The sequence below is a fragment of the Streptomyces sp. AF1A genome (assembly GCF_047340315.1).
GTDB lineage: Bacteria > Actinomycetota > Actinomycetes > Streptomycetales > Streptomycetaceae > Streptomyces.
On the sequence record NZ_JBLEBI010000030.1, the window covers coordinates 1 to 54,290 of the forward strand.

The 54,290-nt window shown below is 70.7% G+C and carries 57 protein-coding genes and 1 riboswitch; of the genes, 26 read left to right on the plus strand and 31 right to left on the minus strand.

Features of this window, described 5'->3' with window-relative positions:
- The 6 genes from ACLU3S_RS12235 to ACLU3S_RS12260 all read left to right on the plus strand — a co-directional run.
- Nucleotides 1–892, plus strand: an 892-nt coding sequence (locus ACLU3S_RS12235) for an HD-GYP domain-containing protein (protein WP_413951811.1), incomplete at its 5' end; no start/stop codon positions are given.
- Entirely contained in the window at nt 889–2,181 is a 1,293-nt protein-coding gene (locus ACLU3S_RS12240) for an HD-GYP domain-containing protein (protein WP_413951812.1), read from the plus strand. The genes ACLU3S_RS12235 and ACLU3S_RS12240, both read left to right, overlap by 4 nt.
- Nucleotides 2,182–2,280: 99 nt before the next feature.
- Nucleotides 2,281–3,261 carry a tetratricopeptide repeat protein gene (locus ACLU3S_RS12245; protein WP_413951813.1) on the plus strand — a complete coding sequence of 327 codons (981 nt, stop codon included), beginning with the start codon at nt 2,281–2,283 and terminating at the stop codon, nt 3,259–3,261.
- Nucleotides 3,262–3,334: 73 nt separating this feature from the next.
- Entirely contained in the window at nt 3,335–3,985 is a 651-nt protein-coding gene (gene def, locus ACLU3S_RS12250; RefSeq protein WP_413951814.1) for a peptide deformylase, read from the plus strand.
- 296 nt (nt 3,986–4,281) lie between these two features.
- Nucleotides 4,282–5,364, plus strand: coding sequence for an epi-isozizaene synthase (gene cyc1, locus ACLU3S_RS12255; RefSeq protein WP_413951815.1), 1,083 nt, complete (start codon nt 4,282–4,284; stop codon nt 5,362–5,364).
- On the plus strand, nt 5,361–6,731 hold the full coding sequence (locus ACLU3S_RS12260) for a cytochrome P450 (RefSeq protein ID WP_413951816.1): 1,371 nt from the start codon (nt 5,361–5,363) through the stop codon (nt 6,729–6,731). Before cyc1 ends, ACLU3S_RS12260 begins: the two co-directional genes overlap by 4 nt.
- 27 nt (nt 6,732–6,758) lie before the next feature.
- Here ACLU3S_RS12260 and ACLU3S_RS12265 read toward each other — a convergent pair whose 3' ends face one another.
- Complete coding sequence (locus ACLU3S_RS12265; RefSeq protein ID WP_413951817.1) at nt 6,759–7,721, minus strand: helix-turn-helix domain-containing protein; 963 nt, start codon at nt 7,719–7,721, stop codon at nt 6,759–6,761.
- 93 nt (nt 7,722–7,814) lie between these two features.
- Between ACLU3S_RS12265 and ACLU3S_RS12270 the strand changes: the two genes are divergently transcribed.
- Nucleotides 7,815–8,057, plus strand: coding sequence for a hypothetical protein (locus ACLU3S_RS12270; RefSeq protein ID WP_413951818.1), 243 nt, complete (start codon nt 7,815–7,817; stop codon nt 8,055–8,057).
- On the opposite strand, the gene ACLU3S_RS12275 is transcribed toward ACLU3S_RS12270, so the two are convergent.
- The 7 genes from ACLU3S_RS12275 to nagB all read right to left on the minus strand — a co-directional run bounded on the left by ACLU3S_RS12275 (nt 7,970) and on the right by nagB (nt 15,993).
- Nucleotides 7,970–8,983: a ribonucleotide-diphosphate reductase subunit beta gene (locus ACLU3S_RS12275; RefSeq protein WP_413951819.1), complete on the minus strand. Its 1,014-nt coding sequence runs from the start codon at nt 8,981–8,983 to the stop codon at nt 7,970–7,972. The two genes, ACLU3S_RS12270 and ACLU3S_RS12275, sit on opposite strands and share 88 nt — an antisense overlap.
- Entirely contained in the window at nt 8,983–11,340 is a 2,358-nt protein-coding gene (locus ACLU3S_RS12280; protein WP_413951820.1) for a ribonucleoside-diphosphate reductase subunit alpha, read from the minus strand. Before ACLU3S_RS12280 ends, ACLU3S_RS12275 begins: the two co-directional genes overlap by 1 nt.
- Before the next feature lie 123 nt (nt 11,341–11,463).
- Nucleotides 11,464–11,596, minus strand: a riboswitch (cobalamin riboswitch).
- 45 nt (nt 11,597–11,641) lie between these two features.
- Nucleotides 11,642–12,148, minus strand: a complete 507-nt coding sequence (locus ACLU3S_RS12285; RefSeq protein WP_413951821.1) for a GNAT family N-acetyltransferase — start codon at nt 12,146–12,148, stop codon at nt 11,642–11,644.
- 73 nt (nt 12,149–12,221) lie between these two features.
- The gene (mctP, locus tag ACLU3S_RS12290) at nt 12,222–13,850 is read right to left on the minus strand and encodes a monocarboxylate uptake permease MctP (RefSeq protein ID WP_413951822.1); all 1,629 of its coding nucleotides are present in this window, start codon (nt 13,848–13,850) and stop codon (nt 12,222–12,224) included.
- Nucleotides 13,847–14,110, minus strand: a complete 264-nt coding sequence (locus tag ACLU3S_RS12295) for a DUF3311 domain-containing protein (protein WP_413951823.1) — start codon at nt 14,108–14,110, stop codon at nt 13,847–13,849. Before ACLU3S_RS12295 ends, mctP begins: the two co-directional genes overlap by 4 nt.
- Before the next feature lie 122 nt (nt 14,111–14,232).
- Nucleotides 14,233–14,997, minus strand: coding sequence for a GntR family transcriptional regulator (locus ACLU3S_RS12300; protein ID WP_413951824.1), 765 nt, complete (start codon nt 14,995–14,997; stop codon nt 14,233–14,235).
- A gap of 210 nt (nt 14,998–15,207) precedes the next feature.
- Nucleotides 15,208–15,993, minus strand: coding sequence for a glucosamine-6-phosphate deaminase (gene nagB, locus ACLU3S_RS12305; RefSeq protein ID WP_413951825.1), 786 nt, complete (start codon nt 15,991–15,993; stop codon nt 15,208–15,210).
- Between the two features lie 122 nt (nt 15,994–16,115).
- Between nagB and ACLU3S_RS12310 the strand changes: the two genes are divergently transcribed.
- Nucleotides 16,116–16,745 (plus strand): TetR/AcrR family transcriptional regulator, encoded by a 630-nt coding sequence (locus tag ACLU3S_RS12310; RefSeq protein WP_413951826.1) that lies wholly within the window; start codon nt 16,116–16,118, stop codon nt 16,743–16,745.
- 325 nt (nt 16,746–17,070) lie between these two features.
- Complete coding sequence (locus tag ACLU3S_RS12315; RefSeq protein WP_413951854.1) at nt 17,071–18,537, plus strand: sensor histidine kinase; 1,467 nt, start codon at nt 17,071–17,073, stop codon at nt 18,535–18,537.
- 208 nt (nt 18,538–18,745) lie between these two features.
- Here ACLU3S_RS12315 and ACLU3S_RS12320 read toward each other — a convergent pair whose 3' ends face one another.
- Together ACLU3S_RS12320 and ACLU3S_RS12325 are read right to left on the minus strand one after the other, a co-directional pair.
- Nucleotides 18,746–19,003, minus strand: coding sequence for a WhiB family transcriptional regulator (locus ACLU3S_RS12320; RefSeq protein WP_003992873.1), 258 nt, complete (start codon nt 19,001–19,003; stop codon nt 18,746–18,748).
- 321 nt (nt 19,004–19,324) lie between these two features.
- Nucleotides 19,325–20,293 carry a diacylglycerol/lipid kinase family protein gene (locus ACLU3S_RS12325; protein ID WP_413951827.1) on the minus strand — a complete coding sequence of 323 codons (969 nt, stop codon included), beginning with the start codon at nt 20,291–20,293 and terminating at the stop codon, nt 19,325–19,327.
- A gap of 159 nt (nt 20,294–20,452) precedes the next feature.
- On the opposite strand from ACLU3S_RS12325, the gene ACLU3S_RS12330 reads away from it, so the two are divergent.
- On the plus strand, nt 20,453–20,905 hold the full coding sequence (locus tag ACLU3S_RS12330; protein WP_413951828.1) for a hypothetical protein: 453 nt from the start codon (nt 20,453–20,455) through the stop codon (nt 20,903–20,905).
- Nucleotides 20,906–20,911: 6 nt separating this feature from the next.
- Here the strand turns inward: ACLU3S_RS12330 and ACLU3S_RS12335 are convergent, their stop codons facing one another.
- The 3 genes from ACLU3S_RS12335 to ACLU3S_RS12345 all read right to left on the minus strand — a co-directional run bounded on the left by ACLU3S_RS12335 (nt 20,912) and on the right by ACLU3S_RS12345 (nt 23,002).
- The gene (locus tag ACLU3S_RS12335) at nt 20,912–22,006 is read right to left on the minus strand and encodes an RNA polymerase sigma factor SigF (protein ID WP_413951829.1); all 1,095 of its coding nucleotides are present in this window, start codon (nt 22,004–22,006) and stop codon (nt 20,912–20,914) included.
- Nucleotides 22,007–22,023: 17 nt separating this feature from the next.
- Nucleotides 22,024–22,440 carry an anti-sigma regulatory factor gene (locus tag ACLU3S_RS12340; protein ID WP_201840538.1) on the minus strand — a complete coding sequence of 139 codons (417 nt, stop codon included), beginning with the start codon at nt 22,438–22,440 and terminating at the stop codon, nt 22,024–22,026.
- Nucleotides 22,441–22,741: 301 nt separating this feature from the next.
- Entirely contained in the window at nt 22,742–23,002 is a 261-nt protein-coding gene (locus ACLU3S_RS12345; protein ID WP_413951830.1) for a UBP-type zinc finger domain-containing protein, read from the minus strand.
- A 61-nt stretch (nt 23,003–23,063) separates the two neighbouring features.
- On the opposite strand from ACLU3S_RS12345, the gene ACLU3S_RS12350 reads away from it, so the two are divergent.
- Nucleotides 23,064–24,659, plus strand: a complete 1,596-nt coding sequence (locus tag ACLU3S_RS12350; RefSeq protein WP_413951831.1) for a Na+/H+ antiporter — start codon at nt 23,064–23,066, stop codon at nt 24,657–24,659.
- A gap of 15 nt (nt 24,660–24,674) precedes the next feature.
- Here ACLU3S_RS12350 and ACLU3S_RS12355 read toward each other — a convergent pair whose 3' ends face one another.
- Nucleotides 24,675–25,574, minus strand: coding sequence for a 1-aminocyclopropane-1-carboxylate deaminase/D-cysteine desulfhydrase (locus ACLU3S_RS12355; RefSeq protein ID WP_413951832.1), 900 nt, complete (start codon nt 25,572–25,574; stop codon nt 24,675–24,677).
- Nucleotides 25,575–26,003: 429 nt separating this feature from the next.
- Here ACLU3S_RS12355 and ACLU3S_RS12360 point away from each other — a divergent pair, with 429 nt between their 5' ends.
- The 3 genes from ACLU3S_RS12360 (at nt 26,004) to ACLU3S_RS12370 (ending at nt 29,187) form a co-directional block, all read left to right on the plus strand.
- Entirely contained in the window at nt 26,004–27,410 is a 1,407-nt protein-coding gene (locus tag ACLU3S_RS12360; RefSeq protein WP_413951833.1) for a family 2B encapsulin nanocompartment shell protein, read from the plus strand.
- Nucleotides 27,411–27,523: 113 nt separating this feature from the next.
- Nucleotides 27,524–28,660 carry a family 2 encapsulin nanocompartment cargo protein polyprenyl transferase gene (locus tag ACLU3S_RS12365; protein ID WP_413951834.1) on the plus strand — a complete coding sequence of 379 codons (1,137 nt, stop codon included), beginning with the start codon at nt 27,524–27,526 and terminating at the stop codon, nt 28,658–28,660.
- 173 nt (nt 28,661–28,833) lie between these two features.
- Nucleotides 28,834–29,187, plus strand: coding sequence for a DUF952 domain-containing protein (locus ACLU3S_RS12370; protein ID WP_413951835.1), 354 nt, complete (start codon nt 28,834–28,836; stop codon nt 29,185–29,187).
- Between the two features lie 328 nt (nt 29,188–29,515).
- On the opposite strand, the gene ACLU3S_RS12375 is transcribed toward ACLU3S_RS12370, so the two are convergent.
- Both ACLU3S_RS12375 and ACLU3S_RS12380 read right to left on the minus strand, forming a co-directional pair.
- Nucleotides 29,516–29,932 (minus strand): VOC family protein, encoded by a 417-nt coding sequence (locus ACLU3S_RS12375; protein WP_413951836.1) that lies wholly within the window; start codon nt 29,930–29,932, stop codon nt 29,516–29,518.
- A 44-nt stretch (nt 29,933–29,976) separates the two neighbouring features.
- Nucleotides 29,977–30,375 (minus strand): helix-turn-helix transcriptional regulator, encoded by a 399-nt coding sequence (locus ACLU3S_RS12380; protein ID WP_413951837.1) that lies wholly within the window; start codon nt 30,373–30,375, stop codon nt 29,977–29,979.
- Nucleotides 30,376–30,799: 424 nt separating this feature from the next.
- Here ACLU3S_RS12380 and ACLU3S_RS12385 point away from each other — a divergent pair, with 424 nt between their 5' ends.
- The 4 genes from ACLU3S_RS12385 (at nt 30,800) to ACLU3S_RS12400 (ending at nt 33,805) form a co-directional block, all read left to right on the plus strand.
- The gene (locus tag ACLU3S_RS12385; RefSeq protein WP_413951838.1) at nt 30,800–31,777 is read left to right on the plus strand and encodes a magnesium transporter CorA family protein; all 978 of its coding nucleotides are present in this window, start codon (nt 30,800–30,802) and stop codon (nt 31,775–31,777) included.
- Between the two features lie 189 nt (nt 31,778–31,966).
- Nucleotides 31,967–32,503 carry a DUF5994 family protein gene (locus ACLU3S_RS12390; protein ID WP_413951839.1) on the plus strand — a complete coding sequence of 179 codons (537 nt, stop codon included), beginning with the start codon at nt 31,967–31,969 and terminating at the stop codon, nt 32,501–32,503.
- A 262-nt stretch (nt 32,504–32,765) separates the two neighbouring features.
- Nucleotides 32,766–33,038, plus strand: coding sequence for a hypothetical protein (locus ACLU3S_RS12395; protein WP_067135309.1), 273 nt, complete (start codon nt 32,766–32,768; stop codon nt 33,036–33,038).
- Nucleotides 33,039–33,319: 281 nt separating this feature from the next.
- Nucleotides 33,320–33,805 carry a DUF5994 family protein gene (locus ACLU3S_RS12400; RefSeq protein WP_413951840.1) on the plus strand — a complete coding sequence of 162 codons (486 nt, stop codon included), beginning with the start codon at nt 33,320–33,322 and terminating at the stop codon, nt 33,803–33,805.
- Between the two features lie 38 nt (nt 33,806–33,843).
- Here ACLU3S_RS12400 and ACLU3S_RS12405 read toward each other — a convergent pair whose 3' ends face one another.
- The 4 genes from ACLU3S_RS12405 to ACLU3S_RS12420 all read right to left on the minus strand — a co-directional run bounded on the left by ACLU3S_RS12405 (nt 33,844) and on the right by ACLU3S_RS12420 (nt 37,148).
- The gene (locus ACLU3S_RS12405) at nt 33,844–35,112 is read right to left on the minus strand and encodes an ATP-binding protein (protein ID WP_190013153.1); all 1,269 of its coding nucleotides are present in this window, start codon (nt 35,110–35,112) and stop codon (nt 33,844–33,846) included.
- Between the two features lie 147 nt (nt 35,113–35,259).
- Nucleotides 35,260–36,123 carry a slipin family protein gene (locus tag ACLU3S_RS12410; protein ID WP_190013154.1) on the minus strand — a complete coding sequence of 288 codons (864 nt, stop codon included), beginning with the start codon at nt 36,121–36,123 and terminating at the stop codon, nt 35,260–35,262.
- Between the two features lie 157 nt (nt 36,124–36,280).
- Complete coding sequence (locus tag ACLU3S_RS12415) at nt 36,281–36,562, minus strand: hypothetical protein (RefSeq protein WP_190013155.1); 282 nt, start codon at nt 36,560–36,562, stop codon at nt 36,281–36,283.
- A gap of 10 nt (nt 36,563–36,572) precedes the next feature.
- Nucleotides 36,573–37,148 (minus strand): DUF5994 family protein, encoded by a 576-nt coding sequence (locus tag ACLU3S_RS12420; RefSeq protein WP_413951841.1) that lies wholly within the window; start codon nt 37,146–37,148, stop codon nt 36,573–36,575.
- A 476-nt stretch (nt 37,149–37,624) separates the two neighbouring features.
- Here ACLU3S_RS12420 and ACLU3S_RS12425 point away from each other — a divergent pair, with 476 nt between their 5' ends.
- The gene (locus tag ACLU3S_RS12425; protein WP_190013156.1) at nt 37,625–38,215 is read left to right on the plus strand and encodes a DUF5994 family protein; all 591 of its coding nucleotides are present in this window, start codon (nt 37,625–37,627) and stop codon (nt 38,213–38,215) included.
- A gap of 275 nt (nt 38,216–38,490) precedes the next feature.
- On the opposite strand, the gene ACLU3S_RS12430 is transcribed toward ACLU3S_RS12425, so the two are convergent.
- From ACLU3S_RS12430 to ACLU3S_RS12450, 5 genes are all read right to left on the minus strand, one after another.
- Entirely contained in the window at nt 38,491–39,732 is a 1,242-nt protein-coding gene (locus ACLU3S_RS12430) for a PP2C family protein-serine/threonine phosphatase (RefSeq protein ID WP_413951842.1), read from the minus strand.
- 325 nt (nt 39,733–40,057) lie between these two features.
- Nucleotides 40,058–40,408 (minus strand): ASCH domain-containing protein, encoded by a 351-nt coding sequence (locus ACLU3S_RS12435; RefSeq protein WP_190013158.1) that lies wholly within the window; start codon nt 40,406–40,408, stop codon nt 40,058–40,060.
- Entirely contained in the window at nt 40,405–41,526 is a 1,122-nt protein-coding gene (locus tag ACLU3S_RS12440; protein ID WP_413951843.1) for a hypothetical protein, read from the minus strand. The genes ACLU3S_RS12435 and ACLU3S_RS12440 overlap by 4 nt, the downstream gene beginning before the upstream one ends.
- Before the next feature lie 28 nt (nt 41,527–41,554).
- Nucleotides 41,555–42,031 (minus strand): hypothetical protein, encoded by a 477-nt coding sequence (locus ACLU3S_RS12445; RefSeq protein ID WP_190013160.1) that lies wholly within the window; start codon nt 42,029–42,031, stop codon nt 41,555–41,557.
- Nucleotides 42,025–42,492: an ATP-binding protein gene (locus tag ACLU3S_RS12450; protein WP_413951844.1), complete on the minus strand. Its 468-nt coding sequence runs from the start codon at nt 42,490–42,492 to the stop codon at nt 42,025–42,027. The genes ACLU3S_RS12445 and ACLU3S_RS12450 overlap by 7 nt, the downstream gene beginning before the upstream one ends.
- Nucleotides 42,493–42,596: 104 nt before the next feature.
- Here ACLU3S_RS12450 and ACLU3S_RS12455 point away from each other — a divergent pair, with 104 nt between their 5' ends.
- Nucleotides 42,597–43,934, plus strand: coding sequence for a helix-turn-helix domain-containing protein (locus tag ACLU3S_RS12455; RefSeq protein WP_413951845.1), 1,338 nt, complete (start codon nt 42,597–42,599; stop codon nt 43,932–43,934).
- Nucleotides 43,931–44,749: a class I SAM-dependent methyltransferase gene (locus ACLU3S_RS12460; RefSeq protein WP_413951846.1), complete on the plus strand. Its 819-nt coding sequence runs from the start codon at nt 43,931–43,933 to the stop codon at nt 44,747–44,749. The genes ACLU3S_RS12455 and ACLU3S_RS12460 overlap by 4 nt, the downstream gene beginning before the upstream one ends.
- Here the strand turns inward: ACLU3S_RS12460 and ACLU3S_RS12465 are convergent.
- The 4 genes from ACLU3S_RS12465 to ACLU3S_RS12480 all read right to left on the minus strand — a co-directional run bounded on the left by ACLU3S_RS12465 (nt 44,746) and on the right by ACLU3S_RS12480 (nt 49,390).
- Nucleotides 44,746–46,422, minus strand: coding sequence for a relaxase/mobilization nuclease domain-containing protein (locus tag ACLU3S_RS12465; protein ID WP_413951847.1), 1,677 nt, complete (start codon nt 46,420–46,422; stop codon nt 44,746–44,748). The genes ACLU3S_RS12460 and ACLU3S_RS12465 overlap by 4 nt on opposite strands.
- Entirely contained in the window at nt 46,412–47,020 is a 609-nt protein-coding gene (mobC, locus tag ACLU3S_RS12470; protein ID WP_373305016.1) for a plasmid mobilization relaxosome protein MobC, read from the minus strand. Before mobC ends, ACLU3S_RS12465 begins: the two co-directional genes overlap by 11 nt.
- A gap of 322 nt (nt 47,021–47,342) precedes the next feature.
- Nucleotides 47,343–48,656 carry a DUF3631 domain-containing protein gene (locus ACLU3S_RS12475; protein ID WP_413951848.1) on the minus strand — a complete coding sequence of 438 codons (1,314 nt, stop codon included), beginning with the start codon at nt 48,654–48,656 and terminating at the stop codon, nt 47,343–47,345.
- 539 nt (nt 48,657–49,195) lie between these two features.
- Nucleotides 49,196–49,390 (minus strand): helix-turn-helix transcriptional regulator, encoded by a 195-nt coding sequence (locus ACLU3S_RS12480; RefSeq protein WP_190013167.1) that lies wholly within the window; start codon nt 49,388–49,390, stop codon nt 49,196–49,198.
- A gap of 120 nt (nt 49,391–49,510) precedes the next feature.
- Between ACLU3S_RS12480 and ACLU3S_RS12485 the strand changes: the two genes are divergently transcribed.
- Together ACLU3S_RS12485 and ACLU3S_RS12490 are read left to right on the plus strand one after the other, a co-directional pair.
- On the plus strand, nt 49,511–50,014 hold the full coding sequence (locus tag ACLU3S_RS12485; RefSeq protein ID WP_190013168.1) for a helix-turn-helix transcriptional regulator: 504 nt from the start codon (nt 49,511–49,513) through the stop codon (nt 50,012–50,014).
- A gap of 21 nt (nt 50,015–50,035) precedes the next feature.
- A complete protein-coding gene (locus tag ACLU3S_RS12490; protein WP_413951849.1) occupies nt 50,036–51,190 on the plus strand; it encodes a tyrosine-type recombinase/integrase in 1,155 nt (384 codons plus the stop codon).
- A gap of 7 nt (nt 51,191–51,197) precedes the next feature.
- On the opposite strand, the gene sodN is transcribed toward ACLU3S_RS12490, so the two are convergent.
- The gene (gene sodN / locus ACLU3S_RS12495; protein WP_330337855.1) at nt 51,198–51,593 is read right to left on the minus strand and encodes a superoxide dismutase, Ni; all 396 of its coding nucleotides are present in this window, start codon (nt 51,591–51,593) and stop codon (nt 51,198–51,200) included.
- Between the two features lie 143 nt (nt 51,594–51,736).
- Here sodN and sodX point away from each other — a divergent pair, with 143 nt between their 5' ends.
- Nucleotides 51,737–52,171, plus strand: coding sequence for a nickel-type superoxide dismutase maturation protease (gene sodX / locus ACLU3S_RS12500; RefSeq protein WP_413951850.1), 435 nt, complete (start codon nt 51,737–51,739; stop codon nt 52,169–52,171).
- Here the strand turns inward: sodX and ACLU3S_RS12505 are convergent.
- Nucleotides 52,054–52,704, minus strand: coding sequence for a CGNR zinc finger domain-containing protein (locus ACLU3S_RS12505; RefSeq protein WP_413951851.1), 651 nt, complete (start codon nt 52,702–52,704; stop codon nt 52,054–52,056). The genes sodX and ACLU3S_RS12505 overlap by 118 nt on opposite strands.
- A 100-nt stretch (nt 52,705–52,804) precedes the next feature.
- Here ACLU3S_RS12505 and ACLU3S_RS12510 point away from each other — a divergent pair, with 100 nt between their 5' ends.
- Both ACLU3S_RS12510 and ACLU3S_RS12515 read left to right on the plus strand, forming a co-directional pair.
- Nucleotides 52,805–53,563: a methyltransferase domain-containing protein gene (locus ACLU3S_RS12510; RefSeq protein ID WP_413951852.1), complete on the plus strand. Its 759-nt coding sequence runs from the start codon at nt 52,805–52,807 to the stop codon at nt 53,561–53,563.
- Nucleotides 53,564–53,702: 139 nt separating this feature from the next.
- Nucleotides 53,703–54,191, plus strand: coding sequence for a SigE family RNA polymerase sigma factor (locus tag ACLU3S_RS12515; RefSeq protein WP_413951853.1), 489 nt, complete (start codon nt 53,703–53,705; stop codon nt 54,189–54,191).
- Nucleotides 54,192–54,290: the final 99 nt, after the last annotated feature.

Below are 54,290 nucleotides of genomic sequence, written 5' to 3' on the forward strand. Positions count from 1 at the left end.
GCTCGCCTTCTGCCTGATCCTCGCCCTCCTCGACGGCGGCATCCGCGTGGCCGCCCTCGGCGTCCCGTCGCGGCGGGCCTGGCGCGGTGCGGCGGGACGCTCGCTCGCGCCGACCGCGGTGCACTCGCTCGCCGGGCTGATGATGGCCGTCCTGTGGCGCAGCCCGTACGGCCCGGTCGCGGCGCTGCTCGTGCTGCTGCCGATGTGGGTCTCCTGGTGGGTGTTCGCCCAGTACCACCGCGAACGCGCCGCCCACCAGGCCACCATCCGTGCGCTCGTGCAGGCCGTCGACATCAAGGACGGCTACACCCGCGGCCACAGCGAGCGCGTCGGACAGGCCTCCGTGATGATCGCCCGTGAACTCGGCATGGACGACGACCGTGTCGAGGTGCTGCGCTTCGCCGGCATCCTGCACGACGTCGGCAAGCTCGGCGTCCCCACCCGGCTGCTGCGCAAGGACGGGCCGCTCACCCCCGAGGAACGGCGGATCATCGAACTGCATCCCGAGTACGGCCACGAGATGGTCCGCGGGATCTCCTTCCTCGGCGAGGCCCGCGCCGCGATCCTGCACCACCACGAGCGCCTGGACGGCAGCGGCTACCCCTACGGCCTGGTCGGCACGGGGATTCCCGAATGCGCCCGGGTCGTCGCCGTCGCGGACGCCTTCGACGCCATGACCTCCACCCGCTCCTACCGCCGGGCCCGGCCCGTCGAGGCGGCCGTCGCCGAGCTGGAGCGCTGCGCGGGGACGCAGTTCGACCCGCGCATGGTCACCGCGCTCGCCCGCGCCCTCTCCCGCGAGGGCTGGCACCCCGCCGTCACCGCCGACGAGCCGGACCACGGCATCCCTCCCCGGGGGCAGGCCGTTCCCAGCCGCGGGGCACCCCGGTGACCGCCCTGCGGCTCATCCACGGCGCGGCCGCCGCCACCGCGGCCGGCTCCCTCGCCGTCACCCTGTGGACCGGTGTGGAGGACCCGGGCGTCGCGCTCGCCTTCGGGGTGCTCACCGCCGTCGGCGAACTGACCCGCTGGAGCGGCGTGGAGGTACGGCAGGCCGCGCCGCTCGGCGCCGCCGGAGCGCTGTCGTACGCCCTGCTGGGGGCCGACGCCGGGCGGCCGTCCGGGCACGGCGCCGCCCAGGTCGTCACCGTCGTCCTCGCCGCCGCCCTGCTCGGCGCCGTCCCGCACATCTGGCGCGGCCGCACCCCCACCCTGGACCACCTGGCCCGCCGCGTGCTCACCGTCGGCTTCGCCGCCGTCTGCTTCCAGCCCCTCTACGGCCGGGGCGTGTTCGCCTCCTGGGGCGGCCCCGCCTACGCCCTGCTGCTCGTCACCCTGCTGGGCCTGACCGAGCTGTGCGACGCCGTGCTGGCCACCGCCCTCGTCCACTCCCGCACCGGCTGGCCGTTCGGCCCGCTGCTGCGCGAGGAACTGCGCGGGCTGCCCGGCATCGGCTCCGCCGTGTGCGCGACCGGCGCGGTGATGGCGCTCGCCGTCGCCGTCGCCGGACTGTGGGCGCTGCCCGTGTTCTGCCTGCCCCTGCTGCTCACCCAGCTCTCCGTCCGCCGGTACGCGGCCGTCCGCGCCACCTACCGGCAGACCATCGCCTCCCTCGCCCGAGCCACCGAGATCGCCGGCTGCACCCCCGCCGGCCACGCCCGCCGCGTCGCCGCGCTCTGCCTCGCCGTCGGCCGCGACCTGGGCATGACCGAGGGCGAGCTGACCGTGCTGGAGCACGCGGCCCTCATGCACGACATCGGCCAGCTCAGCCTCGTCGACCCGGTGCCCGCGGGCGCCACCGCCGGGCTGCCGCCCGAGGAGCAGCGGCGCATCGCCCTGCTCGGCGGGGCCGTCGTACGGCAGACCGGGGTGGATCCGGCGGTCGCCGTCGTCGTGGAGCGGCAGGCCGACCCCTACCGGGAACAGCCGGTCGCCGCGCGCATCGTCCGGGCCGTGAACGCGTACGAGGAGAAGGCCCGCGACGCCGGCCCCGAGGGCCCGCTGCGCGCGCTGGAGGAGCTGCGTCTGGGCACCGCCGGCGAGTACGCACCCGAAGTCGTGGAGTCGCTCGCCCGGGTGCTGTCCCGGCCGCACGGGTGGCGGGAGACCGGGCCGGCCGGGCGCGGCGGGAGACGCACGGCACTGTCTGACCCCGTCCGCAGCTGGGTAACCCATGGGTAATGAGCGCCTTTCCCGCCGTACGTGGTTGGATGCGAGGGAAGGGTGTGCGGGGGCACAAGCCAGCCCACTGTGCGGAACTGGAACTGGCAGGCGGGAATCGTGAGGATCTTCGGAAAGGGACGGCACCGGCCCTCCGCCTCCTGGCGGCAGGCCACCGACCGCGCGTTCACGCTGATCGGTGACGGTCGGTACGAGGACGCGGGGGAACTGCTGACCCGCGCCGCCGACCTGGAGCCCTGGCTGTCGGAGTCCTGGTTCAACCTCGCGCTGCTGCACAAGTTCCGGCACGACTGGGAGCAGGCCCGCGCCGCCGGACTGCGCGCGGTCGCGCTGCTCGACCGCGAGACCGGCGCGCCCGACTGGTGGAACGTCGGCATCGCCGCGACCGCCCTGCAGGACTGGTCGCTGGCCCGCCGCGCCTGGCAGGCCTACGGGCTGAAGGTGCCCGGGGGCGCCGCCGCGGCAGGCGAACCGCTCGGCATGGAGCTGGGCAGCGCGGCCGTGCGGCTCTCCCCGGAGGGCGAGGCCGAGGTGGTGTGGGGCCGCAGGCTGGACCCGGCGCGCCTGGAGGTCCTGTCCATCCCGCTGCCCTCCTCGGGACGGCGCTGGGGCGAGGTGGTCCTGCACGACGGCGTCCCGCACGGCGAGCGCACCACCTCCGCCGGGCACAGCTACCCGGTCTTCGACGAGATCGAGCTGTGGGCGCCCTCGCCCGTGCCCACCTGGGTGGTGCTGCTGGAGGCGGCCACCGAGGCGGACCGGGACGCGCTGGAGCAGCTCGCGGCCGACGCCGGGTTCGCCGCGGAGGACTGGTCGTCCTCGGTGCGGCTGCTGTGCCGGATGTGCAGCGAGTCCCGCATGCCCTCCGACGAGGGGGAGGGCGAGCACCTGGATCCGCACGACCACAGCGAGCCCGGGCACCCCGGCCCGCTGGGGCACCGGACGGACGGGCAGCTGTGGGTGCCCGAGCGCGAGTGCGGGGTGGCGGCGCCGGCGTCGCTGGTGCGCGGGCTGCTGGACGGCTGGGTCGCGGACAGCCCGGACACGCGGGACTGGCGGGACCTGGAAGAGGTTTGCTGAGCGGCCGGTCACCAGCCACCTTTAGGCTGTACCCGCAGAGATTTCCAGGCTTGCAGGAAGGCGTACGTCGGTCATGGCGCAGCAGGACACCGATCAGCAGCACGCGGGCGTGCTCCCCGTCGACGATGAGGGTTATGTCGTCGACACGGAGGACTGCGAAGCGCGCGAGAAGGCCTGGCGGGAGCGCGGGACCTCGCGGCCCATCACGGTCGTCGGCCATCCGGTGCTGCACAAGGAGTGCAAGGACGTCACCGAGTTCGGCGAGGAGCTGCAGCAGCTGGTCGCCGACATGTTCGCCAGCCAGCGCACCGCCGAGGGTGTGGGCCTGGCCGCCAACCAGATCGGTGTCGACCTGAAGGTCTTCGTCTACGACTGCCAGGACGACGAGGGCGTCCGGCACGTCGGCGTGGTGTGCAACCCGAAGGTGGTCGACCTGCCCGCCGAGCAGCGGCGCCTGGACGACAGCAACGAGGGCTGCCTGTCCGTGCCGGGGGCGTACGCACCGCTCGCGCGTCCCGACTACGCCGAGGTCACCGGCCAGGACGAGCGGGGCAACCCGGTCAAGGTGCGCGGCACCGGCTACTTCGCACGGTGTTTGCAGCACGAGACCGACCACCTGCACGGCTACCTGTACATCGACCGGCTGTCCAAGCGGGACCGCAAGGACGCGCTGCGGCAGATGGCCGAGAACGAGCCGCGTTACCCCGTGGTCGCCAACGACTAGGCGCCACAGGCCCGTCGAAGGGCGCCCGGGCGGGATCACTCCCGGCCGGGCGCCCTTCTCGCTGTCCGCCTTCGCTCATGCGTGCGTCGTACAACCGATCGCTTCCGGGGCCCTAGTGATCCCCAATCAGTCACGCAAGGGGGGATTCTCGGCATCTTGGGGTAGTGAGTGAAGCAAATCCGTTCCCACGGCGGTCAGTTGTGGTGCTGAATGGAAGTGCGGGGATACGCAACGGCGCACGCCCGGCACAACACGGGAGGGGCGTGCGCACCTGGCGGCTGAGAGGGGTTTGTTCCGTGCAAGCTTTCCCACACAGCACCACGGCGACACCGAAGGCGGTCGTACCGCCCTCACTGGCACTCCCGATGATCGAGTCCCACTTTCCCCGGCAACTGCATCCGTATTGGCCGCAGCTCCAGGAGAAGACACGGCTCTGGCTGCTCGAAAAGCGGCTGATGCCGGCGGACAAGGTGCGGGAATATGCCGACGGACTGTGCTACACCGACCTCATGGCGGGCTACTACACCGACGCCGCCGACGAGGTCCTGCAGGCCATAGCGGACTACAGCGCGTGGTTCTTCGTCTGGGACGACCGCCACGACCGCGACATCGTGCACGGCCGGGCCGGCGACTGGCGGCGGCTGAGGTACCGCCTGCACGCGGCCCTCGACGCACCCCGGCACCATCTGCACCACCCGGACCCGCTGGTAGCGGGGTTCGCCGACAGCGTGCTGCGGCTGTACGGCTTCCTGCCCCGCACCTGGAACCGGCGGTTCGCCCGGCACTTCCACGCGGTCGTCGAGGCCTACGACCGCGAGTTCCGCAATCGCACCGAGGGACGCGTCCCCGGCGTCGAGGAATACCTCGCCCTGCGCCGGCTGACGTTCGCGCACTGGATCTGGACGGATCTGCTGGAGCCCAGCGCGGGCCGGGAACTCCCGAGCGCCGTACGCACACACCCGGCCTATCGCCGGGCCGCGCTGCTCAGCCAGGAATTCGCCGCCTGGTACAACGACCTGTGCTCGCTGCCCAAGGAAATAGCGGGCGACGAGGTCCACAATCTCGGAATCAGCCTCATCACCCATGAGGGGCTGACACTCGAAGAAGCCGTGGACGAGGTCAGGCGGCGCGTCGAGGAATGCATCAGCGAATTCCTGAAAGCGGAAAGGGAAGCGCTGCAGTTGGCCGACGAACTGGCCGACGGCACGGTCCCCGGAAAGGAATTGAGCGCCGCCGTCCGCTCCTGCGTCGGCAATATGCGCAACTGGTTCAGCTCGGTCTACTGGTTCCATCACGAGTCCGGCCGCTACATGGTCGACACCTGGGACGACCGGTCCACGCCCCCGTACGTCACGAACGAAGCGGCAGGTGAGAAATGACCGTCGAGTCTGTGAGGCCCGCGACCCCCGCGCCGGCACAGCTGCGCGAACCGCCCCTGGCCGGGGGCGCGGTGCCGGTCCTCGGCCACGGCCTGAAGCTGGTCCGCGACCCGCTGGCCTTCATGTCCGGGCTGCGCGAGCACGGTGACATCGTGCGCCTGAAGCTGGGCCCCAAGACGGTGTACGCCGTCACCACACCGGCGCTGACGGGCGCGCTCGCGCTCAGCACCGACTTCAAGATCGACGGCCCCCTGTGGGAGTCCCTGGAGGGCCTGCTCGGCAAGGAGGGGGTCGCCACCGCCAACGGCCCCCGGCACCGCCGCCAGCGCCGCACCATCCAGCCCGCGTTCCGGCTGGACGCGATCCCGAACTACGCGCCGGTGATGGAGGAGGAGGCGCACGCGCTGACCGAGCGCTGGCAGCCTGGCGGAACCATCGACTGCACCTCGGAGTCCTTCCGGGTCGCCGTCCGTATCGCCGCCCGCTGCCTGCTGCGCGGCGAGTACATGGACGAGCGCGCCGAGCGGCTCAGCGTCGACCTCGCCTCCGTCTTCCGCGGCATGTACCGGCGGATGGTGATCCCGCTCGGACCGCTGTACCGGCTGCCGTTCCCGGCCAACCGCGAATTCAACCGGGCGCTGGCCGATTTGCATCAGCTGGTCGACGAGATCGTCGCCGAGCGGAGGGCGTCTGGTCAAAAGCCGGACGATTTGCTGACGGCATTGCTGGAGGCGAAGGACGACAATGGCGACCCCATCGGGGAACAGGAGATCCACGACCAGGTCGTCGCGATACTCACCCCCGGCAGTGAAACGGTCGCGTCCACGATCATGTGGCTCCTCCAGGTCCTCGCGGAACACCCGGAACACGCCGAGAAGGTACGAGCCGAGGTCGAATCCGTGACCGGCAGCCGGCCCGTCGGATTCGAGCACGTCCGCTCACTCACGCACACCAACAATGTCGTCCTCGAAGCCATGCGGCTCAGGCCCGCGGTATGGATATTGACGCGGCGCGCGGTCGCCGACACCTCGCTCGGCGGCTATCGCATTCCGGCCGGGGCGGACATCGTCTACAGCCCGTACGCCATCCAGCGCGACGCCCGCTCCTACGACCGGAATCTCGAGTTCGACCCCGACCGCTGGCTGCCCGAGCGGGCCAAGGAGGTCCCGAAGTACGCGATGAGCCCGTTCAGCGTCGGCAACCGCAAGTGCCCCAGCGACCACTTCTCCCTGACCCAGCTGAGCCTGATCACCGCGGCGATCTCGGCGAGGTACCGCTTCGAGCAGGTCGGCGGGTCCGACGACACCACCCGGGTGGGCATCACCCTCCGCCCGCACAGGCTCCTGCTCAGGCCCGTTGAGTGGTGACGGGCGACTCCTGATACCGGCGCGCGCTCAGGCGGCCTCGGGGCCGCGGAACGCGCGCCGGTAGGCGTGGGGCGTGGTGCCGAGCGCCCGCGTGAACTGGTGCCGCAGCGCGGCCGCCGTGCCGAACCCGGTGCGCCAGGCGATCGCGTCCATGGTCTCGTCCGTGCCCTCCAGCAACTCCTGGGCGCGCAGCACCCGTTGCCGCAGCAGCCACCGGTACGGGGTCGTCCCGGTCTCCTGCTGGAAGCGGCGCGCGAAGGTGCGCGGGGCCATGTGGGCACGGGCGGCGAGCTGGTCGACGGTCACCTCCTGGTCGAGGTGCTCCTCCATCCACACCAGGACCTCGCCGACGGTGTCGCACGGGGCCTTGGGCAGCGGCCGCTCGATGTACTGCGCCTGCCCGCCGTCCCGGTGCGGCGGCACCACCATCCGGCGGGCGATCCGGCCTGCGACCTTTGGCCCCTGCTCCTTGCGCACCAGGTGCAGACAGGCGTCGATCCCGGCGGCGGTGCCCGCGGAGGTGAACACCGGGTCCTCGTCGACGTAGAGGACGTCCGGCTCGACGTTCAGCCGTGGATACTGGCGGGCCAGCTCCTCCGCGTGGTGCCAGTGCACGGCGCATCGCCGGCCGTCCAGCAGCCCGGCCGCGGCGAGCACGAAGACGCCCGAGCAGACGCTGAGCACCCGGGCCCCGCGGTCCACGCCGCGGCGCAGTGCCTGCAGCAGTTCGGGCGGGAACGCGCGCGCGTCGTAGCCGGACCCGGCCGGCACGGCGATGAGGTCGGCCTGTTCCAGGCGCTCCAGGCCGTGCTCGACCTGCAGCGAGAAGCCCGCGCGCGAGCGCAGCAGCGGGCCCTCGGCCGAGGCGACCGCGAAGTCGTACACCGGCAGTCCCTCGTCACTGCGGTCGGTGCCGAACACCTCGCAGACGACGGCGAGTTCGAAGGGGTTCACGCCGTCGAGGAGGACGGCGACCACGTTCTGCAGCATGCCGCCAGTGTGCCCCGGGCGGTGGCAGTAAATCGAGGGTGTGCGGCAGTCCTGCCACTCCCGGTAAGGAGCATCCGGCGCGACAGTGATGTCATGACTACGGCACAGACACAGGTACTGCTCGGCATGGTCGCCGTGATCGGCATCCTGGGCCTCCTGGTCCTCCCGGCGGTGACCGGCATCGTGCGGGACCGGATCGTCGACCGGCAGATCAGGAGGGCCCAGGAGGCCCGGGAGGAGAGGAGGGATCAGAAGTCCTCGTCGAGGTCGACTGTGCCCTCCACCGCGACCTGGTACGCCGACGCACGGCGCTCGAAGAAGTTCGTCAGCTCCTGAACGCCCTGAAGCTCCATGAAGGAGAAGGGGTTCTCCGAGCCGTACACCGGCACGAAGCCCAGCCGGGTCAGGCGCTGGTCGGCCACGCACTCCAGGTACTGGCGCATGGAGTCGGTGTTCATGCCCGGGAGGCCGTCACCGCACAGGTCGCGCGCGAACTGCAGCTCGGCCTCGACGGCCTCCTTCAGCATGTCGGTGACCTGCTGCCCGAGCGCGTCGTCGAACAGGTCCGGCTCCTCCTTGCGGACGGTGTCGACCACGTCGAAGGCGAAGGACATGTGCATCGTCTCGTCGCGGAACACCCAGTTGGTGCCGGTCGCCAGGCCGTGCAGCAGACCCCGGCTGCGGAACCAGTAGACATACGCGAAGGCGCCGTAGAAGAACAGGCCCTCGATGCACGCGGCGAAGCAGATCAGGTTGAGCAGGAAGCGGCGGCGGTCGGCCTTCGTCTCCAGCCGCTCGATCTTCTCCACCTCGTTGATCCACTTGAAGCAGAACCCGGCCTTCTCGCGGATGGAGGGGATGTTCTCCACGGCCGCGAAGGCCGCCGCCCGGTCGTCCGGGTCGGGCAGGTAGGTGTCCAGCAGCGTCAGATAGAACTGGACGTGCACCGCCTCCTCGAACAGCTGACGGCTCAGATACAGCCGCGCCTCGGGGGAGTTGATGTGCTTGTAGAGCGTCAGCACCAGGTTGTTGGCGACGATCGAGTCGCCCGTCGCGAAGAACGCGACCAGCCGGCCGATGAGGTGCTGCTCCTCGGGCGTCAGCTTCGCGAGGTCGGCGACGTCCGAGTGGAGGTCGACCTCCTCCACGTGCCAGGTGTTCTTGATCGCGTCCCGGTAGCGCTCGTAGAAGTCCGGGTAGCGCATCGGGCGCAGCGTCAGCTCGAAGCCCGGGTCGAGCAGGTTGGCGTTACGGGTGGACATTACTGGCAGGCCTCGCAGGACTCGGGGTTCTCAAGGGAGCAGGCGACGGCGTCGGGGTCGGCGGCCTGCTGGACGGGGATGGTCTTCTGCGCCTGGGCCGCGCGGGCGATCCGGGTCGCCGGGCGGGAGCGCAGGTAGTACGTCGTCTTCAGGCCCGACTTCCAGGCGTACGCGTACATCGAGGAGAGCTTGCCGATGGTCGGCGTCTCCATGAACAGGTTCAGGGACTGCGCCTGGTCCAGGAACGGGGTGCGGGCCGCGGCCATGTCGATCAGGCCGCGCTGCGGGATCTCCCACGCCGTGCGGTACAGCGCGCGCACCTCCTCGGGGATCCACGCGAAGCCCTGCACCGAGCCGCCCGAGTCGCGCAGCGCCTCGCGGGTGCGCGCGTCCCACACGCCCAGGTCCTTCAGGTCCTGCACCAGGTAGGAGTTGACCTGGAGGAACTCACCGGACAGCGTCTCGCGCTTGAACAGGTTGGACACCTGCGGCTCGATGCACTCGTACACGCCCGCGATGGAGGCGATGGTCGCCGTCGGGGCGATGGCGAGGAGCAGGGAGTTGCGCATGCCGACGGCCGCGATGCGTTCGCGCAGCGCCGCCCAGCGCTCGGGCCAGGCCGGCTCGACGTCGTAGTGGTCGGGGTGCAGCACGCCGCGCGCGGCACGGGTCTTCTCCCAGGCCGGCAGCGGGCCGTTGCGCTCGGCGAGGTCGGCGGAGGCCTCGTACGCGGCGAGCATGATGCGCTCGGCGATACGGGTGGACAGCTGCTTCGCCTCGGGCGAGTCGAAGGGCAGGCGCAGCTTGAAGAAGACGTCCTGCAGGCCCATCGCGCCGAGGCCGACGGGACGCCACCTGGCGTTCGAGCGGCCCGCCTCCTCGGTGGGATAGAAGTTGATGTCCACGACCCGGTCGAGGAAGGTGATGGCCGTGCGCACCGTCTCGTCCAGCCGCGCCCAGTCCATGTCGCCGTCGCGCACGAACGCGCCGAGATTGACCGACCCCAGGTTGCAGACGGCCGTCTCGCCGTCGTTCGTGACCTCCAGGATCTCCGTGCAGAGGTTGGAGGAGTGGATGACGTGGCCAGGCTCGGCCGTCTGGTTGGCGGTGCGGTTGGCGGCGTCCTTGAAGGTCATCCAGCCGTTGCCGGTCTGCGCGAGGGTGCGCATCATGCGGCCGTACAGTTCGCGGGCCGGGATGGTCTTCTTCGCGAGCCCCTTGCGCTCCGCCGCGCGGTAGGCGGCGTCGAACTCCTCGCCCCACAGGTCCACCAGCTCCGGCACGTCCGCCGGGGAGAACAACGACCACTGCCCGTCGGCGTTCACCCGGCGCATGAACTCGTCCGGGATCCAGTGCGCGAGGTTCAGGTTGTGCGTACGGCGAGCGTCCTCACCGGTGTTGTCCCGCAGCTCCAGGAACTCCTCGATGTCGGCGTGCCAGGTCTCCAGGTACACCGCGGCCGCGCCCTTGCGCCGGCCGCCCTGGTTCACGGCCGCGACGGAGGCGTCCAGGGTCTTCAGGAACGGCACGATGCCGTTGGAGTGCCCGTTGGTGCCGCGGATCAGCGAACCGCGCGCACGGATGCGGGAGTAGGACAGACCGATGCCGCCGGCGTGCTTCGACAGCCGGGCGACCTGGTGGTAGCGGTCGTAGATGGAGTCCAGCTGGTCCAGGGGGGAGTCCAGCAGGTAGCAGGACGACATCTGGGGGTGCCGGGTGCCGGAGTTGAAGAGCGTGGGGGAGGAGGGCAGGTAGTCGAGGCGGCTCATGAGCCCGTAGAGCGCGGCGACCTCGTCGACGGAGCGGGCGGTGTCGTCCTCGGCCAGGCCGGCCGCGACGCGCAGCATGAAGTGCTGGGGCGTCTCGACGACCTTGCGGGTGATCGGGTGCCGCAGCAGATAGCGGCTGTGCAGGGTGCGCAGCCCGAAGTAGCCGAAGCGGTCGTCGGCGGCCGGGTCGACGAGCCGGTCCAGCCGCTCGGCGTGCAGCCGTACGAACGCGGCGGTCCGGTCGGCGATGAGTCCCTCCCGATGGCCCACGGCCACGGACTGGGTGAAGGTCGTCACGCCCTGCGAGGCGGCCTCGGCCCGGATGGCGAGGGTCAGCAGCCGGGCGGCCAGCCGTGAGTAGGCGGGGTCCTCGGAGATGAGCCCGGCGGCGGCCTCCGTGGCCAGCTCGCGCAGCTCCGCCTCGTCGGCATGGGCCGACCGGCCGCGCAGCGCGGCGGCGGCGACCCGGCCGGGGTCGGCGTCGGGGAGGTCGGCGGTCAGCTCGGTCAGGGTCCGCAGCACCGCGGCACCGGGACCGTCGGTCTCCAGGCCGCCGGCTGAGACCGGATCTGCTGGCGCGATCGTCACGTGGGGCTCTCCCTCGCTCGGCACGGGGCCTGGCGGAGGGCAGGGGGCAGCCACGAGCGCGCACGGCGTCGCGTCCACCGGCCCACTCCACGAGGCCCGGACGTCTCAAAGCACCCGGACCGGACGGCCGGGTGCGCTGCCGGCAGGTCCTCGGACTGACTCCTGTGCGCAGACACGCACAAGTACACCGTTGCGGGACAGTTCCGGATTCGCACCGGATTCCCCTGCGGCGACAGCGAGCATGAGCATACATCTAGTGCCGGGCTGCCGCGTCACCCCCAGATGTTGTGTCGGTCCGGCTTCACAGCGTCAACTCATAGGTGAGGAGGGTGATGTCGTCGAGGTCCGGGAGCGGGTTCCAGTCGCGCTCCGGTACGCGGGCGAAGCCCAGGCGCTCGTAGATGCGGTGGGCCGCGTGCATGGTCCGCTGGGTCGACAACACGACGGCCGTGCAGCCCCGTGTCGCCCGCGCGCGGTCGATGCAGGCGCGCACCAGGCTCTCGCCGGCGCCCCGGCCGCGGGCCGCGCGGTCGACGGCGAGCATGCGGATCTCGGCCTCGCCCGGGCGGGCTATGTCGGCCATGGGGCCGCCGCACGGCACGAAGGTGACCCCGCCGAGCAGGGTGCCGTCCCGGGTGGCCACGAGCACGTCGGCCGCGGCCGCCCGCTTGGCCACGTCGCGCAGCTCGCCCAGGTACCGGTCGCTCTCGCCGAAGTCGAGCAGCCCGTCCCGGAGGTAGGCCTGGGCGGTGATCTCCCCCAGGGCGGCGTAGTCGCCGGGCACGGCCTGCCGGATCACGATGTCCATGGCACCGAGTGTGCCGGACGGGTACGACAACGGGCCGCCGGATCCCTCCGGCGGCCCGTCGTACGAGGGGGGCCTAGTGACCGGCGCCCGCCGTCGCGGGCGGCAGTTCCACCTGGACGCCCGGGTCGCCCGCGTCGGCCGTGTAGTCCTCCGGCCGGGTCTCGTCGAGGCCCTCGGGGGCCTTCAGGGCCTTCAGGACGAAGGTGAGGACCACCGTGACCACGACGTTGAGCACGAAGGCCGTCAGGCCGATGTAGCCGATCTCGCCGATGCCCGGGATGTCCTTCGCGGAGCCGCCGAAGTGCTTCTGCGTCGGGGAGGCGACGCCGTACGCGGCGACCGTGCCGTACACCATGCCGACCGCCCAGCCCGCGAGCAGCGCCCAGCGGTGGAACCAGCGGGTGAACAGGCCGCCGACCAGGGCCGGGAAGGTCTGCAGGATCCAGATGCCGCCGAGCAGCTGGAAGTTGATGGCGACCGTCTTGTCCATGGTGAGGACGAAGATCAGGGCGCCGACCTTCACCAGCAGCGACACGATCTTGGAGACCTGCGCCTCCTGCTTCGGCGTGGCGTCCGGGTTGATGAAGTCCCGGTAGATGTTGCGGGTGAACAGGTTCGCCGCCGCGATGGACATGATGGCCGCGGGCACCAGGGCGCCGATGCCGATGGCGGCGAAGGCCACGCCGGCGAACCAGTCCGGGAACATGTTCTCGAACAGCTGCGGGATCGCCAGCTGCCCGTTGGTGACCTTCACCCCGGCCGCGATCGCCATGAAGCCCAGCAGGGCCAGCAGGCCGAGCATGAGGGAGTACAGCGGCAGGATCGTGGTGTTGCGCCGGATCACCTCCCTGCTCTTCGAGGAGAGCGTCGCGGTGATCGAGTGCGGGTACATGAACAGGGCGAGCGCGGAGCCGAGCGCCAGGGTGGCGTACGTCCACTGGCCGGCCTCCGGCGGGGCGAGCGCGCCGCGCGGCTTGCCCGTGGCCGGGTTGACCTGGCTGAAGGCGTGGCCGGCCTTGGCGAAGATGTCGTCGAACCCGCCCAGCTTGATCGGGATGTAGATGATCGCCACCGCGATGACGATGTAGATCAGCGCGTCCTTGACGAACGCGATCAGCGCCGGGGCCCGCAGACCGGAGGAGTACGTGTAGGCCGCCAGCACACCGAAGGCGATCAGCAGCGGCAGGTCCTTCACGAACCAGTTGGTGTTGTCGCCGCCGCCGACGCCCATCACGTCGAGCACCGCCTGGATGCCCACGAGCTGCAGCGCGATGTACGGCATCGTCGCGAGGATGCCGGTCAGCGCCACCGCGAGCGACAGGCCCTTCGAGCCGAACCGGCCGCGCACGAAGTCGGAGGTGGTGACGTACCCGTGGCGGTGCGAGACCGACCACAGTCGGGGCAGGAAGGTGAAGATCAGCGGGTAGACCAGGATCGTGTACGGCACCGCGAAGAAGCCGGACGCGCCCGCCGCGTAGATCGCCGCGGGCACGGCGACGAAGGTGTACGCCGTGTAGAGGTCGCCGCCGAGCAGGAACCAGGTGATCCAGGTGCCGAACGACCGGCCGCCCAGGCCCCATTCGTCCAGGGAGTGCTCGTTCTCCGCCTTGCGCCAGCGCGCGGCGAGGAAGCCCATGACCGTGACGGCCAGGAAGAAGAAGATGAAGACGCCGAGCGCGACTCCGTTGACGCCGTTGTTCACTGGGTGGCACCGCCCTTCTGCGAGGCGCGGGTGCGCTGGTCGTGCTGCCACAGCTTGTAGGCGAGCATCGTGAGCGCGGTGGAGATCAGCACCCACGCCATCTGGTACCAGTAGAAGAACGGGATCCCGATGAACGCGGGGTCCGCCTTCGCGTACGAGCCGACCCACAGCATCGCCACGAAGGGCACTACGAGACACAGGCCGATGATCACTCGGACCGGTGTCACCACCGGTGGTCTCACTTCAGGCGTTTCGGACATGCCACGGCTCCGTCCCCTCGCTGATACCTGTGTAATGCGCAGGCAATGTAGGTGACGGTGTCGTGGAAGCGGAAGACCTCGTCCCGATCTCGGTATATCGATTCAGCGACGGTGGGCGCGTCCTACTCGGCGGGCCGCTTCAGCCTGGCCACGAATTTGTAGCGGTCGCCCCGGTACACCGAGCGCACCCACTCCACCGGCTTGCCCTCGCGGTCCAGGGAGTGGCGGGAGAGCATCAGCATCGGCAGGCCGACGTCGGTGCCGAGCAGGCCGGCCTCGCGCGGGGTGGCGAGCGAGGTCTCGATGGTCTCCTCGGCCTCGGCGAGATGGACGTCGTAGACCTCGGCGAGCGCGGTGTAGAGGGACGTGTACTTCACCAGGGAGCGGCGCAGCGCCGGGAAGCGCTTGGCGGACAGGTGCGTGGTCTCGATCGCCATGGGCTCGCCGTTGGCCATGCGCAGCCGCTCGATGCGCAGCACGCGTCCGCCGCCCGCGATGTCGAGCAGCCCGGCGAGCCGGTCGTCGGCGGTGATGTACCCGATGTCCAGCAGCTGCGAGGTCGGCTCCAGGCCCTGGGCGCGCATGTCCTCCGTGTAGGAGGTGAGCTGCAGCGCCTGGGAGACCTTGGGCTTGGCGACGAACGTGCCCTTGCCCTGGATGCGTTCCAGCCGGCCCTCCACGACCAGTTCCTGAAGGGCCTGGCGGACGGTGGTGCGGGAGGTGTCGAACTCGGCCGCCAGCGTGCGCTCGGGCGGGACCGGCGTGCCCGGCGCCTGCGTCTCCGTCATGTCGAGCAGGTGCTTCTTCAGGCGGTAGTACTTCGGGACGCGCGCGGTACGGACGGTCGCGCCGGCCTCGTTCTCCGCACTGCTGACGTCGGTGCTCATGCTCTGCCTTCCCGGCTCCGGATGCCGAAAGCGACCGACATCCCCATCGGCCACGGCTCACATCGTGGCACGGGTTCGTGTGTTCAGGACTCCACCCGCACGCTCCGTGATCCTTCTGTATACCGTCGCGACCCGGGTTGGTCTAGTCCATCGGGGTGGGCGGGGCGGGTGCCGGACCGGCAGGGGCCCGCCGCCCGTGCCGGCCCCGGCCTAGATGCCCTGCCACTCCGGCTTGTTGGCGTAGGTGTGCCGGAAGTAGTCGGCCAGCTTCAGCTCGGCCGCCGCCGCCTCGTCGACGACCACCGTGGCGTGCGGGTGGAGCTGGAGCGCGGAGGCCGGGCAGACAGCCGCGACCGGCCCCTCGACGGTCGCGGCGACCGCGTCCGCCTTGCCGTCGCCGGTCGCCAGCAGCACCAGGTGGCGGGCCTCCAGGATGGTGCCGATGCCCTGGGTGATGACGTGGTGCGGGACCTGCTCGATGTCGCCGTCGAAGAAGCGCGCGTTGTCGATCCGGGTCTGCTCGGTCAGGGTCTTGATGCGGGTGCGCGAGGCGAGTGAGGAGCAGGGCTCGTTGAACCCGATGTGCCCGTCGGTGCCGATGCCCAGCAGTTGGAGGTCGACGCCGCCGGCCTCGGCGAGCGCGCGGTCGTACGCCTCGCACGCCGCCTGGACGTCCTCGGCCGTGCCGTCGGGGCCCAGGAACGCGTCCATGCCGATGCCGAGCGGCTCCAGCACCTCCCGGCGCAGCACGGACCGGTAGGACTCGGGGTGGTCGGCGGGCAGTCCCACGTACTCGTCGAGCTGGGCGATCCGCGCCCGGGAGGCGTCCACGGCGCCGGAGCGCACCTTGGCGCTCAGCGCCTGGTAGACGGGGAGCGGGGTGGAGCCGGTGGCCACGCCGAGCAGGGCGTCCGGCTTGCGTCGCAGCAGCTGGGCCATGGCCTCGGCGATCAGCTTGCCGCCCGCCGCGGCGTCCGGAACGATGACAACTTCCACGCTGGGCCTGCCGTTCTGGAGAGGGCTCTGTGCGTCTATGTGGTTTAGACCAATCTAACAGAATGGCGCCCTGCGGGTCCGGCCCCCTGTGTTTTTCTAGGGGCCGCTATAAAATCGCGTGCATGGTGACCGGGCAGGACACGAAGACACAGGCCGACGCCCCGAAACCGCGCGGCCGCCCGCGCTCCTTCGATCGTGCCACCGTGCTGGGGAAGGCGCTCATGGCCTTCTGGGAGCGCGGCTACGAGGCCACCTCCGTCTCCGACCTGACCCGGCTCATGGGCATCGGGGCGCCGAGCCTGTACGCGGCCTTCGGCGACAAGCGCACCCTGTTCGAGGAGGTCGTCGGCGTCTACACCGGCACGCACGGCGCCTTCGGCGACCGCGCGCTCGCCGAGGAGCCCACCGCCCGCGCGGCCGTCGCGCGCATGCTGCGCGAGGCCGCCGCCGTGTACACCGACCCCGCCCATCCCTACGGCTGCCTGGTCGCGCATGCCGCGACCAACTGCACCAGCCCGGAGGTGGAGCGGCTGCTGCGGGAGCGGCGCAAGGCCGATGTGGCCGCGGTCGAGTCCCGCATCCGGGCGGACGTCGCGGCCGGGCTGCTGCCGCCGGGCACCGACGCCGCCGCGCTCGCCCGGCACGCCGGCGCGATGATCCAGGGCATGTCCCAGCAGGCCCGGGACGGGGCGAGCCGGGAGCAGCTCGAAGCGCTCGCGGAAATTGCCATGACCATCTGGCCCCACGGCTGACCCGGCCGGGCTAGGCTGCGTGGCATCGGGTGCCGTCCGTCATGCATACCGACAGGACCGTGGACACGCCCCTGTGGTCTAGTCCACAATTCAGGAGAACAAGCTTCCGTCTTCCCCGCACAGGAAGGCGGACGAGGAACCGGTGCTCTCTGCCCTGACTGCCCCGGCTCCTCGGCCTTCGGCCGACCGGGACCGCACACCCCACGGCCGATGATGCTCCGGGCTGCGGTGCCGGGAGGGTTGAGGGTCCCTTCCAGGCGCCGCGGCCCGCGGGTGTTTTTCCGGCCGGGCGAGGCCCGCGGGTACGCTCGCAGACGTGCCCTCCATGAACGAACTGGTCCGCCAGCACACCGCCCTCGACGACTCCGACCTCGAGTGGCTCCACCTGCTGGTCTCGGAGTGGCAGCTGCTCTCCGACCTCTCCTTCGCCGACCTGGTTCTGTGGGTCCCCACCCGCGACGGCACCCGGTACGTCTCGGTCGCCCAGATGCGCCCCAACACCGGCCCGACCTCCTACCAGGACGACATGGTCGGCCACCTGGTCCCGCGCGGCCGGCGGCCCATGCTGGACGCGGCGCTGGACGAGGGCCGGATCGTGCGCGAGGGCGACCCGGAGTGGCGCGAGGAGGTCCCCGTCCGGGTCGAGTCCATCCCCGTACGGCGCGAGGGCCGCGTTCTCGGCGTGATCGCCCGCAACACCAACCTGCTCACCGTCCGTACCCCGAGCCGGCTCGAGCTGACCTACCTGCAGAGCGCCTCCGACCTCGCGCAGATGATCGCGGCAGGATCGTTTCCCTTCCCGGACCAGCAGGTCGACATGGACGCCTCGCCGCGGGTCGGCGACGGCCTGATCCGGCTGGACGCCGACGGCATGGTCCAGTACGCCTCCCCGAACGCCCTGTCCGCCTACCACCGCCTCGGCCTCGCCGCCGACCTGGTCGGCCAGCCCCTGGGGCAGACCACCGCCGAACTCGCGCCCACCCGGGGCCCGGTGGACGAGGCACTCGCCAAGGTGGCCAGCGGCTGGGCGCCGCGCGAGTTCGAGATCGAGGCGAACGACGGGGTCATCCAGTTCCGGGCCATCCCGCTCAAGCCCAAGGGCACCCGGATCGGTTCGCTGGTGCTGTGCCGGGACGTCACCGAACTACGGCGCCGCGAGCGGGAGTTGATTACCAAGGACGCCACCATCCGGGAGATCCACCACCGGGTGAAGAACAACCTCCAGACGGTCGCCGCCCTGCTGCGCCTGCAGGCCCGGCGCATCGACTCCGAGCGCGGCCGGGAGGCCCTGGAGGAGGCCGTGCGCCGGGTCGGCTCCATCGCCATCGTGCATGAGACGCTGTCTCAGAACCTGGACGAGCGGGTGGAGTTCGACGACATCGCCGACCGCGTGCTCGCGATGGTCGCCGAGATCTCGCCGGGCAAGGTGACCGGCCGGCGCAGCGGGCGGTTCGGGGTGCTCGACGCCGAGGTGGCCACCCCGCTGTCGATGGTCCTCACCGAAATCCTCCAGAACGCCCTCGAACACGGCTTTCGCGAGGGCGACACCGGCACGGTGGAGGTCTCCGCGGTCCGCGGCGGCACCCCCAAGGAGGCGCGTCTCCTGGTCACCGTGCAGGACGACGGCGTCGGCCTGCCCGAGGGCTTCGACCCGCACCGCTCGGGCAACCTGGGTCTGCAGATCGTACGGACGCTGGTCGAGGGCGAGTTGGGGGGAACGTTCGACATGGTGCCGGCGCCGGGGCGCGGGACCCGGGTGATCCTGGACCTTCCGGTGCGCGCGCAGAAGTAGGCAGGTCCGTGCGGCGCACGGGGGTTCGGGCGGGAGTCCGGGCGCAGCAAAAAGCCCCGGACCACCATTGGTCCGAGGCTCGTGCTCGTTGCTGCTCCGCGATTGTCGCTTAGCACATCGGGGGTACTGCGCGCTGCGGCTCGGGGGCGGGAGATGCGTACGCGATGCACGCGCCGCCAAGCTCAGGCTGTCAGCAGGGGTGGGTAGGTCAGGCGGAGGCCTGACGAGCCCGGTTGCGAGCGGCACGGCGCTTCATGGCGCGGCGCTCGTCCTCGCTGAGACCACCCCAGACGCCGGAGTCCTGACCGGACTCGAGCGCCCACTGCAGACACTGCTCGATCACCGGGCAGCGACGGCAGACGGCCTTGGCTTCCTCGATCTGCAGCAGCGCAGGACCGGTGTTGCCGATGGGGAAGAAGAGCTCGGGGTCTTCCTCGCGGCAAACGGCGTTGTGACGCCAGTCCATGGCTGCTACCTCTCCTTGGTATTACGTGCTCAGTTGCTTGTGAATGTGAACGCTTTCACGAATCCCTCGACAAGGGAAGGGCCGACCGCCGAGTCTTCCCCGGCGTGGTCCTTGGTGTGAAGAGGGGTTCCGGTGATCAGTGGAGGCCGGTGTTGCGGGCCGTCCCGATCGCCACGTAGAGACTCGCAAACCTCAGCGACGGATACAACCCCTTCCGGAAAGTTTTTTTTGATTCCTCGGTGTCGACTGGGTCACAGCCGTACTTCCATGGGGTGGATCCTGGCCTAAACGTTCGAGTGAAAGGACTTTTGCCGGATCCGCTCACACAATCACACGCAGTGCGCGGCGTACGCCTGTGAACGTCACGCTGGTTCGTAGCCCCAGGTGGTCACCGTCCATCTGAAGGGGCAGCGGCGCCTTCGAATGCAAGGTGAACCGGTCCAGATCGTGCAGTGAGAGCACATGCCTGCCGCGGGGTCCGCGCTCGGGGGACGAAGTGAGCAACTGGGTGCCATACCGGGCAACCGCGGCCGTCGACAGGCGGCTGAGACCGAGCACGTCGAGGCCGGTGTCGAACGAGGCCTTAGGCGATGTGTACATCGGGCGATTGCCGAGATACGTCCACGGGGACGTGTTCGAGACTATGGCCACGACGAGATCCGTGACCGGGTCCGCGCCGGGCCGCTCCAGTGTGATCGTGCCGTGCCGGCGGTGCGGCTCGCCGAGAAACTGGCGGACCACCTGACGCACGTACAGCGCGTGCGTCGACTTCTTGCCGCGCTCGCGCTGCTGCTCGACCCGGCCGACGACACCCGCGTCGAAGCCCAGCCCGGCGTTGAAGGTGAACCAGCGGTCCGGCACCGCCTCGTCCTCGGTGCCGGGCGTGCCCGAGGTCAGACCGAGGCCGACGACCCGCTCGCGGCCCTCGCGCAGCGCGTCCAGCAGGGCGCCGGTGGCCTCGACGGGATCGTTGGGCAGGCCCAGGGCGCGGGCGAAGACGTTGGTGGAGCCGCCGGGGACGACGGCGAGACCGGGCAGGCGGTCCAGGGCGGGGCCGGCGTGCAGCAGTCCGTTGACGACCTCGTTCACGGTGCCGTCGCCGCCGAGGGCGACCACCATGTCGATGTCGTCGCTCTCCGCCGCCTGGCGGCCGAGGTCCCGTGCGTGGCCGCGGTACTCGGTGGTGACCGCCTCCAGCTTCATCTCGCTCGCCAGCGCGTGGATCAGCACGTCACGCCTGCGTGCGCTGGTGGTGGTTGCCGCCGGGTTGACCACGAGAAGTGCACGCATGAAGGGCAGCGTACCTACTGGGGGGTACCCGGCCCAGACCGAGGTAGGGATCCGGTAAGAGAGGGGGCGTGAGGCTGCACACTCGGGTCCTGGCCGCGGGGTGGCCGCGTACCCGATCCGGCGGGCGACCCGCTCCCGGCCGACGGCTACCCTGCTGGGGTGAGCAGTGAGCAGAGCCCGGTCCAGGACACCGCCGACGCAGCCGCGGCCGAGGAGCCACGTCCGCGCCGGCTGACGTACGCCGCCGTGCTGGCCGCGCTGGAAGGCGCCGCGCTGGTGGCCGGCGGCCTGTGGGTGCTCGTGCTCGGCGTCGCCGGCGATCCGGACGGGCGGCAGCAGGCCGTGACCCTGGGGATCACCCTCGTCGTGCTCGCGCTGCTGCCGCTGCTCGCCGCGCGCGGTCTGCTGCTGCGGCGCGGCTGGAGCCGTGGACCCGCGGTGATCACCCAGGTCATGGCGCTGCCGATCGCCTACAACCTGCTGAAGGCGGACAGCATGGCCATCCCGGCCGGTGCCGTCCTGGCCGTGGTCGCCGTGGCGGCCCTGGTGCTCCTCGTCAACGGCGAGACGACCCGGGCCCTCGGCATCAAGGGACCGGGCCGGGGCGAGTAGCGGCCGTCACTCCTCCACCAGCAGCTTCTCCCGCAGCTGGGCCAGCGTGCGGGCCAGCAGCCGGGAGACGTGCATCTGGGAGATGCCGACCTCCTGCGCGATCTGCGACTGGGTCATGTTCCCGAAGAAGCGCAGCAGCAGGATGCGCTTCTCGCGGGGCGGCAGGTCCTCCAGCAGCGGCTTGAGGGACTCGCGGTACTCCACTCCCTCCAGCGCCTCGTCCTCGGCGCCGAGGGTGTCGGCGACCGCCGGGGACTCGTCGTCGGTGTCGGGGACGTCCAGGGACAGCGTGGAGTACGCGTTCGCGGACTCCAGGCCCTCCAGGACCTCCTCCTCGGAGATGGCGAGCTTCTCGGCCAGTTCGTGCACGGTGGGGGAGCGGCCGTGCAGCTGGGACAGCTCGGCGGTGGCCGTGGTGAGCGCGAGCCGCAGCTCCTGCAGCCGGCGCGGCACGCGCACCGCCCAGCCCTTGTCGCGGAAGTGCCGCTTGATCTCGCCGACGACGGTCGGGGTGGCGTACGTGGAGAACTCCACGCCGCGCTCCGGGTCGAACCGGTCGACGGACTTGATCAGGCCGATGGTGGCGACCTGGGTGAGATCGTCCAGCGGCTCGCCGCGGTTGCGGAACCGGCGTGCCAGGTGCTCCACGAGTGGCAGGTGCATACGGACGAGCTGGTTGCGCAGCTCGGCGTACTCCCGGCTGCCGTCCTGCAGTTTGCGCAGCTCGACGAACATCGCGCGGGCCCCGCTGCGGTCGTGGGGCTCGTGCTGCGCCGCCTGCACGGCTTCCGCACCCGGCGCGGCGTCCTCGGCGTTCCGCTCGTGCTCGCTCATCGTCCCGCCCGTAGCCCTTCCCCGAGCCCTCGCCCCCGCGCGGGGTCCCCCTGCGGGCGCGTCCGGCACCGAGCTCTCACCGCCGACCCGTGTGGATTCGTCCTCGGGGTGGGGTCTGGCCTGCTCGGGGATGCCGTCGATGCCGTCCGCCATGCGCCGGGAACCGGCCTGAGGGCCCTCCCCGGACGTCGTCTCGTCCGTGCTCGACCAGAGGGCACCCCCGTCCCCGGTCGGCAGCTCCCGTGTGCCGCGCTCTTCGTCCCGCACCGGACCGTCCCCGTTCCTCACGCCGGCCCGGGACCCGCGCCGCGCTGTTTGTAGAGGCTGATCGACACCGTCTTGTCCTCGTCGACGGCGGACGAGACCTTGCCCGCGAGGGCCGACAGCACGGTCCAGGCGAACGTGTCCCGCGAGGGGGCGTGGCCGTCCGTGGTCGGGGCGGACACCGTGACCTCCAGCGAGTCGTCGACGAGCCGGAAGACGCAACTGAGCACCGAGCCGGCGACGGCCTGCTGGAGCAGGATCGCGCAGGCCTCGTCGACGGCGATGCGCAAGTCCTCGATCTCGTCCAGGGTGAAGTCCAAGCGGGCCGCCAGACCGGCCGTGGCCGTCCGCAGCACCGACAGGTAGGCACCCGCAGCCGGAAGGCGGACTTCCACGAAGTCCTGGTTCGCCGCGGGCTCGCCTGCGATCTGGGACACCCTCACCTCCATGGTGGTACAAGCTTTACGGGGCCGAGGGTCGCCCCCCGGGGTAACGCGTAGGTGGTTCAAGCGGTGACGCTATCGCGCTCCGAACGTTTCTGTCCCCGGGACCCCGACCCCTTGGCGTCACTCACAGTAAAGCTGTGGATACGCTCCGTGTCTAGATGTCTGCGGGCCCAAATGGGAAGAGCGCGCGCCGGGTTGACGTACCCATGCGTCCGACGCTCGAACCGTCGTACGGTCACCGCCGCATGCAGTGTCACACGAGAACGCCGTCGAGCGGGAACACGATCACCGCTCAGACCAGGATGTGGTCGACGAAGCACCATCGCCAGTCCTCGCCCGGTTCGAAGGTCCGCATCACGGGGTGACCGGACGCCTCGTAGTGCCCGGTCGCGTGCCGCCCGACCGAGGAGTCGCAGCAGCCCACGTGCCCGCACGTCAGACAGAGCCGCAGCTGCACCGGGTGCATCCCGCTCGCCAGGCACTCCGGGCAGGTCGCGGTCTGCGGTGCGGGTTCCGGATGCGGCAGCGCGTCGACGTGCGTGCACTGTTTCATGATTGCCAGATTACGACGGGTGTGCGGGTGGCCGCGCGGAAAAAGAGGGTGGGCGAGGACCATGGACGTGTTGCCCCTGCTGTTGCTGGTGGCGGGCAGTGCCGCGGTCGCGGGGGCCGCCCGGCGCACCCCGGTGCCGGCGCCCCTGCTGCTGGTCGCGGCGGGCCTGGTGGTGTCGTACGTCCCCGGCGTGCCCGACTACACCCTCGAGCCCGACGTCGTGCTGCCCCTGGTGCTGCCCCCGCTGCTCTACAAGGAGGGCACCGAGAGCTCCTACCTCGACCTGCGGGCGCAGCTGCGTCCCGTCGGACTGCTCTCCGTCGGGTACGTGCTCTTCGCGACCTTCGTCGTCGGCTGGGCCGCCTACCTCGTCGTCCCGGGCCTGCCGCTGCCCGCGGCACTGGTGCTGGGCGCGGTCGTGGCGCCGACGGACGCCGTCGCGGCGGCGGCGATCGCGCGCCGGGTCGGGCTGCCGTCGCGGGTCACCACGATCCTCCAGGGCGAGTCCCTGCTGAACGACGCCACCGCGATCACCGCCTACCGGGTGGCCGTCGCCGCCGCCGTGGGCGAGGGCTCGACCTGGGCGGGCGGGATCGGCGAGTTCCTGCGCGCGGCGATCGGCGGTGTCGTCGTCGGCCTGGTGCTCATGGTGCCGATCCACTGGCTGCGCACCCACCTCACGGAGGCGCTGCTGCAGAACACGCTCTCGCTGCTGATCCCGTTCGTCGCCTACGGGGTCGCCGAGCAGGTGCACGCGTCGGGCGTGCTCGCGGTCGTGGTCGTCGCCGTCTACCTCGGGCACCGCGCGTGGGAGGTCGACTTCGCCACCCGGCTCCAGGAGGAGGCGGTGTGGAAGATGGTCGCCTTCCTGCTGGAGTCGGCGGTGTTCGCCCTGATCGGTCTGCAGCTGCCGCCGATCCTGCACGGGCTCGGCACCTACCAGGGGGCCGACGCGGTCTGGTACGCGGTCGCCGTCTTCCTCGTGGTCGTCGCGACCCGTTTCGTGTGGGTGTACCCGGCGGCCTTCCTGCCGCGCCTGCTCTCCCGCCGCATCCGGGAGCGGGAGGAGAACCCCACCTGGCGGGCACCGATCGTGACGTCCTGGGCCGCCATGCGCGGCGTGGTGTCCCTCGCGATCGCGTTCTCGATCCCGGCCACCGTGCACGGCGGGGCGCCCTTCCCGCAGCGCAACCTGATCCTCTTCCTGACCTTCACCACGGTCATCGGCACGCTGGTCGTGCAGGGCCTGACGCTCGCGCCGGTGATCCGCCTGATGCGGTTCCCCGGGCGCGACCGGCAGGCCGAGACGCTCGCCGAGGCCAACGCCCAGGCGCAGGCCTCCCGGGCCGCCGAGAACCGCCTGGAGGAACTCCTCTCCGACGAGCGCAACGCGCTGCCGCCACCGCTCGCCGACCGGCTGCGCGGCGCCCTGGAGCGCCGGCGCAACGCCGTGTGGGAGCGGCTCGGGCAGGTCAACCCGGTCACCGGCGAGTCCGTGGACGACACCTACCGCCGGCTGTCCCGCGAGATGATCAGCGCCGAGCGCGAGGTCTTCGTCAAGCTCCGCGACCACCGCTACATCGACGACGAGATGCTGCGGGGCCTGCTCAGACGGCTGGACCTGGAGGAGGCGGCCGCCTACCGGGAGGCCTCCTGATCCGGCCGGGAGGGCTCAGCCTTCGGGGAACGGCCGCCCGGTGACGACGGCCGCGATCGTCGTCCCGCGCGCGAAGGCGCCCTCTTCCGCGAGGGCGACAAGTCCGTAGAGCAATTTGGCGACATAGAGGCGTTCCACGGGCAGTCCGTGGCGGTCCTCGAAGTCGCGGGCGAACGACTCCAGTCCGGGCGCCGTGCGCGCGTAACCGCCGAAGTGGAACCGGTCGTCCAGCGACCAGGTGCCGGTACGGCGGCCGAAGGCACGTTCCTGCAGGGACTGCACGTCGGCCGCCAGGAAGCCGCCCCTGAGGACCGGCACGCCGAGGGCCCGCTGATCCGCGCCCAGCCCGGCGGCGAGCCCGGCCAGCGTGCCGCCGGTGCCGCAGGCGACCGCGACCACGTCGGCGTGGCCGCGCAGCTCCGCGCCGAGGGCCCGGCAGCCGCGCACGGCCTCGGCGTTGCTGCCGCCCTCGGGGACGAGGTACGCGTTCTCGGCGCCGGCCGCGCGCAGGATCGCGGCCAGGGTCTGCGGGTCGGACTTGTGCCGATAGGTCGATCTGTCGATGAAGTGCAGGCGCATGCCGTCGGCCGCGCACCGCGCCAGGGACGGGTTGAGCGGGCGGCCGGCCAGCTCCTGGCCGCGGACCACGCCGGTCGTGCCGAGGCCGAGGAGGCGGCCCGCGGCGGCGGTGGCCCGCAGGTGATTGGAGTAGGCGCCGCCGAACGTGACCAGGGGCCGGCCGGCCGCGGCCTCGATGTTCGGCACCAACTTGCGCCACTTGTTGCCGATGAGCTCGGGGTGGATGAGGTCGTCGCGTTTGAGCAGCAGGCGCAGGCCGCGCCGCCCGAACCGGCTGTCCCCGGCCTCCTGGAGCGGTGAAGGGAGTCGAGGGGCGAGCGGGTCCGGACTGGTCACCGCTTCATTGTCGCCCGTGCCGGGGCCGGGCGAAGGGGGCCCGGCGGCGCCGGGTGTGCGGAAGGTGCCCACCGGCGCCGGGCGGGCGATGGGGCCCACTTGCCGGGCGTGCGGAGGGCGCCCACCGGTTGCCGGGCGAGGGTGCCCACCGGTGGCGGGCTGTTGCCGGGCGAAGGCGCCCATCGGTGCCGGGCGTGCGAGGGGACCCACAGGCGCCCGGCCGAAGGGGTGCCCACCGGCGCCGGCGGGGCATGGCCGGGGCACGCTCGCACAAAGGTGTACAAGGTCCCTCTTTGTGCCCAGTAATGCGATGATCCAATCCCGCTCGTTCGGGTAATGGCACGAGCACGCTGTGTGATGGAAGGCTGGTCGTCGAGACCGGCGCTCGCTGTGATTTCGCGCCGGGCATACACGGGAGGGCGTTTCCACATGTCGGTAGGCGAAGAGGTCCGCACGGATCAGGGCAGGCCGCAGCAGTCCCTCGGGACGGCGGCAGCGCGGAACCTGGCCACGACCACCAAGTCCGTTCCACAGATGCAGGAGATCAGCTCCCGCTGGCTGCTGCGCACGCTTCCCTGGGTGGACGTCCAGGGCGGCACGTACCGGGTGAACCGCCGGCTGACGTACGCCGTCGGGGACGGCCGGATCACCTTCGTCAAGACCGGGGACCAGGTGGAGGTCGTCCCTGCCGAACTGGGCGAGCTGCCGGCGCTGCGGTCGTACGAGGACGAGGAGGTGCTGACGGAGCTGGCCCGGCGCTGCCGCCAGCGGGACTTCGCGCCCGGCGAGGTGATCGCCGACTTCGGCAACCGGACCGACGAGGTCTACCTGCTCGCGCACGGCAGGGTCGAGAAGGTCGGCACCGGCCCGTACGGCGACGACTCGGTGCTCGGTGTCCTGGCCGACGGCGCCTACTTCGGCGACCAGGCGCTGCTCGACCCGGACGCCATCTGGGAGTACACCGTCCGCGCGGACACCGCCACCACGGTGCTGATCCTCGGCCGCCAGGACTTCGAGCAGGTCGCCGAGCGCTCCGACTCGCTGCGCGCGCACCTCGAACACGTGCGCGCGATCCCCGCGCAGCGCACCAACAAGTACGGCGAGAAGGAGGTCGCGCTGGCGGCCGGCCACTCCGGCGAGCCCGACATCCCGCACACCTTCGTGGACTACGAACCCCGGCCCCGCGAGTACGAGCTGAGCATCGCCCAGACCGTGCTGCGCATCCACACGCGCGTGGCCGACCTGTACAACCAGCCGATGAACCAGACCGAGCAGCAGCTGCGGCTCACCGTCGAGGCGCTGAAGGAGCGCCAGGAGCACGAGCTGGTCAACAACCCCGAGTTCGGCCTGCTCAGCAACTGCGAGTACGACCAGCGCGTCCAGCCGCACGACGGCGTGCCCAGCCCGGACGACATGGACGAGCTGCTCAGCCGCCGCCGCAGCACCAAGTTGTTCCTCGCCCACCCGCGCGCGATCGCCGCGTTCGGGCGCGAGCTGAACAAGCGCGGGCTGGTGCCGGAGACCGTCGACATCGCCGGCAACCGCATCCCGACCTGGCGCGGTGTGCCGATCTACCCGTGCAACAAGATCCCGATCAGCGAGGCCCGCACGACCTCGATCATCGCCATGCGGACCGGCGAGGACGAGCAGGGCGTCATCGGCCTGAGGCAGTCCGGCATCCCGGACGAGATCGAGCCCAGCCTGTCCGTCCGGTTCATGGGCATCAACGAACAGGCCGTCATCAAGTACCTGGTCACGGCCTACTACTCGGCCGCCGTGCTGGTGCCGGACGCGCTCGGCGTGCTGGAGAACGTCGAGATCGGCCGGTGGAGGTGACGTTTTCGCACGTCGCGGCCGTGTCCCCGGCCACCGCCGGGGGTAAACCCTCGGGGTACGTGTCCAGCGGGTCCGGCGACGCCGGTGCCCGCGGACCCGGCGGAGGGGGAGACATGGGCGAGTTCATGACGGAGCCCGAGCGGCGTTCGCCCGGTGTGCCGAGCCCCGGCACACCGGGGGAGCGGCGGGGGACCGGCGACACCGGCCCCGTCCCGTCCGACGGTCAGGAGGCGACGGCGCTCCTGGAGCGGACCCGGGCGCTGGTCGACCCGGAGCTGCGCACGGCCGTCGAGTCGCTGCCCGGCTCGATGCGCCGGATCGCGCGCTACCACTTCGGCTGGGAGCAGGCGGACGGCACCTCGGCGGCGGGCCACGCGGGGAAGGCGATCAGGCCCGCGCTGGTGCTCGCCGCGGCCGCCGCGCTCGGCGGTCCGGTGGCCCGGTCGGCAGCCGTCCGAGCCGCGGCGGCGGTCGAACTGGTGCACAACTTCACGCTGTTGCACGACGACGTGATGGACCGGGACCCCACCCGCCGGCACCGGCCGACGGCCTGGACCGTGTTCGGTGTCGCCGACGCGATCCTGGCCGGGGACGCGCTGCAGGCACTCGCCCTGCGGCTGCTCGCCGAGGACCCGCACCCGGCCGCGAGACCGGCCGCCGCCCGGCTCACGGCCTGTGTCGTGGAGCTGTGCGCCGGCCAGCACACCGACACGGACCTGGAGCACCGCGCCCCCGACGAGGTCACCCTCGACGAGGTCCTCGCCATGGCCGAGGCGAAGACCGGCGCGCTGCTGGGCTGCGCCTGCGCCCTCGGCGCGCTGTACGCGGGCGCCGGGGCGGCGGAGGTGGCCGCGCTCGACGGCTTCGGCCGCCAGGCCGGGCTCGCCTTCCAGCTCATCGACGACGTCATCGGCATATGGGGCGATCCCCGGCACACCGGCAAGCCGGCGGGCGCCGATCTGGCCGCCCGCAAGAAGTCCCTGCCGGTGGTGGCGGCCCTCTGCTCCGGCGCCCCGGCGGCGGCCGAACTCGCGGCGCTGTACGGAAAGCCGTACGTCACCGGGGACACCGAGGGCATCGCCCGGACGGCGCTGGCCGTCGAGCAGGCCGGCGGCCGGGACTGGGCGCAGGCCGAGGCGGCCGACCGGATGGCCCGCGCGATGCAGGAACTGGCCCGCGCGGTCCCCGACCCGGAGACGGCGGGCGGTCTGCTGGCCCTCGCCGAGTTCGTGACCCGGCGCAGCAGCTGACCGCTGCCGGCCCCGGCGGCGGTGAAGGACGCTGCCGCTGCCGGCGCCCGGTGGCGGCGAAGGACCCGGAGGCCCCGGCCCGTGCGGCTCCTGACCCCGCACGGAGCCGGGGTCTCCGGCCAGGCCGCCCCGCACGTCCCCTCACGGTGCGGGGCCGGTCGTACCGTGGGCCCATGCCGAAACTGCCCCGCGTCTTCCACATCACCGAGCGCTCCCTGTGGGAGGCGGCGCGCGAGCGCGGCACCTACGAGGTGTCGACCCGCGGCCGCACCCTGCAGGAGGAGGGCTTCCTCCACTTCTCCACCCGGGAACAGCTCCCGCGCATCGCCGGCTTCCTCTACGGCGACTACGACGGCCCGGACGAGCTGGTGGTCCTGGTCGTGGACCCGGCCCGGGTGGACGTGCCGGTGAGGTACGAGGCCGTCGAGCCGGACGGCGAGGAGTTCCCGCACGTGTACGGTCCGCTGCCGGTCGCCGCCGTGGTGGACGTCGAGCCCTGGAGCGGCGCGTCGGGGTCGCGGCTCTGAGGGGCGGTCCGGCGGGCCCCGGTCGCGGGGTAGCGGCCGGCGAGGCGGCGGGTGCCGCCCGCCGGTTCGCGCATCACCCCCCAGGGGCGCTCTCGCGCACCGCGGGGTCCGGACGGCCGGGCGCCGGTGACTGCGGTCCGGAAGGCGCGTGCCCCGGGCGGCAGGCCGGCGGACCGCTCGACGAAGGCGTACGCCCGGCGAACGTCCGCGACGGCGAGCACAGGCGCGAAGTCACCCATGGACCCGCGGGACTTGAGCCTGCGGAACTTGGACCCACGAGACCTGAACCCGCGGAACTTGGACCCGCGAGACTTGAGCCCGCGGGACTTCAGCCCGCGGGGCGCTGCATGCAGCGCAGCAGGTTCCCCGCCGGGTCCCGGAAGGCGCAGTCGCGCACGCCCCACGGCTGGTCCGTCGGCTCCTGCAGCAGGTCGGCGCCGTGCTCGCGCAGCCGCTCCCACAGGGCGTCGCAGTCGTCGGTCGACAGGATGACACCGCGCAGCATGCCCTTGGCGAGCAGTTCGGCGAGGGCCTGCTTGTCCGCGGGGGAGGCGTCCGGGTTGGCGCCGGGCGGCTCCAGCACGATCTCCACGTCCGGCTGGTGCGGCGAGCCGACGGTCACCCACCGCATCCCCTCGAAGCCCACGTCGTTGCGGACCTCCAGGCCCAGCACGTCGCGGTAGAAGGCGAGGGCCTTGTCGTGGTCGTCCACGGCGATGAAGCACGTCGCGAGTTTCACGTCCATGGGGTCACGCTAGGCCCGCGCCGACGGCCGTGCGAGCGAACGGCTCAGTACAGCCGGCGCCGCGGGCGGGTGAACGTACGGGCCACACACGACGGGATCACCGCGGCCGGCTCGTGCGAACGCGCCCGGTAGGCGCTCGGTGTCTCCCCGACCAGCTCGGTGAAGCGCGAGCTGAAGGAGCCGAGCGAGGTGCAGCCGACGGCCAGGCACACCTCGGTCACCGTGAGGTCGCCCCGCCGCAACAGGGCCTTGGCCCGCTCGATCCGGCGGGTCATGAGATAGCTGTACGGCGTCTCGCCGAACGCCTTGCGGAAGCTGCGCTGGAAGTGGCCGGGGGACATCAGGGCCCCGCGGGCCAGCTCCGCCATGTCGAGCGGCTCGGCGTACTCACGGTCCATCCGGTCGCGCACGCGCCGCAGCCGCCTCAGGTCCTCCAGGGTCACGCCCCACAGCTTCGCACAGGGCGCCGACACCGGGGAGCGCACGTCCGCCGAGGCCCGGCGGGACACGACGAAGGGCCCGGTCGGCGTCCGACCGGGCCCTTCGCGCCAAGAAGAACCCTCAGGCCTTCTTGGTCTCCTAGTAGCGGGCCAGGTCGGTGACCTGCGGAGATCATTCCTGTGGGGCGCTGACCTGGCCTTTTGGTGATTGGTGGCGATGGGGCGCGACGGTCTTGAGCGGGTGTCCTGCGGACTGTGTGCGGACTGCTGTCCCGGCCCGGGGGTATAGGCGGCTGACGCCGTACCCTTGGCGGGCCGGAGCCGACGTGTCACGGATTGTGCCGACCGCCGGTGATCTCCAGAGCCTGCCGCGCTGGCAATCGGGACGAAACGGGATGGTCGAGGCGCAAGAGACTAGCCTCGGGCCATGGTGACGCGCACCCGGCTGTATCACGACGGCACTCTCGTCCTGGAGGACTTTCCCGCCAGTGACGTCTCTGCGCATCTCGCTGATCCGGCGTCGGTCCTGTGGCTGGACCTGTACCGGCCCAGGAACGCCGAGTTCACCATGCTCGGTCAGGAGTTCGGCATCCACGAACTGGCTTTGGAGGATGCCGCGCAGCGTGGGCAGCGGCCGAAACTCGACCGCTATCGCACCCACGAGTTCCTCAGCGCCTATGCCGTGACCGTCAGCCCGGACGGTGCGCAGCTGACGTACAGCGAGATCGCCGTATTCCTCACCAGTCAGGCCATGATCACCGTCCGCAAGGACGACGGCCTCGACATCGAGGACGTCGTCGCCCGCTGGGACGAGAGCCCGGACCTGGCCGGCCACGGCGTCGGATTCCTGCTGCACGGTCTGCTCGACCATCTCGTGGACGGACACTTCGCCGCGGTCCAGCAACTGGACGACAGCATCGAGGAGCTGGAGGGCCTGCTCTTCGCGGCCGGGCGCCGCGAGATCGAAGCCGTGCAGCGCCGGGTCTTCGCACTGCGTAAGTCGCTCGTCCAGCTGCGCCGCGTCGTGCTTCCGATGCGCGAGGTGGTCAACGGGCTCATGCGCCCCGGCCTGCATCTGATCACCGACCCTCTCGTCCCGTACTACCAGGACGTCTACGACCACGTGCTGCGTGCGACCGAGTGGACGGAATCACTGCGGGACCTGGTGGCCTCGGTCATGGAGACGAACCTCTCGGTCCAGGCCAACAGCATGAACCTGATCATGAAGAAGGTGACGAGCTGGGCCGCGATCATCGCCGTTCCCACCGCGATCACCGGCTACTACGGCCAGAATCTCCCCTATCCCGGTTTCGGCCGCGAGTCGGGATTCATCACCTCCGCCGCCGTCATCGTGCTCCTGTCCGCATTGCTGTATCTGACGTTCAAGCGCAAGGACTGGCTCTGACCGGCATCGGCACCGGCGACCAGGCCCCGAAGGCAGGAAACTACCTGGTCATCCCGGGCTTTTCGGGCCGGTGAGCGGAGTAGTGTGAAGGCACCGGGAGTCCTTCGCGCACCGGCTCCGCTGCGGGTGCCGTTTCCGGTGATCGACAATGCCGGGCCGCACCCACGAGCCCGGGGACAGGTCCGCGCCATGGCCGTGACCATTGACCGTACGACATCGAGCTGGCGCGCGCCGCCGCAGCCGGCTCGGCTGTCCCTGACGCCCGCGCCGGGCGGGCTGGACGGCACGTGGTGGCCTCGCTCCCGTGCCCTCACCCGTGAGCTGCCACCCTTGACAGCCGCCCTGGGTGATCTCTGGGGCCGCATCACAGGTATCGCGGTGAACCCTGCCCACTGGCCCGTCATCCCGTGTCGGGTGTCCGTGGCCGGGCGCACGGTGCACGTGGGCTGGTCCACCGAGGAGCAGGATCCGCACAGACTGACCTTTTTCTCCGCCGATGGCCGCCGGGACGTGCTGGTGCTTCCGCCGGAGACCGGTGCGGATGCCGCCGCGCAGCTGATGGCGGGCGGCGGCATCGATGTCCCGGCCCGCGAGGAAGCAGCAGAAAGGATCGCCGCCCGGATCAGGGAAGAAGCGTGGGAGACCGACGGCGGAGCGGGTCGGCCGTCGTCCCTGCCCCGGCCCATCGGCTCGACAGGGCCTTCGCTCGGCGGTCGGCGGAGGTGAGAGAACCATGACTGTCATCGCCGTGGCCGTACTGCTCCTTCTGGTCGCCGTCGGAGTCGTTCTGATCCACCAGCTCAATGGTCAGCACGACGAACGGATCGCTGCCTTCCACTACAGCGATGTTCTGCCGGGGATCGGGCGTCGGCCCCGGAGGCACCGTCGGTCGGCGGTGGACGCGGGCGCTCCGCCGCGACCCACCGCGACGGCGACCGCGGATGACATCGACTTCGGCCCGACCGAGGGCAGTAGAGGAAGGCGCGTCATGGCGATATTGCGAGACCGGAAGACGTACCGCGAGAGGATCATGCAGGCTCTGTACCAAGCCGCCGAGGGCAATCGCCTCCTGGGCGTCGATGGGGCGAAGCTCCGCAACGACCTCGGTATCCCTGAGCAGGACATGGCCGCTGCCTGTATGTACCTGGCGGGCGAAGGCTGGGTCGTCGTGGACTGGGGGAGGGGCAACACGCCCGCGATGATCACGCTGACGCACCAGGGGATCCGGCAGATGGAGACGGAAGAGGAAGGGCGCGGCTGAGTCGCCGCGTCGGCTTCTCGGCCGAAGCGAACCTTCGCAAGGATTGGTCGCGTCGGATTCATCCCTTTGGCGTAACGTGGGAAGCGGGTCGGTGCACGCTCACGTGCAATGACCCGGAAGGGCGGCTCCGGCGGGTATACGCCGGAGCCGTTGCCTGTTTCCGTAACCGCGCCGTGCGGCGAGGCGCTCGCGCGAGCGTCGTGCGGAGTACGGTGAGGTTGCAGGGTCGTATCGCGGGCGCATGCTCTGCGGTCGCACTGCTCTGTGGACGGGCGGACATCATGGCCGACTCAGACACCCCCGGCCTCCCCAGGCTCCTGCCGGACGCCGTTCACCGGTCGGTGAGACCGGGGACGGCCCTGCTGAGGCTGGAGACGACGCACGCACGCGAGGGAATGCTGGACGGTGCCTGGTGGCCGCGGTCCCGGGACATCGGTGCCGAGCTCCCCTCGCTGATCTCCGCGTTGACCGAGCATCTCGGGCCTGTCACCCGTGTCGGTCTGGACGGCAGCGCCTGGGACGGACTGCCGACCCGGGTGATGGTCGACGGCCGAGTCGTGCACATCGATTCCTTCCCGGTCGGTGACGACACCGTCCTCATCACCCGAGGCGAAGGGGACCTTTTCTCTCTGTTGCTGGTCCCTCCGGACGCGTCGCCCGACGCGGCACGCGCCGCGATGGCCCGGGCCGTCCGGGCGGACAACGTCACCGAGGCCAGGCAGATCCTCATCGAAACGGGCGGCGACACGCCGTCTACGCCGGCCTGACACATCCGCCGCAGACCGACTCCCCATCGGCCTGGATGCTAGATGCGGGCGAACTTCTCCGTCTGCTGGGCGAATTCCTGGGCCATGGCGGCGCTGACCGTGGGCTTGGTGTCGCGGATGGTGTCCAGGTAGTCGTCGGTGGTGGGGGTGGTCCGGGTTCCGGTGTCGAAGGTGCGCTCGAACTGGGCCTGGGAGACGGTGCGCGCCGCGTGGGCGATGTCGGCGGGGGTGAACCCCTCGCTGGCGGACGCGAGTGCCGCGCTGTCGGCCCGCGCGCCCGCTCGGGCCAGGTAGCTCTCCCACAGTGCGGTCCTGGCGGTGTGGTCGGGAGGGCCGATCGGCAGCACGTAGTCGAAGCGGCCGTGCCGCAGGAACGCGGAGTCGAGCGTGGTCACGTTGTTCGTGGCGCAGACGAGCAGCCGTCCGTCCTGGCTTCGGAACCGGACGATCGCCTTGAGCAGTTCGTTGACGACGCCGACAGCGGTCGCGTCCGCGCCGCCGCGTTCGCCGGCGATCTCCTCGACCTCGTCGATGAAGACGAGGACGTGGTCGAGCCGGGCGATCTCCTCGAAACGTCGGTTCAGCCCGGTCGCCAGGCCGTACTCGGCGGCAAGACGGGCGGGGAACAGTTCGAGGAAGGGCCATACCAGGCGGCTGGCGATCGCGTGCGCGAAGGTGCTCTTGCCGGTCCCGGGCGGGCCGAACAGCATCACCGCCCGTGGCAGTTCCACTCCGTGCTGGGCGGCCAGTTCGGGATGGGCCAGCGGCAGGACCAGGCGCCGCTCGATGAGCTGCTTCTCCCGTTGCATGCCCGCGACTTTCTGCCACAGTCCCCCTGGCGGCAGCTCCGCTCCGAGCGAGGACAGCGTGCCGGCCGACTGCGGGGTCACCGGCCCGCGCTTTTCGAAGAAGACCAGCCCAGGGCGGGCGCCGAAGTCGCAGTTGCGAAGGGCGGTGGCACCGGTCTCGCCCTCGGGCAGGACGGCGTGCACCGCTCGGACGCCGGCGGCGAAGAGCCGTTGCTCAAGGGCGGTGACCAGGGCACTGCCCAGCCCGCGCTGCCGCCAGGCGGGCGCCATGCAGATGCGCAGGATCCATGCCCGTTCGCCCTCCACCCTGCTCACCGCGGCGCCGATCAGCACGTCGTCGGCCGTGGCCACCACAGCCGGGTGGCGGGCCTGGAGAGCCGTCACGGCGTCCGAGAGCGGGAAGAGCGGCGGCTCCTCGGTCGTGCCGCTCTCCATGTCGACTCGGATCACCGCTTCGAGATCGTCCTGGGTGTAGTCCCTGACCCGCCAACCCGTCATGATCAGCTCCGCGTGTTCGGCCGTACTTCCATCATCAGCCGATGTCCGAAGGGTGCGCACGACAGGCGTCGGCCACGAGTCCGTCCCGGTGGCACGGACCGCTCGGCCGCGCCATCACCGCGGGATGCAGTGATGGTGGCAGTCGGGTCACGCTGCGGTGTCGGGAGCGTCGTCGGCCGGGCTGACGGACTTGGCGGTGCGGCCGGCGCCGGCCAGTGGCGTAGACGCGGTAGGTGCGGCGGCCGCGGTTTCCCGGGCGAGGAAGGAGCCGAGCTCGCCGATCGTGCTCATGAGGGGGGCGGGGAAGACTACGGTGGTGTTCTGGTCGACACCGATCTCCACCAGGCTCTGGAGATTGCGCAGTTGAAGCGCCAGGGGGTGGGCCATCATGGTGTCCGAGGCGTCACCGAGCGCGGCCGCGGCCAGGGACTCGCCCTCCGCGTTGATGATCTTCGCTCGCTTCTCCCGCTCCGCCTCGGCCTGGCGGGCCATGGCGCGCTTCATGGTGTCGGGCAGCTGGATGTCCTTGAGCTCGACCAGCGTGACCTGCACACCCCAGTCGACGGTGGTGACGTCGAGGATCTGGCGGATGTCCAGGTTGATACGGTCCGTCTCCGACAGCGTCTCGTCGAGCGTGTGCCGGCCGACGACCTTCCGCAGGGTGGTCTGGGCGATCTGGTTGATCGCCGTGTTGACGTTCTCGACGGCGACGACCGACTTCACGGCGTCGACGACCCGGAAGTAGGCGACGGCCGACACGTCGACGCTCACGTTGTCGCGGGTGATGATGCCCTGGGACTGGATCGGCATGGTGACGACCCGCAGCGACACCCGGTGCAGGACGTCGGCGAACGGGATGATGAACCGCAGCCCCGGGGAGCGTGTTCCGACCAGTCGGCCGAAGCGGAGCAGCACTCCCTTCTCGTACTGCTTGACGACCTTCACGGACAGGGCGAGGGCCAGGACGGCCAAGAGGCCGATCACGACGATGAGAACGATCGGGACTTGCATGTGCTGCTCCTCGGCACGAGGCCCATGGCCACGTGGTGCGGGGACCCGCCGGTCGAGATCCCTGCACATGGCTGCGTCGTTTGTGAGGCGGGGCCGAAGCCCGTCGATACGGGCCCGCGCCGGCAGTCGGTGCGCGGAGGCCGGGAACGTCGCCTCGTCATGTGTGGTGAGTGGTGCGGTTGCGGCGGCGGCGCGCTGGGAAGCGGCCGCGGCCCCCGTCGCGGTGGTCACGTCGTTCGCCGGCGGTCGGCGACTTGGACAGTGCTGGTCCCGCAGGAGGTTGTGCCGCGTCGGTTCCGCGGCGCGGGCCGCCGGGCAGGGCGCGACTGTACCGGTGCACGGCGATTCTCTCCGCGTGCTCGATGTTGAGCCGGTGGATCACGAATGCCGCGGCTGCGATGAGGACCAGGAAGGCGGCGGTCGTCAGGAAGGTGTTCATGACGGCCGTCTCACATGCCGATGATCAGGCGGCTGACGCCACCGGCCTGTGCGGGAACGGCCGCGGAGGTCGAGGAGGCGCCGCCCTCGTACTCCCATGCCTCGTCCCGATCGAGTGGCCGGTCGGCCGCGGAAACGGCGTGCCGGGCCTCGTCCGCGGTGATGAGCGCGCTCGCGGTCAGCGGCGGACCGTCGTAGTCGGACGCGGCCGCCATCAGGCGGGCCGCCGACTCCGCCCCGGTCTCGGGTGGGATGACCAGCAGATCCCAGCGGCCGGTGCCATAGGAGAGCAGCAGCAGCTTGTGCGGGTCGATCTCCGGGGTGAACCAGCCGGCCTTGACGACATGACCGTCCACGGGAATGTCGTGCGGGATGACCGGCCAGTACTTCGGGTTGACGGCGATGCGGGTGATGCGGCCCCACAGGGGGTCCAGCACATCGGTCAGTGCGGGCAGCTCGCTCAGCAGGTCCCGGGAGCGGGGCCACCAGGCACCGTCCAGGAGGCCGCGGGACGGCCCGTCGCTCTTCAGCGCGAGACGCGCGGCCGGGGCTGCGACGGGCTCGTGCTGTGGCAGGGGTTGGTGCAAGGTCGCCGACATGATGCGGACCCGTCTCCGGGCCGCCTTCGCGGCGACCCCGGGATTCATCTCTCGCCGAGAACGACCCCGACGTGGAAGCCGGTGTGCGAAATGCCCTCGGTGTTGTCCACGGTACTCCGCACAGGCCGGGGCGGCTGTGGAGACGACGCCGCATGCTGCGAAGCGGCTGTCGATACCGGTGGGGCCGGCTGAAGGCGCCAGGGGTGTGTCGTATGCCGGTTGCCAGACCGGTCTCACGCCCGACCGCACGCATGCCCTGGTCCAGCACTCCTTGGCTGTGTTGCGTGGGAGGTGTCCCTCGTGTTTCGTTCAGCCCGTCGCTCCCCATCGGTCCGCCGGGCGTGGGCGAGGAGTATCCTGGTGATTACCGAGAGCATCTCGTACACCGGTTCCACGCCGGGGTCGTTCTCGGCGATTCATGACAACCGGGCCGGCCGTGACCGGCCCGGGGTTGGGTCCGCATCATGACCGCGACCATTCTGTTGACGCCCGCGGTCGAGGAGCGGACCCCTTCTTCGTTGCCCACCCGACTCGTACTGGCACCCGCCGACACCGCTCCGGCCCTGATCGACGGTGCCTGGTGGCCCCGCTCCCGCGACCTGAACGCGGAGCTTCCGGCGCTCATCGAGGTCCTCGACCCGCTGTGGGGGCGGATCACCCGGGTAACGGTGAACCCCACGTTCTGGCCGGTCATCCCGCGAAAGGTGCCCGTTCACGGGCACGTGGTACACGTCGGCTGGTTCGAGGCCGAGCAAGACCCGCACAAGCTGCTGCTGCTCTCCTACACCGTCGGCCGCTGGGACCTGCTGGTGATCCCACCGGAGACGGAGCCGGCCACCGCGGCCCGGATGATGGCCACGGCCACCGACCCGTCGCGGAGCCTCACGGCGACCGGCCTGATCCTTGAGGCCGAACGCTTCCGCACCGCGGCAGAGGCAGCGGCCGCCTGGGACTCGCTCCGGGAGGCGGTCTGGGACTCCGAAGGCGGACACGACGCACGTACCCCTACCGGAGCGGTCATCGGCCACGTGCCGACCTCGGCAGAAGGCACGTGAGAGGCATGGACACCGTCGCGACGGTGAGCGTGCTCCTCGTCAGGACCGCCTTGGGTGCGATCGTGATTCAGCTGTTCACTGCGAGCCACGGTGATCGCATGGCGACTTCGCCCTTCGGCCGCCCCCGGCAGCGGCGGCCATGGACGTGGCACCGCGCAGAGAAGTGAACCCGCCCAAGGAGGATCGCGGAGTCGGCTCTGACGGTAGGGCGTTCGCGGGCAAGGGGGCCCGGTGTGCGTGCCGTCGGCCGTGGCCCTGGTGGTGCGGCTGTCGGCTCACTCCAGGAGGGTGAGGTGGTCGGCGGCGCCACCGCGCCATTCGATCAGGAAGAGTGTCGCGTCGTCGCTGGTGCGGCCGCCCCGTTGCCGCATCAGAGCGTGGGAGAGTGCGCGCACCACCGCGCGTACTCCCTTCTCTGTGTGTTCGATGCGGTTGACCCAGTGGATGAGCTGCTCCTCGCCGAACTGCTCTTCACCGGCTTCGTGTTCCTCGATCAGGCCGTCGGTGAAGCACAGCACCCGGTCGCCGCGTTGGAGCGTCTGCTCGCTGATCCGGGGCTCTTCACCGCCGAAACCGACCGGCAGGGTGGTCGGGCCTGTCAGTTGCCGGACGACCTGGTGATTGCGGATCAGCAGCGGTGCGGGATGGCCCGCGTTGACCCACTGCAGGTGGCCCGTTGCGATATTCAGACGCATCATCTGCGCGGTGACGAAGTGGTCGAGCCCGAACTGATCCGCGATGGCCCGGTCCATGAACGCGTAGATCTCGGACAGGCCGATGTCGGCACGTCGGGCGTGCCGGTAGGCCCCGACGGCGACGGTCGCCATCGTGGCGGCGTCCAGGCCGTGGCCCATCGCATCGACCATGGCCAGGTGCAGGATGTCCTCGTTCAGGGCGTAGTCGAAGCTGTCGCCTGCGACGCTGTAGGCGGGCTCCAGGATGCCGGCCACCTCTGCCTGGGGGACGGACATCGCCAGCGGCGGCAGCAGGGACCACTGGATCTCCGCGGCCACGCTCATCGGTTCGCGGCGCCGGGCCAGGAAGAACTGGTCTGTGTAGTGGTGCTTGGTGACCAGCATGTCGGCGACAAGGCTGGCCAGCCTGCGCAGTAGCCGCCGGTCGTTGTCATCGACGGCGTCCAGAGTGAGGGCGAGTACTCCCACCTGGTCGCTGCCGTCCAGCAACGGCAGGTACATCCGTACACCGTCGGACTGCGGCACCTCGACAGTGGTCGCCTGCAGGAAGGCCGTGCCGGCGGGAGAGCCATCAATCGGCTCAGGCTCGCCGACCACCAGCCGCCGACCCGGCAGCGGCACCAGCACCAACTGGGCATAGTCCTGCAGCAGGATCGAGACGTCGCGGCCACCGACCCTGGCCACCTCTTCCGCGATCAGCGGTGCGATCAGCTGCGGCGGCATCTCGTGGGCTCGGTCCAGCAGCACCCCCAGCAGCCGCTCACCGAACCCTTCCGAGCGGTCCATCATGCCGTTGTCCGGCCGCCGCTCACCCTGTGTCATCGCCGCGCCCTTGCACCGGTGTCCTCAAAGTCCCGGTCACCGTGTCCCTGCTCACCTCGTGCCGCGGATGCGGCGCCCGCCCCGAAACGCTCGGGGCCGTCCGGCGGTCGTGGCCGATCCGCTCAAACGCTTACGCGATCCGTACACAGGGCTCCTGACACGACCGTGATCGACCCTTCCAGAGTGACGCGGCCGACCGACCCAAAGCGCCCATTACGCCAGACGTGGCATGTCACATGTGATCAGGACAGGTGGCTTTCACCCCGTGCTGCAAGTGTTGTAGACCGTGTTCTTCCTGTCGGAAGACCCGCCAGAGCTGTGGCGATCAGACGTGAGTGATCTCGATGGCGAGGGCGCCCAGGGCTTCCTTCTCGGGCGGGTAGATGGCGCGGATGTTGGCCAGTTGCTGTTCGCGGGTCGCGGTGGGGTTGACGTTGGCCGGGCCTTCGCCGTCCAGCAGTGTCTCGAAGTCGGGGTACTCGGTGACCCGCTTGACCTTCACTTCGCAGGTCTCATCAGTGCCCTTGACGCGGAAGCGGATGGTGTCACCAGCGGCGAGGTCGGCGAGGTGCGGGTATTTCACCCGCACCTCGATGGTCTTGGTACCCGCGGCGACGAGGTCGAAGTAATGGCGGTAGAGGTTGAGCTCGCGGACGCGGGCGGTGGTGTCGCTCATGGGACGGGGATGCTCCTGGTGGCTGGTGCGGTCATCATGCGGCCGATCTCGGCGGCCGAGTACGAGCGGAAGAAGTGGCGGGGGTCGGACAGCAAGGTATCGGTCATGGCCAGCAGTCGCTCGGTGTACTCCGCGATGGTGCCGGGCCAGTCCTGGGTGTCGAGCATCCAGTTGGCGGTGCCGGCGGGCAACGGAGCGCGGCTTTCGCGGATCAGTGACTTGGACAGTTTGGCGCCGGTGTGGGTGACGACCTGGGGGCAGAACAGGCGGGCCGGGAGCTGTCCGTGGGTGAGGCCGACGGCCTGGAGGGCCTCGTCGACCAGGTGAGAGCCGAAGACCCAGTCGCCGCCCTTGACCATGACGTGCAGGGTGCCTTGGGGGCTGGACAGGGCGAGTTCCTTGACCAAGTTGCGGTACAGGGTGGCCAGGTCCAGGTAGGAGCCCCCGGTCGGGTCGGGTGTGATGGTGGCCCGGTAGGGACAGTGGTGGAGGCAGACGGCGGCCACTTGCGCCGCCTCGTGGTCGGTGAGGTGGACGCGGGTGCGTTCGGCGTGTTTCTCGGCCCAGCCGCAGCCGGGGTGCGGGCAAGGGATGCGGAGGTGCGGGGTGCCGGTGGACGGTGCGAGCCACCAGCGGGCTGCGTCGAGGCGGGGCAGGAGACGCAGCCAGGTGCGGCGGAAGTGCTCGCCGGCCTGCTGCTGGGTGTAGGTCTCGACCCGGAAGGGGATGCCCAGGCGCCGCGACAGCGCGGTGAACAGGGGCTGGTAGAGGGCTGAGACGAGATCGCCAAGAGCCTGTTCCCCGAGGACCTGGGCGTAGGCACGCTGGTAACGGTGGCCGGTCACTGGGTCGGTAGCCAGCTCGTATGGGGCGTTGTCGAGGGCGCTGAAGAGGACCTCGGTAGGTAAGCCGAAGCGGTCACGCAGGCGGGCGGCCATGGCAAAGGCCAGCGACTGGACGAGGGAGGTGCCGATGTGCGGGGCGCCGTTGATCTGGGTGCCGACGACCAGCACGATCCGTTCCGGCGGGGCGGCCAGGATGCGCGGGGTCAGGACGTCCTCGGCCCGGTGGAGGGCGTTGGCGAGGACGGTGTTCGGTGAAACCGGGTGAGTCGTCACGGGAAGTCCCCCTGGAGTGGGTTGGGGTTCATTCGGTTCGGGTGTGGCCGAAGAGGAGACGTTGGTGGAGGGCGCCGAGGTCGAGGTAGCTCTCGATCTCGGCCGGAGTGGCGCTGCGGGCGAGCGGGTCAAGGCCGAGGATCAGGGCCACCGGGGTTCGTCGGCCGAGCAGGAGCGTCCAGGAAGGGCCTGCCGGGATGCGCTTGCGGTAGGGGGTGCTGTCGAAGCGCAGGGCGACCTCGGTGGGTGTGATCGGGCGCAGGCGTGACCCGATGTCTGGCGGGGGCGCGGTGGCCGGGCCGAGGTGGAGGGCTTCGGCGATCGTCCGCATGCGTTGTTCGACTACCATCTGCGTCTCGTAGCGGCTGCGGGGTGGCTGGGGCACCAGCAGGAGGCAGCAGAGAGTGGCGCCGGTCGGGGCGGTGTCCAGCCACGTGACGGTGGCCAGGGAAGTGATCAGCCCGGCGGAGATCGTGAGGGATCTGGTGCTGGCGGGAGTCAGCATGCTGGCACCGTGCTGTGCTGGAAGGCGGCCCACACGCATTTGCCGGGGCCCTGGCGTTCCTCCATGCCCCAGTCGTCGGCGAGGGCGGCGACGAGCAGTAGGCCGCGGCCGGTCTCGGCGGTGCCTGGTACGTGTCGTCTGTGGGGTGGGGCGTCGCCGCTGTCGTGTACCTCGATGCGGAGTTGGGTGTCGGCGAGGGTGATGCGCACCAGCACCAGTCCACCTGAGGGGGCTCCGTGCAGGATGGCGTTGGTGGCGAGTTCGGAGACGCACAGCTGGACGTCGTCGAGGCGTTCGGTCCGGCCCCATTGGGTAAGGGTCTCGGCGACGAACCTCCGGGTGGCGCCGGGTGTGGTCCGGCGTCGGTCGAAGAGCTTCCTGCGGCGCTCGACGTCGGCGTTGGGGGCAGGTGCCGGGGCCAGGGTGAGAGTGTCCGGCTTGCCGGGCGGTGTGCTGGGCATGGTCAACAGCCAACCGCTGTAGCTCGTTTGGGTCGGGAGCCGGCATGGGGGCCATGCCGGGGGCCACTATGGGGGCCAGAGTTCGCGTGCTGCGGGGTGAGGGGATGGGCGACACAGGGATCGGTGCTCTGCTCGTCCGGCTGCGCACAGAGCGTGGGTGGTCCCAGCAGCGGGTGGCCGACGAGTGCAACACCCTGGAGGGGCGGGCCACCAAGACGGGCAAGGAGATCGGGCGCTACGAGCGCGAGGTGCGCATCCCGGTGCCGTACACGCGGAAGTACCTGGCGCAGGTCTTCGGTGTCGATGCCGCCGTGCTCGACCAGGCGGTCGCTGTCAGCAAGAGCCGATGGAGTGGGGAGGGCGCGGATGAGGTGGGACAGGCACCGCTCGCGTGGCCCACGGCGCGTCCACGCACCGTCGCCGGAGCTGTGTCGGCGGATGCGGTGGCCTCGGCGGAGTTCGCCCGGTTCATCGCGCAGCGCAACGCCGACGAGTTCGTCGTAGAGCAGTTGGAGGCCGATGTCGCTCGGCTCGCCCGTGCTTACGTCAGCCATCCGCTGCTGGAGGTGTACGTCGAGATCAAGCGGCTTCGGAACGGGGTGTTCGAGTTGCTGCGCGGGCGGCAGCATCCCCGGCAGACCACCGACCTGTACGTCACGGCCTCTCGGTTGTGCGGGCTGTCAGCGCACGTCTGCTTGGACCTGGGCGACTATGATTCTGCCGCCACGCACAGCCGTACCGCCAGGGCGTGTGCCGAAGCGGTCGGCCACGAGGGGATGCTGGCCTGGGTACGCGCTGTGGAGTCCCTGATCGCCTACTGGACCGGGCACTACGAGCGGGCGGCTCGGCTGGCGCAGGCCGGTCGCCAGCACCGGGCGGGCGGGAGTATCGGGGCTCGGTTGGCGAGCCTGGAGGCGCGGGCGCTGGCCATAGTCGGAGACCGGGCGGGTGCCGTAGCCGCGCTGTCGGACGCCGAGCGGGCCCGCGAGGCGATGCGTGGCCACGACGAAGTGCCGGGCATCTTCGCCTTCCCGGCCGCCAAGCAGTTCGCGTACGCGGGGACGAGCCATCTGGCCGTGGGTGGGCCGGAGCACGTCCAGCAGGCCATCGCCAGCGCGGACACCGCTATCCGGCTCTACCGCAGCGCCGAAGACGACGACCAGTCGGTCGGTGACCTGTTCGCCGCCCATGTTGATCTCGCCCGCGGCCACATGCTCCTCGGCGACCTGGACGGTACCGAGGCGATGCTCGGTTTCGTCCTCGGCTCCCCGCCGGAGCGCATGTCGGCCAGCATCGTGCGCCGGCTCACTGCTCTGGGCCATGAGCTGAGCGAGCCGCAGTACGGTGGAGCCGCGCAGGCCGTACACCTGCGCGAACGACTCCAGCACACGGCCGTCCTCGCGGCCGCACCTGCCGCCCACCCTCCGGAGTTGCCGACGTGACCGAACTGTCCGCCGCACACGACGCCGCTGTCACCGACCGGGGCCGTCTCGCCGGAAGTGCCTACAGCAGTGACCGGGATCTGGCCGCCCGCCAGTCGCTCTATCAGTGTCAGACGCCCCGCTACGACCTGCCTGGCATCGTCGCCGAGCAGCTGAGGGGCGTGAACGGGTGCGTGGTCGATGTCGGCTGCGGCAACGGCAAGTTCATCCAGCGTCTCCGCCGGGACCGGCCCGACCTTACTCTGCTGGGCCTGGACATCGCTCCTGGCATCCTCGCCGGTGTCCACGGCTTGGTCGCCGTTGCGGACGCCACCCGCTTGCCGCTGGCCACGCAGAGCGCCGATGCTGCCTTGGCGTTGCACATGCTCTACCACGTCCCGGACATCCCTCAGGCGGTCAGGGAGCTGTCTCGCGTGGTCGCCCGTGACGGGCTGGTGATCGCCTCCACCAACAGCGATCGGGACAAAGCTGAACTCGACGACCTGTGGCAGCGGGCCGCCGGCGACGTGCTCGGCATCGGACGCGGCCCGGCCCGCATCTCGCTCAGCGCCCGCTTCTCCCTGGAGAAGGCCCCGGCCTTCCTGGGGGAGGAGTTCGGCCGCGTCGAGACGATTGAACTGCCCGGCACCATCACCGTCGGCGACGCCGAACCCGTGGTTGCGCACATGGCCTCGTACCAGGCATGGGCGGATCAGCACGATGTGCCCTTCGAGGCCACGATCGAGCGGGCCCGCACCATCCTGGACGAACACATCGCCCGGCATGGGACGTTCGAGATCCACTGCCGGGGAGGCATCCTCGTCTGCCGCCGTTAACGGCGGCGGGCACGTTCCGTTTGGTGCGCGCGCGTCGGGGTGGAGACGGGCTGCGGTGCCGACGTAACCGTCGTGGTGCGGCGGGTGCTTTGCGCGCGGGCCGCTTGTGCACGCCGGTTCGGCTGGGCAGTGATGCGCCAGATCAGGACCTCGGCGGGGCGCTCGGCTGTGCCCAACTCTCGGCTGGCAGCCACCTCGGCGAGGAGGCGTCGGGGGTTGCGGCCGGCGGATTTCGCGCGGGCGAGAGTAGTGGCCAAGGCTGGCCAGGCGGCGTCGGCCAGGATGCGGTCGGCGTGGTCGGGTACGGCCTGGCGCACGTCGGCCTCGAACCGTTGGATGGTCTGGGAGCGGGGGACGCGCTGGGCGAGGTCTGCCAGGACGGGCTCGGCGAATTGGCGGTAGCTCTCCTGGAGGTGGCGGAAGGATTCCTCGGCCGCTGCCGCCTGCTGCGCGTGACCGCGCTGCTCGTGCCACTTGGCGGCGGCGCGGGCAAGGTGCAGGGCGGTGAAGATGAGCGCGATGGCGAGGCCGCCGGGAATGGTGGGGGCGTAGGCGAGTTCCTTGGCGGCTTGGCGTAGTTCTGTGGCGGCTTGGTGGTCGGCCCGGATCGCCGAGCGGCGAGACCGGTTGAAAGCCATGGCTGCCGCTTGCAGTTCGGCCTGGTGCGGGCCGGAGGTGGAGCGAGCCAGGTTGTGCAGAGTGTCGGCGAAGGCGTCCAGGTGGCCCTGGGCCACGGGATCATCGCCCGAATCGAGCGCGGTGAGAGCTGTACGCACTGCGGATTCCGTCCGACGCCACGGCTCGGCCGGGTCGGCCACCGGTTGTGGGCGGTCGGCCACGTCCTGAGTGGTGAGGCGTTCGAGCAGGCGGCTGTAGGACAGGTCGGGGGCGAGCTTGGAGCCACCGAAGAAGATGGCGTCGCCAGGGGCGGCCAGGCTGTAGCCGTCCACCTCGCCGGTCTTGGCGCTGAGGCGCGGCTTGACCTGGATACCGAGCGATTGCAGCACGGTGAAGTAATCGTCGATGTTGCGCACAGCAGCGGCGACCGCGTACGCGCGCTCCCGCAGCCACCGCCGCGCGGTCACCTCCTGGCCCAGGCGCTCGGCCTTGGCCCGCTCTGCCCCGGTGGGTGTCTTGGGTGCGGTCAGGTCACCGGACTTGAGCTGGCGCAGCCCATACTCGGCCTCGATCTTGCGGCATTCCTTCTGCGCCCGCCAGCCGTCGCGGTTCGTGCGCGGGCGGCGCCCGTCGGCGCGCACGGTGGTAGCCAGTATGTGGATGTGGTCGTTCGCGTGCCGCACCGCGATCCACCGGCATGCCTGGTCATCGCCCTCGGGCGCGATGCCGGTGGCGGCAACGACGCGGCGACCGACCTCGGCCCACTCGGCGTCGGTCAGGTAGCGGTCACCTGGCGCGGTCCGCACCGGGCAGTGCCACACGTGCTTCGGCGGCTTCTTCCCGCCCAGCTCACGGGTACGCAGGTCGACATGGTGGTCGAGGCGCTTGGCGAGCTGGGTGTAGGTGGCGTCGGGGTCGCGGCCGGGGTCGGGGGCGCCGGCCATGTCCCAGGCGGCCACGATGTGCGGGTCGGTGTGCTCGTCCCGACGGCCCTTGCCGAAGAGGTAGTTGATCAGACCGAGGGTGTCGGAGCCGGTGGAGACGTCAGGCACCATGGCTGCCGCCTGCCGCCACGAGGTCGTCCAGCAACTGGTAACTGCGCTGGACGGCTTGGTCGAGGTGGTCGAGTACGGCCTCGGCCCGGTCGGGGACAGCGCCGCTGTTGATGGCCATGGTGATCTGGTTGAGGTTGTTGCCGACGCGGTTCAGCGCCTTGGTGTGGGCCTCGACGGCTTCCACCAGCGGGCGGATCGGATCGTCCTCCGGACTGCCCGCCATGTTCGCCTTGCCGAGCGCGACCGCCAGGGCGGCGTCGCCGACGAACCCGGCGAACGTCAGACGGCGCCGCTCGGCCGCCTCGTCGATGATCCGGACGGCGGTCGGGGTGAAGCGGATCTTCTTCTCCTGGTCGCGGTTCTCGGTGGTTCGCTTGCGGTTCATCCGCGCGGGCAGCGTGGGGGCGTCGGGCTCACGCCAAGAGGGCTGCTCAACGGGCAACGGGGGGCGGGCAGACGACTCGGGCTGCGGAGCAGTGGTATCAGCGGGCAGCTTGTCGTGTGTGGCGGGGGCATCGGCGACGGACGCGGCGTTGGGCTCGGTCGTCGCCTCCCCCGGCTCGGGCGCCCGCTGGCGCCCGGCCTCCTCCTCCGCCACTCCAGGGGCGGGGGCAAGCGCGGACGAAGCCCCGTTAGGGGCTCGAACGCTCCAGCTTGCTGCTGTTCGGTGGGTCAGGCTGAACAGTCCCCTGCGGCGGCGGGTGAGGGTGCTGTCGGTGTTCGTGTCGGGCATGGTGGTGCTCCGGTAGCGGTCTGGGCTGGGGCTTCGTCACGTCCGTTGCATCCGTCGCTCTGCTGGTCAGAGCTGGTACGGACACGGCCGCAGGTACGGAGTGATCCGTATTGGAGAGGAGATCCGTCCCCGCGCTGACCTGCGCGGGGACGGATGCGACGGAGTGCTACGGACCCAGGGAGGGTGGTCAGCGAGTGCGCTTGGGGCCGGTGGCGCTGCCGGGCGGACCGACGGGCCGCGTGCCGGACGGAGTGGCGGGGGGCTTGCCCTCGGTCGGGCGTGCGGGTGCGGACTCCTGCCATGGCGCGGGGGCCATTTGGGCAGGGTCGGGGCAATAGCGGGCCCAGGCGTCGAGGAACTGGTTGCGGGCGTATGCCTTGGCCTGCCTGCCGTTCTCGAAGCGGTGGTTGGCCGGGCTGATACCGAAGTCCCGTAGCAGGTTGGCCAGGTGGTAGGCGTTCATGCCCTTGGGGCCGTACTCGGCCCACGGCGCTTCAGCGTCCTGGACGAGGGCGGCAAGCAGGTCCTGGCTGCGCAGGGCCTCCCTGTTGTCCTCCCGCTCGAAAATGCGGCGGATGTCACGCAGCAGCCGCGTCTTCAGGGTCGTCTGCTCATCCTGGACCACCTCGTTGCGCGTCATCGCCAGGCAGGCGGCACGGGCCTGCGCGGGCCAGTGCCCGCCGGCCAGGTCGGCGATGATGACCAGCGGCTCCCAGGTGTCCGCTGCGCGGTCCTCGACCGGCATCTTCGGTACCAAGCCCGCAGCCGCTCGGCGCAGAGGGGTCAGCCAGGCCGCCAGCCGGTCGCGCAGCGCGTTCAGTTCGGGCACCGAGTGACGCGAGCGGAACGGGGTGATCCGCTCACCCGGCTTGCGCTTCTGCATGCGGAGGACGACCGCCCGGTCCATGATCGTGTCTGGTAGATCGCCGATCCCCGCCAGCGCGGCCATGGCGAAGGTGGGGAACGCCGTCGGCTTCTGCTCCGGTCCGGAGATCCGCCAGGCGGGCCGGTTGCGCTGGTGCCCGGCGTTCAGCAGACCGCGCAGGTCCTCCTTCTCGCCCGCCTTCGGGCCGAAGATGGTGTCGGCCTCGTCCACCAGCAGCGTCGGCGGATTCTTGCCGATGACGCGGAAGACCACCGCTGGGGAAGTGTTCACCGTCATCATCGGTTTGTGGACGGTCTCGTGGAGCACGTCCAGGACTCGAGACTTGCCGCATCCCTTGGTCGGCCCGACCACCGCCAGCCGGGGGGCGTGCTGCAGGGCGGGTTGGATGTGGGTAGCCGCCACCCACAAAGTGACCGCGGTCAGTGCCTCCTCGCTCGGCAGCACCACGTACCGACCGATCGCCGCCCGGACCTCGTCTAGCAGCACGGCGCCTTCGTCGGCCAGCTCACCGCCGACGCCGGCACGGTCCCCGGTCCCCGACCCGCCGTCGGGGAGCCGGGCCCCTGTCCCTGAAGTGTCGTGGGGGCCGTGATCCCCATCGCGGTCCCCATGCATGCTCGGTACGACCGGGATTCGGGGACCGGTCCCAGGGACCGACCGACCGTTATGCGCGGCCTGGCTCATGCTCAGAGCGGCGGTCGGTCCGCCAGGACCAGCCTGGTGCACGCCCGTTGGCTCCGTCCGCAGGCCGCCGACCTGCACATGTTCTATACCGGTGGCTATCCGGTCAGTGACCGGAATATCGGTTCGCGACTCATCAGGGGAGCGGTCCCAGGCTTCCTTCGGACCGGCCGCATCACGTGGTTGGCCGACGGTCCCCAACGCAGCAGAAGCTGCGTCTGCCTGGTCCGCGCGGCGCAGGGCGGCGCCCTGGCCGGGGACCGCGACATCGGGCCACTTGGGTTTGGGGACCGTGTTGGGAGTGGTGGGGGACGTAGAGTCCTCCATAGACGTTCCTCTCAGGTGGGGGCAGGACGGGCAAGGTCCCGCCCCTCACCGGCTTGTTCTTTCAGGGATGGGCGATGTGCGAGGGACTCCCCGGCCTTCGGCGTTGGCGCGCCGAAGGCCGGAGCCGTGTCGGGGCGTCCGATGTCTCAGGAGGCCAGGCCCCACTCGTCTCGGCCTTCGGCCAGCGCCTGCTCGTATCGCAGCAGTTCGGCTTCGGGATACAGCACCCGCTTGCCGATCTTGATGCCCCGCGGACCCTTCCCGATCTGGCGCCAGTAGCGGACGGTGCTCTCGGCCGTGCGGTAGCGCTCGGCGACCTCGGCGGTGGTCAGGTATCGCATGGATTCCCAATCGACTAGGTTGCGATTCGATCTGCATAGGTTGTACCCGACGATCGCCGGTTAACCAAATAGGAGAGCGTGTGTTTCAATATGGATAGCGACGATCGTGGTGGAGGTGTGATGGCAGGCGACAAGCGCGACGGCGGCGACGTGCCGCTGCTCTACAGCGAAGGCAACATCGCGGCACGGGTGGCGCTGGAGCGCGAGGTCAGAGGTTGGAGCACGACGGAGTTGGCGGACCGGGTTTCCAAAGCCGGCGTCAAGATGAACCAGACCGCCGTCTGGCGCATCGAGAACGGCACCCCGCGCCGCCGCATCAACGTCGACGAGGCGCTCGCTTTCGCCCGCGTCTTCGAGCTGCCCCTCGAAGAGCTGATGTCCCCGCCCCTGGAGGGGCTGGACCTCAACAGCAGACGGCTCGTCCAGGAAGCCGTCGAGGCGTACTACGAGACCCGCGATGCCGAAGACCGCCTGCATCACGCCGTCGTCGGCATCGCCGAGCACATCCAGGCCCACCCCGACAGCTCACGGGCCATCCACGAGCAGTGCCTTCGCCTCATGGGCGAAGAGCGCGACGCCCGCACCCTCACCGACTACATCGAGGGCGGCGGTTACTACCGATAACAAACTCGAAGGAGGAGCAACTTGGCCAACATCCAGAAGCGCCCCAACGGCAAATGGCGGGCCCGCTACCGCGACCTTGACGGCAAGGAGCACGCCCGCCACTTCGAGCGCAAGCTCGACGCCCAGCGCTGGCTCGACGAGGTCACGGCCAGCATCGTCACCGGGCAGTACGTCGACCCGCGCGCCGGACGGATCTCGTTCGAGAAGTACGCGACGAAGTGGGCGGAGTCGCTCATCGCCGGTGAGGCGGCCGAGCGCATCACCGACAACGCGCTACGGTTGCACCTCGTCCCGGCGCTCGGCTCCCGCGCCATGGCGGCGATACGCCGCAACGACATGCAGGTGCTGTTCAAGAGCCTGTCCGAACTGCTCGGCCCCGGCAGCGTGCGCAACGTCTATGACGTCCTCGTGCGGGTCATGACCGCGGCCGTCGAGGACAAGGTCATCGCGTCCAGCCCATGCCGTCGGATCACCCTTCCGCCCATGCCGGACGAGGAGGTCAGCCCGCCCACGGTCGCGCAGGTGGAGGCCATGGCTCGGGTGATGCCGCCGTACCTCCGCGCGGCCATCGTCACGCTCGCCGGCTCAGGCTTGCGAATAGGCGAGCTGCTCGGCCTCAAGGTGTCCGACGTCGACTTCAAGGCCGGCGCCATCCGTGTCGAGCGGCAGCGCCTCCAGTCCGGGAAGATCGGCCCGCCGAAGACCGCCAAGTCCCGGCGCACGGTCCCCGTCGGGGAGGTTGTCACGGACGCCCTTCTCACGCACCTCGCGGCACGCCCCTCCAAGGAGTGGCTGTTCACGATGGAGGAGGGCGAGCCCCTGAACTACCGCCGCTGGAAGACGGAGTGGAACGGCGCCCGCAGGACGCTCCAAGCGACGGAGAACGAGGCAGCCCAGCGCGAGGGCCGCAAGCCCGTCGAACTGCCGCACATGGTGACCCACGACCTGCGCCACTTCTTCGCCTCCGCCCTCATCGCCGGCGGGGCGAGCGTCAAGCAGGTCCAGCTGGTCCTCGGCCACGCGTCCGCCGTCATCACGCTGCGGATCTACGCCCATCTGTGGCCGGGTGAAGAAGACCGCACCCGGTCCGTCATGGACGCCGTGCTCGGCGGCCTGCGGACCGGGTGCGGACCGGAAGACCAGACGATCAAGGAAATCGCAGGTCAAACGGCATGATCGGAGATCAAGCCTTCTTGGTCTCCCAGAAGATCTTGTCGATCTGGGCGATGTAGTCGAGCGCCTTCTGGCCCGTCGCCGGGTCGGTGGACGCCTTGGCGGCGGAGAGGGCCTTCAGCGTGTCGTTGACCAGCTGGTGCAGCTCCGGGTACTTCTCGAAGTGCGGAGCCTTGAAGTAGTCGCTCCAGAGGACGGAGACGTGGTGCTTCGCCAGCTCCGCGCGCTGCTCCTTGATGACCGTGGCACGCGCCTGGTAGTGGGGGTCGTCGTTGCCGGCCATCTTCTCCTGGATGGCCTTCACCGACTCCGCCTCGATGCGGGCCTGGGCCGGGTCGTACACGCCGCAGGGCAGGTCGCAGTGGGCGCTGACCTTGACCTTGGGGGCAAACAGGCGGGAAAGCATGGAGCATTCCTTCCTCGTGATCGTCTTCTCAGGTGCGACATTACTCCCTGAGAGACCGGAATTCGTGAGTGCCCCCTAGGGCTTAGGACAAAAGTCCGGGGTGAGACTGGACTGGTGGAGGAACGACCGGGGAGGTGCCGGCGATGCCGGAGCTGTCGCAGGAGACCGAGCGGGGGAGGGCCGGGGCGCCGTTCGGGCTGGCCGAGGTGACGGGGCCGTCGATGGTGCCGACGCTGCGGCACGGTGACCAGCTGCTGGTGCGGTACGGCGGCGTGGTCCGGCCCGGTGACGTCGTCGTCCTGCGTCATCCGTTCCAGCAGGACCTGCTGGTCGTCAAGCGCGCCGTGGAGCGGCGCGAGGGCGGCTGGTGGGTGCTCGGGGACAACCCGTACGCGGGTGGCGACAGCACCGACTACGGCGTGGTGCCGGAGGAGCTGATCCTGGGCCGGGCGTGGCTGCGCTACCGGCCGCTGCCGGCCGGCCGGCGCTCGCTGCCGGCGCTCGCCCGCTGGGTGCTGTCGGCCGCGAGGCCGCTGCCGGCGGACCGGTCGGCCTCCAGGCGCTTGCGGGCCCGGTAGGCGGCCACGTTGGCGCGGGTCGCGCACCGGTCGGAGCAGTAGCGCCGGGAGCGGTTGGTGGAGGTGTCCAGGTAGGCGTTGCGGCAGGGGGACGCCTGGCACAGGCCGAGGCGGTCCACGCCGTACTCGGTCAGATGGAAGGCCAGGCCCATGGCGGCGGTCGCCGCGTAGCCGGCGGTGACGTTGGACGGGTGGTCGGCCAGGTGCATGTGCCACAGCGGGCGGCCGTCCTCGTCGCGGAGGTCGTGCCCGGAGATCTGCGGGCTCACCGGGAACTCCAGCAGGAGCGAGTTCAGCAGGTCCACGGCGAGGGTCTCGTCGCCCTTGTCGGCCGCATCGAAGACCGCGCGCAGCCGGGCCCGGACCGAGCGGAAGCGCGTGACGTCCGCGTCGGTGGCGCGGCGGGCCGCCGACGCGTTGGCGCCGAACAGGTCGCGGACGGCCTCGACCGAGGTCAGCGAGTCCTTGCCCCGAGCCGGTTCCTCGCTGTTGACGAGCCGTACGGCGTAATCCGAGTAATAGGCCAGTTCCACTTGTAGTCCTTACCGAGGCGCTTTATCGTCGTGTCTGCGGTCGGGTAACAGCCGGTCGTGCTTCCAGGGTATTACGCAACCTAGGGGAGAGGCGGGTGCCATGACCACGAGTACCGGTACCGACTGGACGGCCTGGCAGGAGAGCTGGGACCGGCAGCAGGAGTGGTACATGCCGGACCGCGAGGAGCGGTTCCGGATCATGCTCGACATGGTCGAGGCGCTCGTCGGCACGGCCCCGCGCGTGCTCGACCTCGCGTGCGGCACCGGGAGCATCACCGCCCGGCTGCTCGCCCGGTTCCCGCGGGCCACCAGCACCGGCGTGGACCTCGACCCGGCCCTGCTCGCCATCGCCCGCGGCACCTTCGAGGGCGACGACCGCGTCCGCTTCGTGACCGCCGACCTCAAGGACCCCGACTGGCCCGCGAAGCTGCCGTACGACTCCTACGACGCCGTCCTGACCGCCACGGCCCTGCACTGGCTGCACAGCGAACCCCTCGCGGCCCTCTACGGTCGGGTCGCGGAGCTGGTCCGCGACGGCGGTGTGTTCATGAACGCGGACCACATGATCGACGACAGCACGCCCCGGATCAACGCCGCCGAGCGGGCCCAGCGCCACGCCCGCATGGATCGGGCCAGGGCGTCCGGCGCCCTGGACTGGGCGCAGTGGTGGCAGCTGGCGGCGCAGGACCCGGTCCTCGCCGAGCCCACCGCCCGCCGCTTCGAGATCTACGGCGAGCACGCCGACGGGGACATGCCGTCGCCGGCCTGGCACGCGCGCACGCTGCTCGCGCAGGGCTTCGCCGAGGCCCGCCCGGTGTGGTGCTCGCCCTCGGACACCCTGCTCCTCGCCCTCAAGTAGCCCCCCGGTACGGCGAATCAACGGTGGACAGAGGCGGTACGGGAAAACCCGTGCCGCCTTTCTGCGTCCCCGCGGGGAGCCCACCGCACTGATACGGGTGAGACGGTCCGTATCCGTGGGCCGGCGGAAAGGGGGAGGGATGACGCGGGGCGCGGATGCGACTCTGCACGCCTTCGTCGAGGGCAGACGCACGGTGCTGTTCCGCAGCGCCTACCTGCTGTGCGGCAACCGCGACGAGGCGGAAGACCTCGTCCAGACGACCCTCGTCAAGGTCGTCCTCGGAGCGCGCAGGCACGGGCGGCTGGAGAACCTCGACGCCTATGCGCGCAAGACGCTGGTCAACACCTTCATCTCGGCCCGCCGCCGGTTCTGGCGGCGCGAACAGGCGTACGGCGAACTGCCGGACGTGCCCGAACGGGTGGTGGACAGCGACACCGGCCTGATGGTCCGGGCCGCTCTCGCAGGGCTCGCGCCCAGGCAACGGGCGGTGCTGGTGCTGCGCTACTGGGACGACCTCAGCGTGGCCGCCACCGCCGAGCTGCTCGGGATGCGGGAGAGCACGGTCAAGAGCCACACGGCGAGGGGACTGGCGGCGCTGAAGGCCGCGGTGCGGGAGGAATACGTATGACGGAGAACGAAGTGGTGCGCGAGCTGCTGTGGAAGGCGGCGGCGACCGTGCCGGTCCCGGAGAGCCGGGGCAGCGAGGCGGTGTTCGCCCGGGCCTCGC

Bases quoted from the DNA above. Each gene is read 5' to 3' on its own strand.
- ACLU3S_RS12430 (WP_413951842.1), bottom strand. From the start codon at position 39,732: ATGACACAGGGTGAGCGGCGGCCGGACAACGGCATGATGGACCGCTCG.
- ACLU3S_RS12285 (WP_413951821.1), bottom strand. From the start codon at position 12,148: ATGGACATCGTGATCCGGCAGGCCGTGCCCGGCGACTACGCCGCCCTG.
- ACLU3S_RS12370 (WP_413951835.1), top strand. From the start codon at position 28,834: ATGCCGAAACTGCCCCGCGTCTTCCACATCACCGAGCGCTCCCTGTGG.
- ACLU3S_RS12475 (WP_413951848.1), bottom strand. From the start codon at position 48,656: ATGCATGGGGACCGCGATGGGGATCACGGCCCCCACGACACTTCAGGG.
- ACLU3S_RS12375 (WP_413951836.1), bottom strand. From the start codon at position 29,932: ATGGACGTGAAACTCGCGACGTGCTTCATCGCCGTGGACGACCACGAC.
- sodN (WP_330337855.1), bottom strand. From the start codon at position 51,593: ATGCTTTCCCGCCTGTTTGCCCCCAAGGTCAAGGTCAGCGCCCACTGC.
- ACLU3S_RS12315 (WP_413951854.1), top strand. From the start codon at position 17,071: ATGAACGAACTGGTCCGCCAGCACACCGCCCTCGACGACTCCGACCTC.
- ACLU3S_RS12390 (WP_413951839.1), top strand. From the start codon at position 31,967: ATGGCCGTGACCATTGACCGTACGACATCGAGCTGGCGCGCGCCGCCG.
- ACLU3S_RS12400 (WP_413951840.1), top strand. From the start codon at position 33,320: ATGGCCGACTCAGACACCCCCGGCCTCCCCAGGCTCCTGCCGGACGCC.
- def (WP_413951814.1), top strand. From the start codon at position 3,335: ATGGCGCAGCAGGACACCGATCAGCAGCACGCGGGCGTGCTCCCCGTC.
- ACLU3S_RS12455 (WP_413951845.1), top strand. From the start codon at position 42,597: ATGGGCGACACAGGGATCGGTGCTCTGCTCGTCCGGCTGCGCACAGAG.
- ACLU3S_RS12365 (WP_413951834.1), top strand. From the start codon at position 27,524: ATGGGCGAGTTCATGACGGAGCCCGAGCGGCGTTCGCCCGGTGTGCCG.
- ACLU3S_RS12360 (WP_413951833.1), top strand. From the start codon at position 26,004: ATGTCGGTAGGCGAAGAGGTCCGCACGGATCAGGGCAGGCCGCAGCAG.
- ACLU3S_RS12260 (WP_413951816.1), top strand. From the start codon at position 5,361: ATGACCGTCGAGTCTGTGAGGCCCGCGACCCCCGCGCCGGCACAGCTG.
- ACLU3S_RS12310 (WP_413951826.1), top strand. From the start codon at position 16,116: ATGGTGACCGGGCAGGACACGAAGACACAGGCCGACGCCCCGAAACCG.
- ACLU3S_RS12450 (WP_413951844.1), bottom strand. From the start codon at position 42,492: ATGCCCAGCACACCGCCCGGCAAGCCGGACACTCTCACCCTGGCCCCG.
- ACLU3S_RS12415 (WP_190013155.1), bottom strand. From the start codon at position 36,562: ATGAACACCTTCCTGACGACCGCCGCCTTCCTGGTCCTCATCGCAGCC.
- ACLU3S_RS12275 (WP_413951819.1), bottom strand. From the start codon at position 8,983: ATGTCCACCCGTAACGCCAACCTGCTCGACCCGGGCTTCGAGCTGACG.
- ACLU3S_RS12320 (WP_003992873.1), bottom strand. From the start codon at position 19,003: ATGGACTGGCGTCACAACGCCGTTTGCCGCGAGGAAGACCCCGAGCTC.
- ACLU3S_RS12465 (WP_413951847.1), bottom strand. From the start codon at position 46,422: ATGGTGCCTGACGTCTCCACCGGCTCCGACACCCTCGGTCTGATCAAC.
- ACLU3S_RS12445 (WP_190013160.1), bottom strand. From the start codon at position 42,031: ATGCTGACTCCCGCCAGCACCAGATCCCTCACGATCTCCGCCGGGCTG.
- ACLU3S_RS12300 (WP_413951824.1), bottom strand. From the start codon at position 14,997: ATGAGCACCGACGTCAGCAGTGCGGAGAACGAGGCCGGCGCGACCGTC.
- ACLU3S_RS12270 (WP_413951818.1), top strand. From the start codon at position 7,815: ATGACTACGGCACAGACACAGGTACTGCTCGGCATGGTCGCCGTGATC.
- ACLU3S_RS12265 (WP_413951817.1), bottom strand. From the start codon at position 7,721: ATGCTGCAGAACGTGGTCGCCGTCCTCCTCGACGGCGTGAACCCCTTC.
- ACLU3S_RS12345 (WP_413951830.1), bottom strand. From the start codon at position 23,002: ATGAAACAGTGCACGCACGTCGACGCGCTGCCGCATCCGGAACCCGCA.
- ACLU3S_RS12385 (WP_413951838.1), top strand. From the start codon at position 30,800: ATGGTGACGCGCACCCGGCTGTATCACGACGGCACTCTCGTCCTGGAG.
- ACLU3S_RS12510 (WP_413951852.1), top strand. From the start codon at position 52,805: ATGACCACGAGTACCGGTACCGACTGGACGGCCTGGCAGGAGAGCTGG.
- sodX (WP_413951850.1), top strand. From the start codon at position 51,737: ATGCCGGAGCTGTCGCAGGAGACCGAGCGGGGGAGGGCCGGGGCGCCG.
- ACLU3S_RS12325 (WP_413951827.1), bottom strand. From the start codon at position 20,293: ATGCGTGCACTTCTCGTGGTCAACCCGGCGGCAACCACCACCAGCGCA.
- ACLU3S_RS12410 (WP_190013154.1), bottom strand. From the start codon at position 36,123: ATGCAAGTCCCGATCGTTCTCATCGTCGTGATCGGCCTCTTGGCCGTC.
- ACLU3S_RS12350 (WP_413951831.1), top strand. From the start codon at position 23,064: ATGGACGTGTTGCCCCTGCTGTTGCTGGTGGCGGGCAGTGCCGCGGTC.
- ACLU3S_RS12515 (WP_413951853.1), top strand. From the start codon at position 53,703: ATGACGCGGGGCGCGGATGCGACTCTGCACGCCTTCGTCGAGGGCAGA.
- ACLU3S_RS12480 (WP_190013167.1), bottom strand. From the start codon at position 49,390: ATGCGATACCTGACCACCGCCGAGGTCGCCGAGCGCTACCGCACGGCC.
- ACLU3S_RS12405 (WP_190013153.1), bottom strand. From the start codon at position 35,112: ATGACGGGTTGGCGGGTCAGGGACTACACCCAGGACGATCTCGAAGCG.
- ACLU3S_RS12435 (WP_190013158.1), bottom strand. From the start codon at position 40,408: ATGAGCGACACCACCGCCCGCGTCCGCGAGCTCAACCTCTACCGCCAT.
- ACLU3S_RS12295 (WP_413951823.1), bottom strand. From the start codon at position 14,110: ATGTCCGAAACGCCTGAAGTGAGACCACCGGTGGTGACACCGGTCCGA.
- ACLU3S_RS12425 (WP_190013156.1), top strand. From the start codon at position 37,625: ATGACCGCGACCATTCTGTTGACGCCCGCGGTCGAGGAGCGGACCCCT.
- ACLU3S_RS12485 (WP_190013168.1), top strand. From the start codon at position 49,511: ATGGCAGGCGACAAGCGCGACGGCGGCGACGTGCCGCTGCTCTACAGC.
- ACLU3S_RS12395 (WP_067135309.1), top strand. From the start codon at position 32,766: ATGGCGATATTGCGAGACCGGAAGACGTACCGCGAGAGGATCATGCAG.